Below are 57,370 nucleotides of genomic sequence, written 5' to 3'. Positions count from 1 at the left end.
GCGGCACCATCATCGGCACCAACCCGGGCAGCGACCGCAACGCGCCGCTCAACCGCAGCAACCCGGGCTACATCCGTGGCTGGGAAGAGTTCGACACCTACCAGTTCAACCTGGGCGGTACCTACGTGGCCGGCGCCACCGACAACCCTATCGGCGCCGACCAGGTGCTGATGCTGTTCGAGACCGGCGCCACCTGGGTGCCGGACCTGCCCAGCCTGGACGTGCTGCAGCTCGAGGCCCCCGGCACCTACCTGCACGCCAGCGCCGGTGCCGACGGCTCGGGTGCCGACGGCTCGGCCCAGGCCTGCTCCAGCAACCCCGCCTGCGTGATGGGCCCCGACGGCCTGCGCTTCAACCCGCACCAGCAGGACCGCCGTGGCTTCCCCGACAAGTTGTCCTATGGCTACGTGATCATCAGCCTGATCCGCTACGAATCGGTGCTGCCCGGTATCAGCCTGGCTCCGCAGATCGTCTGGAAGCACGACGTGAAGGGCACCGCGCCGGGCCTGGCCGGCAATTTCGTGGAAGGCCGCAAGCAGGCCAACATCACCGTCGAGACCCGCTACAAGTCCTCGTTCTCGTTCAACCTGGGCTATACCTGGAACTTCGGCGGCGGCGTCTACAACCTCAACAAGGACCGCGATACCGCGCAGGCCTTCGTGAAATTCCAGTTCTGATCCCGACGGGGCGCGTCGAAAGGCCGCCCCGTTTCTTTTTGGCTAAAATAATCCGATCGTTCAATTATGCAGACCCCCATGCCCGATAACTCCCTGCCGCTGAGCCGGCGCTCCGTCCTGAAGCTGGGCGTGGCGGCCGGTGCCGTGCTGACCGTCTCCAGCCTGGGCGCCGGCCTGGCCGGTTGCTCGCGCCGGGAAGTGGCGGCCGCGGCAGGGCTGCGCTGCCTGCGCGACGCCGACGTGGAGCTGTTCCGCGCGCTGCTGCCGGTGATGCTGGCCGGCAGCCTGGCGGACGGGGCGCCACTCGACGGCCTGCTGGCGCGCATCGACGACGCCGCGCTGCGCCTCGGTGCGCCGGCGCGGCACGAGCTGTTCAAGCTGTTCGACCTGCTGCACCTGCGGCCTACGCGCTGGCTCACCACTGGCATCGCCGAACCCTGGCGCGAGGCGACGCCGCAGCAGGTCACGGCCTTCCTGCAGCGCTGGCGTGACAGCCGCGTGGGCCTGCTCAACGCCGGCTACCTGGCGCTGAACAAGTTCTGCTGCATCACCCACTACAGCCAGCCGGAGGGCTGGGCGCAGATGGGCTATCCCGGGCCGCTGGCCTGGGCCTACGAATCGTTGAACCGCTGAGGGCGCGCGACATGGCGATCAACGATCTCTACACCGACGGCATCGCGGGCGGCTGGAACGTGCGCGACGCCTCCACCTTCACCCAGGACCAGGTCCTGGAGGCCGACGTGGCGATCGTCGGCAGCGGCGCCGGTGGCGGCACCGCGGCGCAGATCCTCAGCGCGGCCGGCCTGCGCGTGCTGATCCTGGAGGAGGGCCCACTGCAGACCGCACGCGACTTCCGCGACATGAGCGAGGCGCGCGCCTACGCCACGCTCTACCAGGAGGGTGCCGGGCGCACCAGCTCCGATGGTGCGCTGCAGATCCTGCAGGGCCGCGCGGTGGGCGGCACCACCACCGTCAACTGGACCTCCAGCTTCCGCACGCCGCCGGAAACCCTGAAGCACTGGGCCACGCAGCACGGTGTGCGCGAAGCCTCCGAGCAGGACATGGCGCCGTGGTTCCAGCGCATGGAAGAGCAGCTTGGCGTAGCGCCCTGGGGCATGCCGCCCAACGCCAACAACGGCGTGCTGCGCGATGGCGCGGCCAAGCTGGGTTGGGAGTGGCACGTGATCCCGCGCAACGTGCGCGGCTGCTGGAACCTGGGCTACTGCGGCACCGGCTGCCCCACCAATGCCAAGCAGTCGATGCTGGTCACCACCATCCCGCAGTCGCTGAAGCAGGGTGCCCAGCTGGTGCATCACCTGCGCGTGCAGCGGCTGCGCTTCGAGGGTGGGCGTGTCGCCGGCCTGGAGGCGCTGGCGCTCAAGCCCGATGCACTGTCGCCCAGCGGCATCCGCGTCAGCGTGCGCGCCCGGCACTACGTGCTCTCCGGCGGCGCCATCAACACGCCGGCGCTGCTGCTGCGCAGCGAGGCGCCCGATCCGCATGGACAGACCGGCCTGCATACCTGCGTGCATCCGGTGGTGCTCAGCATCGCCGAGATGCCGGGCAAGGTGGACGGCTACTACGGTGCGCCCCAGTCCATCGCCAGCGACCACTTCCAGTGGACGGACGGCGCCACCGGCGCCGCCGGCTTCAAGCTGGAGGTGCCGCCGATGATGCCGGCGCTGATCTCCACCATGTTCGGTCGCTTCGGCGCGGAGCTGAAAGAGGAAGTCGGGCATCTGCCGCATCTGAATGCCGCGCTGGCATTGCTGCGCGATGGCTTCGTCGACGACTCGCCGGGTGGCCGTGTGCGCGTCGACGATGCCGGCGAGGCGCTGCTGGACTACGACATCAGCGAGTACCTGTGGAAGGGCATGCGCGAGGCCTACCGGCGCATGGCCGAGCTGCAGTTCGCGGCCGGGGCCAAGCGGGTGCGCCAAGTGCACCTGGATGCGCGCTGGACCGACAACCCCAGCGACGCCCTGCGCCACGTCGAGAAGCTGCGCATGGTCAAGTTCCGCACCGGACTGTTCAGCGCCCACCTGATGGGTGGCTGCGCCATGGGCGGCGACCCGAAGACCAGCGTCACCGACAGCCACGGCCGGCACCACCAGCTGGAGAACCTGCACGTGCTCGACGGCTCGCTGTTTCCCACCAGCATCGGCGCCAATCCGCAGCTGTCGATCTACGGCCTGGTGGCCAAGCATGCGACTCGCCTGGCGGGAGAGCTGGCCAAGGTCTGAGGCCTGCATCACGTGCATCCCGCACGCCCCCGAAATGGGGGGTACACCTCATCCGGGGGGTGAGGCGGGGGTGGGTTCCCCGGCATGTTGGTCTCCACACCGAAACAGGGGACGGACATGCAGTTGCAGGGATCTTGGTCGGCGCGCATCTGGCGCGCCGCGATGGCGGGTGTGCTGGCACTGGCGGCAGTGGGCTGTTCGGATACGGATGACGGCGGCCCCGAGGGCACCGCCGGCACGGCCACCCTGGCCGGTACCGCCGCCGTGGGTGCGCCGATCGTCGGGGGCGCGATCACCGCCAAGTGCAGCGGCGGCCAGACCTTCGCGGCCACCAGCAACGCCACCGGTGGCTACAGCATCGCGCTGCCATCCTCTGCCTTGCCCTGCGCACTGCAGGTCAGCGGTGGCACCGTAGGCGGTGCCGCCAACACGCAGTCCTTCCACAGCTTCGCCACCCGCAGCGGCACGGTGAATCTCACGCCGCTGACCGATCTGGCGGTGGCGCTGGCCAGCGGCTCCAACCCGCTGACCTGGTTCAACGCCGTCAGCGCGGCCAATCCGCCGGACCTGGACGAACTGGCTCCCTCGATCAGCACGCTCCTGCAGAAGTTGCGTGGTGCCGGCTACAACGTACCCGCCAACCTCAACCCCGTGACCACGGCGTTCACTCCGGCCGCCGGCAATCTGTATGACGATCTGCTGGAGGCGCTCGCCGCGCGCCTTCGCAGCGCGGAGACCAGCTATGCCGAACTGCTCGTGCAGGTCGTGGAGGAGGGCGACGACTTCGAGCCACCTCCGGCCGAGGACGAGGAGGAGCCCGGGCCCGGTGGCAACACGTCGCCCGCCACGATCAACGACGCGCTCCCGGGCAGCTATACGCTGGTGTACACGCAGCAGGCCGCTGGCGCGCCCTTTGCCGACAAGGCCGAGGTGCCGGTGGTGGTGGGCGTCAACAACACCCTGGTGATCGACGGCAAGACGCTCAGCAATCCCTACACCCGCAACGGCAATCTGGCCGAGATCATCTGGGCCGACACGGCCAAGAAGCTGGAGTACGCCCTGATCGACAATGTCGATGGTGACCTCAAGGAGATCAATGTCGGCGATTCCTCGCAGCGTGATGCGCAGGGCAACCCGCGCTACCTCGGGCAGCTGAAGAAGAAGGTTCCGGTCGCCAACGTGCCGCAGGAGCTCAAGGCGATCGGGGGCACGTACGCGTACACGGTCAAGAGCCGCACCGGCGGCTTCACCAACACCAACACGGTGGGTGGCAGTGTGACGGTGCTGATCGATTCGACCACCGGCGTGATCGACATCGACGGCAGCAGGTTCAAGATCGACCCCGCGGCGCAGGGCTTCTACTTCGAAAAGCAGCTGGGCCAGAACCCTCCGCGATACCTGGTGCTGGGCAAGCACACCGATGGCGATGGCCTTAACCTGGAAATCTACATCAGCGAGGGCAACGTGACCGGATTCCAGTTACGGCGCAACCGCGACAACGGCAACGGCACCAGCAACTCCTCCGAGCTGGTGTTGGAAAAGCCCCAGCCCTAGGTCTGGAGCCTGCCTCCGGGTATCCAGGCGCGGGTCGGCTCTCCGGCCCGCGCCTTTTCTTGTCCCAAATCGCGTTGCCTGTCAAAGCTGACGCCGGGTTGCCGTAGGAGTAATCTCGCGCGGTTTTCGGCCGTGAACGTGCCCGCTCCCGGGCCTGCCGCCGCGCCGGAACCGGTATGAAGCACTTCTTCCAGGGCATGGGACGCATCCTGGTCGGGCGTCCGCTCGACCCGCTCGATCCCCGCACGCGTCACAGCCTGGCCCTGGTGGCCTTCCTGGCCTGGGTCGGCCTGGGCGCCGACGGCCTGTCGTCCAGTGCCTATGGGCCGGAAGAAGCTTTCCGCGCGCTGGGCGAGCACTCCCATCTCGGGCTGTGGCTGGTGATCGCCACGGCGGTCACGGTGTTCGTGATCGCACTGGCCTACAACCAAGTGATCGAACTGTTCCCCTCCGGCGGCGGCGGCTACAAGGCCGCCACCAAGCTGATCGGCCCCTACGCGGGCCTGGTCTCCGGTTCCGCTCTGATCATCGACTACGTGCTGACCATCACCATCTCGGTGGCCGCCGGCGTGGATGCTATCTTCAGCTTCCTACCGCGGGACTGGCTGTCCTGGAAGCTCCCGGCCCAGGTCCTGGCCCTGCTGCTGCTGCTGGGGCTCAACCTGCGCGGCATGAAAGAGTCGATCCGCGTGCTGCTGCCGCTGTTCCTCGGCTTCTTCGTGTCGCACCTGTTCCTGATCGTCTACGGCATCTACCACCACGTGGAGGTGTTGGACACCCTGTTCACCCAGACCGTGCAGGAGACCCATGAACTGGCCGGCACCGCCGGCTGGATGTTCACCATCGCGCTGCTGCTCAAGGCCTACTCCCTGGGCGGTGGCACCTATACGGGCCTGGAGGCCGTGTCGAACAACGTCAACATGCTGGCCGAGCCGCGCGTGCGTACCGGCCACCTGACGATGCTCTACATGGCGCTGTCGCTGGCCTTCGTCGCCTCCGGCATCCTGCTGCTGTACCTGCTGTGGGATGCCAAGCCGGTGCACGGCCAGACGCTCAATGCCGTGACCTTCGGCATGATCATCGACAGCTTCGGCTTCGAGGACCCGGGCCTGTCGCATGGACTGCTGGTGGGCGTGCTGGTGCTAGAGGCCTGCCTGCTGTTCGTGGGCGCCAACACCGGCTTCCTCGGCGGCCCCGCCGTGCTGGCCAACATGGCGGCCGATCGCTGGGTGCCACGCCAGTTCCGCCAGCTGTCGAGCCGCCTGGTGACCCAGAACGGCGTGCTGCTGATGGGTGCCGCCGCGCTGGCCGTGCTGCTGTGGAGCCGCGGCAGCGTGCACCTGCTGGTGGTGCTGTACTCGATCAACGTCTTCATCACCTTCACCCTGGCCATGGCCGGGCTGTGCCGCCACTGGCTGGACCAGCGCCGCTTCATGCAGCCCTGGCGGCGCTCCTTCCTGCTGTCGGCACTGGGCTTCGTCGTCTGCGCCTTCATCCTGCTGGTAACGCTGGTGGAGAAGTTCGCGCACGGTGGCTGGGTGACGCTGCTGATCACCGGCAGCGTGGCCGGCCTGGGCCTGATGATCCACCGCCACTACGAGGGCGTGGCGAAGCAGATGGCGCTGATCGAGAACCATTTCGCGCCGCGCCCGACCTGGGACATCGACGCCGAGAACCGACCCGAGGACAAGGCAGCGCCCACGGCCGTGTTCCTGGTAGGCAGCAATCGTGGTGCGGCGATGGTGATGCTGGAATGGGCGCGCAAGCAGTTCCCGGAGCGCTTCCGTAACTACCTGTTCGTCTCGGTCGGCGAGGTGGACAAGCAGAGCTTCGACGGCAGCGGCGCGATCAAGTCGCTGCAGGTGCGCATCGACAACTCTCTGCGCTACCTCACCAGCTACTGCGCCAGCCGCGGGCTGCGTGCCGCCAGTTACCAGGCCTACGGCAACGACCCGCTGCAGGAGTTGTCATCGCTGCTGGAGCAGGTGCTGGCCGAGTATCCCGACAGCCTCTGTTTCGCCAGCCAGCTGATGTTCGAGCACGACCATGCCATGACCCGCTTCCTGCACAACCAGATGCCGCTCGCCATGCAGCGCCAGTTGAGCCTGCGCGGCAAGGAGCTGGTGATCGTGCCGCTGCGCGTGCCGGAGATTCCGGAGGACAAGCGCGAGCGCTTCAGCACCTCGCGCTGAGATGACCCTGAGCGGGCGGGGACGCCGATGAGAGCACATTGCCCGGCCTGCCGCGAACGTGGCCTGGCGCCCTTTTCGCTGGCGATCTCCAGCCGCTACGGCGCGGCGCGCTGTTCGCGTTGTGGGCGGGGTTTCTTCGTGCGTCACTACTGGCGGCTGGCAGCGCTGGTACTGATGGTGGCGCCGCTGTATCTCGCCCTGAAGCTGCACCTGGGCCGGCACCTGTTGCTGGACTCGCTGCTGATCCTGGCGGGTTACTTCATGGCCACCCGCATGATCGTCCGCTGGGCCGAGCCCATACCGGTGGCTTCGCGCGACGCGGCCCGGCTCGATCGCTACGGCAAGCTGCTGTCTGCGGCGATCCTGGTCGGGCTGGTCGCCCTGGTCGCGCTCCTGCGGAGCAACGAAGGCTGAGGGCGATCCGGGCCCTAGGCTCAGGTCGGGCTCAGGCGCCTTCGGCCTCAGGCGCCAGCGGTACCGCCTCCGGCGCGCCCAGGAACTTGGGCTTGGTGTTCAGCACGAAAATGTCGAGGATCGCGCTGACACGGGCAAAGACCTCGCGCACGGGGTGCCGGTTGCCCGGCCGGCCATCAGCGTTGGCGGGCGCGATGAAGCCGTAGGCGGGGATGTCGAACTTGCGGGCGATGAACACCGCGCGGTAGCTGTGATACTTCTGCGTGATGATGGTCATGCGCGACAGCTTGAAGACCTGCTTGGCGCGCACCACGGAGTCGAAAGTGCGGAAACCCGCGAAATCCATCGTGATGGCGCTTTCCGGTACACCGGCCTGCATCAGTGCCTTGCGCATGGCGCGGGGCTCGTTGTAGGTCTCGTCCGGGTTCGCGCCGCTGACGATCAAGTGCTTGACCTTGCCGACGCGGTACAGCTCCGCGGCCGCGTCGATGCGGCCCTGGAAGGCCGGGCTGGTCTTGCCCGAGGTGAGGAAGGGGCTGGTGCCGAGCACCAGCCCCACGTCGTTGTCCGGCAGCAGCGCCCACTTGTCGGTGATGTAGCCGTCGCTGGAGTTGATGACCCAGCGGTTGCCCAGCAGGATCACCAGCGCCAGGACCCCGATCGAGATCAGGGACCAGCGGCGGACGCGGCGTCGGGTGGAAGGTTTCAAGCGACCAGGCCCCACATCATGTAGAAGAACATCAGGATCTGCGCCAGGTAGAAGGTGGCGCGCAGCATGACCATCCAGTGCGAGACGCCGAGGATATGCACCACGCTCTGGGCGATACGAGCGGCGAGCACGGCGCAGGCCAGGGCGTCGACCACCGGCTGCTTGCCCATGGCATACGCCACCAGGACGATGGCGGCGAAGATCGGCAGGTTTTCCAGGCAGTTGAAGTGCGCATGTTCGATACGTTTGACCATGCTCGGGCGCTCGCGTTCCGCGCCGCGAGTCCAGGAGTCGGCCTTGACGCCACGCAGGATCTCGATGCCGCGCCAGTTGACGGCGAGGAAGACGAGCAGCAGGGTCCAGGCGGTGAAGCCGATCAGTGCGACGAGTGCAGACATGGTGTTCCCCTCTTGTTGTTGGTGATGATGGACGACGGTAAGGCGTGCTTCAGTGGGCCAGCTTCTTCATGCCCTGCTCCAGGCCTGACAGGGTCATGGGGAACATGCGTTCCCGGCCGAGCAGCTCCTGGGTGATCTGCACCGACTGGGTGTGCTCCCAGTACTGCGGATTCTCGGGATTCAGCCAGATCAGGTGCGGGAAGATATCCATCACGCGCTTGAACCACAGGGCGCCGGCTTCCTCGTTCCAGTGCTCGACGCTGCCGCCGGGCTGAACGATCTCATACGGGCTCATGGTGGCGTCGCCGACGAAGATCACCTTGTAGTCGGGCGTGTACTTGTGAAGGATGTCGTAGAGCGGGATGCGCTCGCCGTGGCGGCGGTGGTTGTCCTTCCACACCGTCTCGTAGATGAAGTTGTGGAAGTAGAAATACTCCAGATGCTTGAACTCGGTCTTGGCGGCCGAGAACAGCTCCTCGCAGACGCGTACGTGCGGGTCCATCGAGCCCCCCACGTCGAGGAACAGCAGTACCTTCACCGCATTGCGGCGCTCCGGCACCATCTTGATATCCAGGTAGCCGGCGTTGCGCGCGGTGGAGGCGATGGTGTCGTCCAGGTCCAGCACGTCCGGCGAGCCCTCGCGGGCGAAGCGGCGCAGCCGGCGCAGCGCCACCTTGATGTTGCGGGTGCCCAGTTCGATCGTGTCGTCGAGATTGCGGAACTCGCGCTTCTCCCAGACCTTGACCGCGGTCTTGCCGCCACCCTGGCCACCGATACGCACGCCCTCGGGGTTGTAGCCGCCATTGCCGAACGGCGACGTGCCGCCGGTGCCGATCCACTTATTGCCGCCCTCGTGGCGCTCCTTCTGCTCCTCGAGGCGCTGCTTGAGCACTTCCATGAGCTTGTCCAGGCCGCCCAGCGCCTCGATCTTGGCCTTCTCCTCGTCGGTCAGCAGCTTCTGCGCCTGCAGGCGCAGCCACTCCTCTGGGATGCTGGCGAACAGTTCGCCGGTGAGGGCCTCGATGCCCTTGAAGTAGGCGGCGAAGGCGCGGTCGAAGCGATCAAACTGCGTCTCGTCCTTGACCAGCGAGGTGCGCGCCAGGAAGTAGAAGTCGTCCAGGGAGAAGATCGCGACGTTCTTGGACAGCGCTTCCAGCAGCACCAGGAACTCGCTGAGGCTGGCCTTGACCCCGGCGGCACGGAGGGACAGGAAGAACGAAAAAAGCATGGCGGGTTCCGTCAGTCGGGCATGTTGAACATCAGGTCGACGTTGCGGTCGGCGGCGGTGCCGACGCGCACGCCGCCCTGGGCGCAGAGCGCGCCGAGGTTGGCTTCCGTGATCGCGGCCGCCACGGCGGCGGGGTCGGTCAGGTAGAAGGCGCAGCGGTCGTCGCTCTCGGCGAGCCGGCGCGGACCCTCCAGGCGATGGGTCAACACCGGTGCACGGATGGTACCGCTGCCGTTGCCATTGTCGAAGACCTCGATCAGGCGTTGCTCTTGGGGGAAGTCGATCAGCGAGGCGCTCTCGATCTGCCAGAAGCCGGTGCAGGCGCCCGGCCCCTTACAGTCCACCGGCACCTCGATGCTGCCATTGGAGCCGATGCCGTTTTCGACCTTGAACGGGCGGATGCGGTGCACGTGGGTATGGCCGGCGACCCAGGCGATGACGTTGGGGTGGCTGGCCAGTTCGGCGTCCAGCTGCGCGGCGGTGACCTCGATCGGCACCAGCGGGGCGAACATGCCGAACTCGGCGAAGGTCAGGTCAGGATGGTGGCTGAACACCATCACCAGCTGGCGGCGTGCCGTGGCGGTGGCCAGCTCGGCCTGGATCCACGCGAACTGCGCGGCATCGATGCTGCCGTCGGACAGCGCGAAGGGATTCAGCAGCAGGTTGCCGGGGATGCGCGAATCGTGCCCGTCGATGATGGTGTTCATCACGATCATGCGGAAGCGGCCGCCGGCGGCGTCGAAGGCGTAGTAGCCGTCGTTGCGCAGGTCGTCATCCAGGCGCCGCGCCATGTCGGCGTGCTGGAAGCCGTGGCCTACCGGACCGGGCAGGGCGTCGGTCTCGAAGAACTCGTCGATGAACTCGTGCTGGTTGGCAAGGTAGCGGCGGCCGGCGACGAACAGGGCGGCGTTGAGCACGTCCTGCGGCAGGGCCAGGGTGCCGCGCACGTAGCCGTCGTGGTTGCCGAAGGCCACCATCCAGGGCATGGCGAGCTTGTCGTTGATGCAGCCGGGGTCGCCGGCATGGCAGCGCAGTGCCTCGGGCATGCCCGGCGCGCGCGTGGTGGTCTGGCGCACGGGGTCCACCGAGCCGTCGGCCGCGCGCCCGGTCAGCGAGGCGGTGGTGGCGTCGAGGATCTGGCGCACGGTGCGCGTGGCCAGCAGCTGGTAGGTGGGATCGTCCGGGTTCGGGTCCACGCTCTGGGTGTCGGCCACGCCGCGGCCGGTGAAGCGGGTGCAGGTGGCGGCGACCAGACCCTCCGGCAGGCCCTGGCTGCAGCGCTTCTCGAAGGCGCTGAGGCGGTCATAGGTGCCGTCGAGGTTGTCGATGAAGCGGCGCGTCTCGGCCAGCGTGGTCAGGTCGGCACTGTCGCCGGTGACGATCATGAATTCCGCCGGGTACTGCGCATGGCAGTCGTTGACTCCGCGGATCATGTCGTTGAGCACTTCGTCCGAGTACTCCTGCTGCAGGCGCATGGCGGACTCGAAGGTCGGCAGCAGCGGATCGAGGAAGCCGGCGCCGTTGATGGCCTGCCCCTCGTCGTCGATGATGTGGTCGTCGGTGAACTGCAGGAAGCGCAGCATCAGCTGGGCGTCGCTGCGGCGGTTGCCCGGCGCCAGGTCGTTGCGGGTGACGAAATCGTCCGGGGCGAAGTTGCTGCAACGCGCCGGGGCATTGCTGCGGCTGCCGCCGCCCGGCGTTGCGGGGCTGGGATCGCTGGAGTGGCAGGCGGCCAGCGCCGACAGGACGGCGGCGACAGCAGTCCCCCGGAAATTCTTGAGCCGGATGTTCTTGGGCATGGGCCGGTTCCGTGTCGGTCTTTCACGACATTCTAGCCGACCCCTTCGGACCCGGTTGGAAACCCCGGTTATTGCTGGCTTTTATTGCTCAGGCGGCGGCCGGCACCGGCTTGCGCAAAGGAGTGACCTTGGGCGAAGACTGGTTCAGGTGGTCCAACTGCACCCAGCGGATCACCTGGATCCTGCCGTTCTGGTCCTCGGCCAGGGCGGTGCAGCTTTCCACCCAGTCGCCGCAGTTGTAGTAGTCCACGCCGTCAATGTTGCGGGCCTCGGCATGGTGGATGTGGCCGCAGACCACGCCGTCGAGTTGACGGCGGCGGCATTCGCGGGCCAGCGATTCCTCAAAGGTGGACACCACGTTCACTGCGGTCTTGACGTGCTGCTTGGCGAAGGCCGACAGCGACCAGTAGCGCATGCCCAGTAGCGAGCGGCCGCGGTTGAACCAGTAGTTGAACCGCATGGTGTTTTCGTACAGGGCGTCGCCCGCCATCGCGATCCACTTGTGGTAGCGCGTGATGACGTCGAAGAAGTCGCCATGGGTCACCAGCAGACGGCGGCCGTCGGCGGTGATGTGGATGGCCTCGTTGGCCAGCCGCATGTTGCCGATCTCCAGGCGATAGTCCACGAACTTGCGCAGGAACTCGTCGTGGTTGCCGGTGATGTAGACCACCTTCGTGTCGCGCTTGGCCTTGGTCAGAATCTTGCGGACCACGTTGGTGTGCTCCTGTGGCCAGAACCAGCCGCCGGTGAGCTTCCAGCCGTCGACGATGTCGCCGACCAGGTAGAGCGTGTCGCAGGTGTGGGCCTTGAGGAAGTCCACCAGGTGATCGGCCTTGCAGCCGGCCGTGCCCAGGTGCACGTCGGAGATCCAGATCGTGCGGTAGTGTGTCTTCGCCTCGTTGCTCGCATCTTCCTTTTTCATGCGTCTCAGCTTGCGCCGGCGCAGTGAAGCGAAGATGAAGGTTCCGTGAAGTTTTTGTGTCAGAGCCCCTGGCGGCGCAGGAAGTCCGCCACCACGGCCTGCGTGGCCGCCGGGTCTTCCTGCATGAAGCAGTGGCCGCCAGGCAGGGTCAGGAACTCCACCTGGGGCGCCATGCGCCGTGCCACCCGCGTGGCCCAGGGGAAGAAGCCGTAGCTGGACTGGCCGCTGACGAACAGGGTGGGGCACTGCAGCCGGCGGAAGGCCCGCCAGGGCCAGACCGGCTGCTCGAAGATCTCCGCCTCCAGCTCGCGCGGGCAGGCCAGCGTCACTTCCTCGCCGTTGCCGGTATCGCGCAGGGCGTGGTCCACGAAGCACTGCATGGCCTCCGCCGTCCAGCCGGCATAGATGCCGCGGCCCTGCAGGCGGGCCAACGCCTCGCTGCGGCTGGCCCAGCGCTCGCGGCGGCGGCGCGCGCCCTGGGCCATGGGGTGGCGGCCGATGTAGCTGCCCAAGCGCACGGCGGCCCACATCGGCCCTGGCATCACGATCGGGTCCAGCAGCACTACCGCCCGGAACAACCCGGGGTGCTCGGCCGCCAGGCGCAGGGTCAGCGCCCCGCCGAAGCTGTGCCCGATGCCGACCAGGGAGCCCTGGTCCAGCCCCTGGGCAGCGATCACCGCGCGGGCGCGCTCCAGGATGGCCCCCACGCCCGAGAAGCGCGCCGGCGCCTCGCTGGCGCCATGGCCCTCGATATCGCTGCAGAACAAGCCGTAGCGGGGCAGGAAGGGCTGCAGGAAGGGCCAATAGACCCCGCCGCAAAAGCCGTTGCCGTGCAGGAAATGCAGGGCGGGTTCACCGCCGGTCGCGCGGCGCCCGCGCCAGGTGGGCTGGCCCGGACGACGGTCCTCGGTCAGCGCCAGGTCCCCGTAGCTCTTAGCAGCGGAAGTGATATTCATAGTGGTCTTTATGCAGTTGCCCTTGATTCTGGCACGGCGGCTTATAATTTACGGTCTGTATCGTCACATTCCGCTGGAGCTGCACATGAGCCTGGACCTGCAAGCCGTCAATCGCGACCTGGGGCGAGACCCCGAAGGGCTGATCGCCTGGGCGCTGGCCCAGGATCCGGGTGCCATCATCACCAGCAACTTCCGCCCGTTCTCCGCCGCGATCCTGCATCTGGTGACGCGCCAGCGCGCCGACATCCCGGTGGTGTGGATGGACAACGGCTACAACACGCCGGCCACCTACCAGTTCGCCGACCAGGTAACCGGGCAACTGAAGCTGCGCCGCCTGATCTACCAGCCGCTGCGCTCGCGAGCGCATCGCGAGGCCGTGGATGGCGTGGACATCCCGGCGCTGGATACCCCGGAGCATGAGCGCTTCACCGAAGAGGTGAAGCTAGAGCCCTTCCGCCGCGCCCTGCGCGAGCTGCAGCCGAAGATCTGGATCACCGGCGTACGCTCGGGAGACACCGCCCACCGTGCCGGCATGGACCCGGTGTCGCTGGATGGCCGCGGCGTGATCAAGGTGGCGCCGATCCTGCACTGGACCTCGAAGGACCTGTGGCAGTACCTCAAGCAGCACGGACTGCCGGACAACCTCGACTACTACGACCCGACCAAGGGCGACGACAAGCGCGAGTGCGGGTTGCAGACCGCGTGAGCCGCGGATAAATCTAGTACGCCGTGCATCTCACGCTCCGGCGGTGCTCGGAATCCTCACGTACTGATCTACGCTCCGGTTCCTCTGCTCCGGCGGATCGCGACCTGCCTTGGCTCGCTACGATTTCTCCGCGACTCACTTCGCGGGGCTATTCAATGCCCAGCTTCTTAATGCGATAGCGCAGCGAGCGGAAGCTCATTCCCAGCAGCTCGGCCGCCTTGGTCTTGTTGAAGCGCGCCTTCTCCAGGGCCTCCTGGATGGCCTTGCGCTCGATGTCTTCCATCTGGTCTTCCAGCGCGCCGCCGGCCGGGCCGGCTTCCGCGCCGGGCATGTGGCGCAGCTGCAGGTCGGCAGCGGTGATCTGCTCGCCGTCGCAGAGCGTGATGGCGCGCTCCAGGATGTTCTCCAGCTCGCGCACGTTGCCGGGGAAGCCATAGGCCTGCAGCGCCTTGCGGGCCTCGGCATCCAGCGTCGGGCAGCCGGGCAGAGCGATCTCGCGGGCCAGCCGCGCCAGGATGTGGTCGGCTAGCAGGGGGATGTCCTGGGCACGCTCGCGCAGCGGCGGCGTACGCACCTCGATCACATTGAGGCGGTAGAACAGATCCTGGCGGAAGGCCCCGCGGGCCACCAGCTCGCCCAGGTTCTTGTGGGTGGCGGAAGTGATGCGCACGTTGACCGACACCTCGGCCTCACTGCCCACCGGGCGCACGGCGCGTTCCTGCAGGGCGCGCAGCAGCTTGACCTGCATGTGCAGCGGCAGATCCGCGACTTCGTCGAGGAACAGGGTGCCGCCCTCGGCGGCCTGGAACAGGCCCGGCTTGTCCTTGAGGGCGCCGGTGAAGCTGCCCTTGAGGTGGCCGAAGAACTCGCTCTCCATCAGTTCGGAAGGGATGGCGCCGCAGTTGACCGGCACGAACGGGCCGCCGGCGCGCGGGCCGCGGCTGTGGATCAGGCGCGCCACCAGTTCCTTGCCGGTGCCGGATTCGCCGGCGATATGCACCGGGGCCTGGCTGCGGGCCAGGCGGTCGATCATGCCGCGCAGCTGGCGCACGCTGTCGTGCTCGCCCAGCAGGCCGCCGTCATCGCCGCCGTTCTTGTCGTCGCGGCTACGGAGCTTCAGTGCCGCGTCCACCAGCTTGCGCAGTGACTGCAGGTCCACCGGCTTGGAGACGAAGTCGAAGGCGCCGGCCTTGAGGCTTTCCACTGCCGCCTGCGAACTGCCATAGGCGGTGATCACCGCCACCGGCGTCTGCGGGTGGTGCTTCTGGATGTGCTGCACCAGGCTGATGCCGTTGCCATCGGGCAGGCGCATGTCGGTGATACAGAAATCGAAGGCCTGCTCGCCCAGCAGGCGGCGGGCGTCCTGCAGGTTGGCGGCGGATCTCGTCTTCAGCCCCATGCGGGACAGCGTGATCTCCACCAGCTCCCGGATATCGGCTTCGTCGTCGACGATCAGTGCGGCTGCGCCTTTCATTCTCGCGGTTCCATCGAAAACAGGATGCGGAAACAGGCACCCCGGGTCTGCGGCACGAGCTGTAGCCGCGAGTGATTGTATTCGCAGATTTCCCTGGCGAGGTACAGGCCGAGGCCGGTGCCCGCGCTGTGGGTGGTGAAGAACGGCTCGAACACCTTGTCGGACAGGTCCTGCGAGATGCCTGGGCCGTTGTCGGCGATCTCCAGGTAGATGCGGCCGTTGTCCAGGCGCTCGGCGTGCATCAGCACCCGCGGCGCTCCGCCGCCGGCGGCGCCGTGCTCGAAGCTGTTGTCCCAGAGGTTGAACAGCACCTGCTGCAGGTGTCCCGGATCGAAGCGCACCTGCAGGCTCCCCGGCACGTCGAGCAGGTCCAGCGCGCGCGAGGACTGCGGGTGCCCTTCCTTGTAGATCGCGATGGTCCGCTGCAGCCAGTCGCGCAATACCAGGGTCTCCAGGCGGGCATCGTCGCGGCGTGACAGTTCCAGCACGTCGCGCACGATCTTGTCGATGCGCCCGGAGTGGCGCTGGATCATGCCCAGGAGTCGCTGGTCTTCGCCGCGGATCTCGCTGGACTCGGCCAGCAGCTGGCCGGCATGGGTGATGGCCGCCAGCGGATTGCGGATCTCGTGGGCGATGCTGGCCGACAGGCGGCCCAGGGCCGCCAGCTTCATCTGCTGGGCCTGCTCGCGCAGCTGCCCGGCGCTGTCCAGCAGGATCAGCAGCGGTGCCTGGGTGCCCCAGCCCAGGCGGGAGAAGCGCAGCAGCAGCTCCTGGCCATGCGGATTCTCGCTGAAGGGCTGCAGTGCGCCGGGATCGTTGTCCTGCCACAGCTGCAGCTGCTGCTCCAGGCGCGGCAGCTCCTCGGACAGCGGGCGGCCGATGCCGGCGCTACGGCCCAGCAGCCGCCGCGCGGCGGCGTTGACCGTGCGGATGCGCCGCTCGGCATCCACCACCAGCACACCGGTCTGCATGGCTTCGACGATGCTTTCGTTGAGGCGCGAGAGGTTGGCGAATTCGCTGCCGACGCGCTCGGCGATGGCCTCGCTGCGGCGTGCGCGCTGGGCCACGGTGTTGGCCGCGATGTTGGCGGCGAACAGCATCAGGCCGAGCACGCCGGTCTGGGTATAGTCCGAGGCGTCGAAGCGCAGCTGCTGCAACTGGCGCAGGGTTTCTTCGCCGAACATGGTCAGCGTGGCCAGGGCGGCCTGCAGCACCGCCATGCGCGGCGACAGGATCAGGCTGCAGCCGATGATCGGCGTCAGCAGCAGCACGCCCAGGCCTTCGGGCACGCCGCCCGTGGCATAGACCAGCCAGGTGACCATGCCCAGATCGCCGGCGAAGTGCACGTGAGCCTGTACGGGCAGGCGCGGCGAGCGGTAGACCACCAGCAGCAGCAGCAACAGGGCCAGGATGGCGTAGCTGTAGCAGGCCAGCCGGAAGCTGTCGTCGTGGAACTGCTGGAAGAAATTGGCGCCGAAGCCGCTCTGGTGCAGCACCAGCAGCAGGCTGACCAGCGACAGGCGATACAGGCCCAGCGCGGAGAGGACGCGCCAGTCTTCGGGACGGGTGGCGGAGGCCTCCGCCTTCATTCGCTGCAGCGGCCGCAGCGTCCGTCGCGCGACAAGGCCCTGGCCGGCAGGTGGGTGCCGCACTTCTGGCAGCGCTCCATCGGCTCGAACTGATCCTGCGGCGGCGGGGGCTGCAACGGCTGCGCGCGCGTGAAGTGCTGGAACAGGCGCCAGGCGATCCAGGCCAGGGCGGCGAGCAGAAGCAGGCGGAAGATCATCGGGGTTCGGCGAAGGGGGGCGAGCCCGCATTGTAGGGCAGGGCGCCATCGCGATAGAAAGCGAGATTTAGAATTTAATAAAAATAATATATATGTATTTTTAATCACATCCTGTAGTGGCTGGAGATTTCCGCCTCGTCCGAACGGTGTTTTGCCTTCGCGTAGTCGCTGCGCCAGAATGCGCGGCCCTTGATTTGACCGCCCACCTCCTTCTCTACGGGGATCTGCATGAATCTGCACGAGTATCAGTCCAAGGAAATTTTCGCGCGCTACGGGATCCCGGTCCCGCAGGGCCAGCTGGCAGCCAGTCCCGAGCAGGCCCGTGCAGCCGCCAAGCAACTCGGCGGCGACAAGTTCGTCGTCAAGGCCCAGGTCCATGCAGGCGGTCGCGGCAAGGCCGGCGGCGTGAAGCTGGTCGAGGGCTTTGACGCCGTCGAGGAAGCCGCCAAGAAGATGCTCGGCCAGCGCCTGGTCACCAAGCAGACCGACGCCGCCGGCCTGCCGATCAACTCGGTCTGGGTCGAGAAGCCCTCGGGCATCGCCCGCGAGCTCTACGTCGCCGGCCTGGTGGACCGCTCCCGCGAGCGCATCGTGTTCATGGCCTCCGCCGCCGGTGGCATGGACATCGAGGAAGTTGCCGAGCACACCCCGGAGAAGATCAAGCGCATCTTCGTGCACCCGGCCGCCGGTCTGCAGCCCTACCAGGCGCGCGAGCTGGGCTTCTTCATGGACCTGACCAAGGAACAGGTCGACCAGTTCACCAAGATCATGCAGGGCCTCTACCGCATTGCCACCGACTGCGACGCCAGCATGGTGGAAGTGAATCCGCTGATCGTCACCACCGAGGGCAACGTCATGGCCCTCGATGCCAAGCTCAACTTCGACACCAACGCGCTGTACCGCCAGAAGGAGATCGCCGGCATGCGCGATCCCTCGCAGGAAGACGACGCCGAGCGTGAAGCCAGCAAGTTCGACCTGAACTACGTGACCCTGGGCGGCGACATCGGCTGCATGGTCAACGGCGCCGGCCTGGCCATGGCCACCATGGACATCGTCAAGCTGCACGGCGGCAAGCCGGCCAACTTCCTGGACGTTGGCGGCGGCACCACGGCGGAGAAGGTCACCGAGGCCTTCAAGCTGATCACCCGCTCGCCCGAGGTCAAGGCGATCTTCATCAACATTTTCGGCGGCATCGTCCGCTGCGATCTGATTGCCGAGGGCATCATCCAGGCCTGCAAGCAGACTGGTCTGAAAATTCCCGTGGTGGCGCGCCTGCAGGGCACCAACATGGAGAAGGGCCGCGACATGCTGAATGCCAGCGGCCTCAAGATCACCCCCGTGAGCGATCTCACCGAGGCGGCCAAGACCGTCGTCGCGCTCGCCCAGTCTGCCTAATCCGCCGGAATCCCCCTCATGAGCATCCTGATCAACAAAGCGACCAAGGTCATCTGCCAGGGCTTCACCGGCAAGCAGGGCACCTTCCACTCCGAACAGGCGATCGCCTACGGCACCAAGCTGGTCGGCGGCGTGACGCCGGGCCGTGGCGGCAGCCAGCACCTGAACCTGCCGGTGTTCAACACCTGCCATGACGCCGTCGCCGGTACTGGCGCCGATGCCACCATGATCTACGTGCCGGCGCCGTTTGCCGCCGATGCGATCCTGGAAGCGGCCGATGCCGGCATCAAGGTCATCATCTGCATCACCGAAGGCATCCCGGTGAACGACATGGTCAAGGTCAAGGCCACGCTGCGTTCGCAGTACCCGGGCAGCGTGCTGATCGGCCCCAACTGCCCCGGCGTCATCACCCCGGGCGAATGCAAGATCGGCATCATGCCGGGCCACATCCACAAGCCCGGCAAGATCGGCATCGTGTCGCGCTCCGGCACGCTGACCTACGAAACCGTCCACCAGACCACGCAGAACGGTCTTGGCCAGTCGACCTGCGTCGGCATCGGCGGCGACCCGGTGCGCGGCCTCGGCTTCATCGAGGTCATCGAGCTGTTCGAGAAGGATCCGGCGACCGAAGGCATCATCATGGTCGGCGAGATCGGCGGTTCCTCCGAGGAAGAGGCGGCCGAGTACATCAAGGGTCACGTGAAGAAGCCGGTGGTGGCCTACATCGCGGGCGTCACCGCGCCTCCGGGCAAGCGCATGGGCCACGCGGGCGCCATCATCTCGGGCGGCAAGGGCACGGCCGACGAGAAGTTCAAGGTGCTGGAAGCCGCGGGCGTGAAGACCGTGCGCTCCCCTGCCGACCTCGGCGCGGCGATGCTGTCGCTGCTGAAGTAAGCCGTCACGCGGTAACGAAAAAGGCCCGCTCTCGAGCGGGCCTTTTTCGTTTGTATCGTCATGCCGTTGAAAGCCGGGACTCCATCATGACGGCGACACTCCGGCCTGGGACAGGATGCCGGCTTTCGCCGGCATGACGGGTTTCTAGCCGAACCGGTATCCCGAATGCGTCACCTCACCGAGCAGATGGTGATAGCACCGGGCCCCGGCGTCCTCACCCGCCGCTCCCGCCACCACCATCAGCGGAATCAGATGCTCCGGCCGCGGGTGGCAGGCACGTGCATCCGGCGCCTGTGCCCAGCCCGCCAGCAGGCGATCGCGCTCCGGGGGCGCGGCCTGCACCGCCGCCGTCAGCCAGCCGTCGAAGCGCTGCGAGCTGCCGGCCACGTCCGGTACCGCGCCGCCGATCATCGCGCGCAGGTTGTGGTAGCTGAAGCCGCTGCCCAGGATCAGCACGCCCTCGTCGCGCAGCGGCGCCAGCGCGCGGCCGATGGCCAGGTGCGCGGCGGCGTCGAGGTCGTGGCGCAGCGACAGCTGCACCGTGGGAATCCGCGCCTGTGGCCAGGCCAGCAGCAGCGGTACGAACACGCCGTGGTCGTAGCCGCGCTGCGGGTCGGCGGCGCTGGCGATGCCGGCGCGGGACAGGAGGCCCTGGATGCGCCCGGCCAGTGCCGGGTCTCCCGGGGCGGGCCACTGGAGCTGATAGGCGTGCGGTGGGAAACCGCCGTAGTCGTAGAGCAGCGGCGGCTGCGTCCCGGCGGTGACGGTCGGCACCGCGGCCTCCCAGTGCGCGGAGACCACCAGCAGCGCCCGCGGCTCGGCCGGCAGCAGGCCGGGCAGGGACTCCAGCCAGCCGCCCAGGTGGTCCCAGAAGTCCGGCGGGTCCCAGTCCATGAAGAAGCAGGGGCCGCCTCCATGAGGAAGGAACAGGGCGGGCTGACGGATGGGGGTGTTCATTGCCTCATATTAGGGCAAGCCTGTCGCCGCGCCTTTTTTCTTGGATAATCATCCGATGCCGCAACAACTGAAATTCGCGCTCGCCCAGTTGAACCTCTGGGTCGGCGATGTCGAGGGCAACGTCGAGAAGATCATCGCCGCCAGCGCGCGGGCGAGGGACGAGCTCGGTGCCGACCTGGTGGCCTGTCCGGAACTCTCCCTGCTGGGCTACCCGCCCGACGACCTGCTGCTGCGCTCGGCGATGCCGCGGGTGATCGAGGAGGGCGTCAACCGCCTGCTGGCGGAAGTGCGCGGCATCACCCTGGTGGTGGGCCTGCCGGAATACGCCGACGGCGTGATCTACAACGCCGCCTATGTGATCCGCGACGGCGTGATCCAGCAGCGCTACCGCAAGCAGCAGCTGCCGAACTACGGTGTGTTCGACGAGCGCCGCCATTTCCGCCCGGGCCATGCGCCCTGCGTGTTCGAACTGGGCGGGCGCCGCATCGGCCTGACCATCTGCGAGGACATCTGGCTGACGCAGCCGGCGGCGCAGGCGCGCGATGCCGGCGCCGAGCTGCTGATCAACATCAACGCCTCGCCCTACCACGCCGGCAAGACCGGGGAGCGCCGCCGCGTGCTGGACCAGCGCGTGGCCGAGACCGGCCTGCCGATCCTCTACGTGAACTGCGTGGGAGGCCAGGACGACGTGGTCTTCGACGGTGATTCCATGGTGCTGCGTGCCGACGGCTCGCTGGCCTTCGAGGCGCCGCTGTTCGAGGAGGGCATCTACGCCGTGACGCTGGACGGCGGACGCTTCGAGCAGGCCCCGCGCCGGCCGGACCTGCCGCTGGAAGAGGTGGTGTACGAGGCGCTGGTGCAGTCGGTGCGCGACTACGTCAACCGCAACGGCTTCCCAGGCGCGCTGATCGGGCTGTCGGGCGGCATCGACTCCGCCCTGGTCGCCGCGATCGCGGTCGATGCGTTGGGCCCCGAGCGGGTCTGGGGCGTGTCAATGCCGTCGCGCTACACCATGGACATGTCCAACGACGACGCGCGCATCCAGGCCCAGACCATGGGCATCCGCTACTCGGTGCTGCCGATCGAGCCGGCCTTCAAGGCCTTCAACGAGACCCTGGCCGAGACTTTCGCCGGCAAGCCGGTGGACCTGACCGAGGAAAACCTGCAGTCGCGCTCGCGCGGCATCCTGCTGATGGCGCTGTCGAACAAGTTCGGCAACGTGGTGCTGACCACCGGCAACAAGAGCGAGATGGCGGTGGGCTACGCCACGCTCTACGGCGACATGTGCGGCGGCTTCGCGCCGATCAAGGACGTCTACAAGACCCTGGTGTTCCGCCTTGCCACCTGGCGCAACACGCGCTCGCCGGTGATCCCGGAGCGCGTGATCACGCGTCCGCCCTCGGCGGAACTGCGCCCGGACCAGAAGGATTCGGACTCCCTGCCGCCCTACGAGGTGCTGGACCCGATCCTGGAGGCCTACGTCGAGCGGCAGCTGTCGATCCCGGAGATCGTCGCGCTAGGCTTCGAGGAGGCCACGGTCAAGCGCGTGGCGTCGCTGGTGCGGCGCTCGGAGTACAAGCGCCGCCAGGCGCCGCCGGGGCCTAAGGTGACGCGCTGCGCCTTCGGGCGCGAGAGGCGCTATCCGCTGACCGCCGTCTACGGCGATATCTGAACCGCCGCCCGGCTTTCCTTCAGGGCTGCCGAGGAGCCGGTGCCGGCGCTTCCGCCGGCTCCGCCGCCGGCACGACGGCAGCCGGGATGACCTTGGCCGGCAGCGGGGTGACCGGAGCCGGGCGATCGCGGTTGGCGGCCAGGATGGCGGCAGCCTCGTCGGCTTGCGGCTTCAGGTCCAGGGCGCGGTAGCTCTGCTCCATGGTCTGCAGGGCTTCCAGCGCCGCAGGGGCACCAGGGTACTGGGCGATGATCTGCTCGCTGCGCTTGGCGGCGGCGATCCAGGCGCCGCGCTTCATGTAGAAGCGCACCGCGTGGATCTCGCTTTCCGCGATGCGGTTGCGCAGGAAGATCATGCGCTGGCGCGCGTCGGCGGCGTAGGGGCTGTTGGGGTACTTCTGCACCAGCAGGCCGAGATCGTCGAACGAGCGGCGCGAATAGCCCATGTCCTTCTGCGTAGCATCCAGGCCGAGCATGTCGCTCAGGCCTTCTTCTCGATCGAAGTTGGCCAGGCCCTTGATGTACTGCACGTAGGCGGCACCGCTGTGGCGGGGGTGCTCGCGCAGGAAGCGCTCGGCACCGGCCAGGGCGGAGTCGTGGTCGTAGTTGCGGTACTGCGCGTAGATTTTCTCGAGCTGGGCCTGGGTGGCGTACTCGGAGAACGGGAAGCGCTGGATCAGGCGGTCATAGCGCTCGATCGCGGTGCTGTAGTCGCTGGTATCCAGGGAATCGCGCGCGGCCTTGTACAATTGGCCGGCTTCCAGGCGCATTTCCCGCGCGCTGCGCTGCTCGGGCTTGAACGGATTGGTGGGCGGCAGCCGGTTGGGATCGGAACTGCAACCGGCGACCAGCAAGGCCGCCACGAGCGTGATTTTGAGCTTCATGGAAGAGTGAATCCTGTGATTTCCCGAGTATAGCCGATGACCGCGTCCGATCTGGCCGATGAAGAAGACCTCCTGCTGACCGCCACGGTTCCCCCCGACCTGGCCGGCAGCCGACTGGACGCGGCCTGCGCCCGCCTGTTCGAGCAGTTCTCCCGCTCCCGCCTGCAGGGCTGGATCGAGGAGGGGCGGCTGCGGGTCAACGGCGAGACCGTGACCCGGGGGCGCCAGCCGGCGGTGACGGGCGACATCCTGGAGCTGGACGCCATGCCGCCCCAGGATACGACGGTGCAGCCCCAGGACATCCCCCTGGACGTGGCCCATGCCGACAAGTACATCGCGGTGATCCGCAAGCCGGCCGGCCTGACCGTCCACCCCGGCGCCGGCCAGCGCGACGGCACGCTGCAGAACGCGCTGCTGCACCATTTTCCCCAGACCGCCGGCGTGCCGCGCGCCGGTATCGTGCACCGCCTGGACAAGGACACCTCCGGCCTGCTGGTGGTGGCCCTGGACCTGGCGGCCCATGCCAAGCTGGTGGCCGACATCGGCCGCCGCGACTTCCGCCGCGAGTACGACGCCGTGGTCCACGGCACCCTGATCGCCGGCGCCACCATCGACCTGCCGATCGGCCGCCACCCGCGTGAGCGGATCAAGATGGCGGTGGTGGAGGGCATGCGCGGCCGCGAGGCGGTGACGCACTACCGGGTACAGGAGCGCTTCCACGGCCACACCCACCTGCGCCTGAAGCTGGAGACCGGCCGCACCCACCAGATCCGCGTGCACCTGTCCCACCTGCGCCACCCCATCGTCGGCGACACGATCTACGGCGGCGACGTGGTGCGCGGCGCCGGCATGGACCCGCAGCTGCGCGAGACACTCAAGGCGTTTCCGCGCCAGGCCCTGCATGCCCGTGAGCTGGAGCTGGAGCATCCCAAGACCGGCAAGCGCATCGGCTGGACCTGCGAGCCGCCGGCCGACATGCAGGCCCTGCTCGAAGCCCTGCGGGCCGCGCAGTGAGCCTGGCGCCGGAGTCCTTCCTGCGGGCGGATTGGCCGGCGCCGCCCGGGGTCCGGGCGCTCCAGACCACCCGCGTGGGCGGGGCCAGCCAGGGTCCCCATGCCAGCTTCAACCTGGCCGCCCACTGTGGCGACGATCCGGCCGCCGTGACGCGCAACCGGGCCCTGCTGCGCGAGTCGCTGGCACTGCCGGCGGAGCCGGCCTGGCTCAACCAGGTGCACGGCTGCGCCGTGGCGCGGGCGCCGGTCCCCGGACTGCCGGCGGCCGATGCCAGCGTCGCCGAGGGCCATGGCCAGGTCTGCGTGGTGCTGACGGCGGATTGCCTGCCGGTGCTGTTCTGCGCCGAGGACGGCAGTGCCGTGGCGGCCGCCCATGCCGGCTGGCGTGGCCTGGCCGGCGGCGTGCTTGAGCAGACCCTGGCCGCCCTGGGCCGCCCGCCGTCGCGATTGCTGGCCTGGATGGGCGCGGCGATCGGCCCGGCGGCTTTCGAGGTGGGGGCGGAAGTGCGCGAGGCCTTCATGACCCAGGATCCGGATGCCGCCACCTGTTTCACCCCGGGGCTGCCGGGCCGGCTGCAGGCCGACCTCTACGCGCTGGCGCGCCTGCGCCTGCGCCGGGCCGGGCTGGAGCGGATCTACGGTGGCGGGCTCTGCACCGTCTCCGACGCCGAGCGCTTCTTTTCCTTCCGCCGCGAGCCGGTCTGCGGGCGCATGGCCAGCCTGATCTGGATCGGCTGAGTCCCCTTAGGTCATATTTCTGGCCTCCCCGGATTGCGCCGCCGAGGAGGGCAAGGTTAAATAACCGCAAAGAAACCAACGATCTCGCGTGCCCTCTTGCGGTGCGCGGCCGGCTTACAAGGCGCTTGAGCGTCGCTGCCGGACAGGATCGCAGGTGCGACGCCACTTGAGACGAACAGAAGTCCGGTCCGCAGTCCTGCGGGCCATCGGTGCGATACGGGGAGACACCATGAAAGCGGTACATCAGCGCAAGCCGTTCCTGCTGCAGCCCATTGCCATTGCCGCCGGCCTGCTGGCCGCGGAACCGGCAATGGCTTTCGAGTTCGACATCGGCGACACCGCCATCAAGCTCGACAACCTGATCTCGATCGGCGGCGTCCTTCGCATGCAGGATCGCGACAACAGCCTGGTCGGCCGCAGCAACCTGAACCCGGGCCTTTGCGTCGGCCGCACCACCGCGGACCCGTACGACAGCGCCAATCGTCGCTACTCCGGCGATACCTGCTCCGGCACGGTCGAGGACGCGCAGTTCGGCAACCGCAACAACTTTTACCTGACGCAGCCGGGCGCCTCCAGCCCCAACGGCGACAACGGCAACCTGAATTTCGACAAGGGCGACTGGGTCCACGCCACCGCCAAGCTGACGACGGACCTGAGCTTCAACCTGTTCGACTTCAACGTCTTCGCCCGCAGCCTGTACTTCTACGACGCGAACTATTCCGATTACGACGTCGAGCATCCGGACACCACCGCGCAGCTGGGCAAGACGCCGTTCTCCGAGGCTGGAGAGAAGCGCATCGGCAACAAGTTCCAGATGCTGGACTACTTCGTCAGCCGTACCTTCGAGATCGGCGATCGCCAGGCCGCGATCAAGGTCGGCAACCAGGTCATCAACTGGGGCGAGAGTGGCTTCCTGGCGCTGAACAGCCTCAACAGCATCAATCCGCCCAACCAGGCGCTGCTGCGCCTGCCGGGCTTCGACGTCAAGGAACTGTTCCAGCCCACCGGCATGGCGGTGCTGAACCTGGAGCTGCTCGAGGGCGTCAACCTCGAGACTTTCTACCAGTACGAGTGGAAGCCGATCCGCATCGACCCGGTCGGCAGCTTCTTCTCCAGCTCCGACATCCTGGGCGACGGCGGCACCTACGCCATGCTGTCCTTCGGCAAGGCGCCGGAGGATCCGGACCAGCTGTACGAACCCTGGCGCAACGCGGACGATCCGGCGGCGATCCTGGGCTCCACCTCCAGCCGCACCGTCCTGCGCGACTTCGCCGAAGAGAAGCGACGCCGTCCGGATGATGGCGGGCAGTACGGCGCCGCCCTGCGCTTTTTCTTCGATGGCCTCAACAACGGCACCGAGGTCGGCCTCTACTACTCCAACTACCACAGCCGCGTGCCCAGCGTGTCGGCCTTCGCGGCGAACGCCACCTGTATCCCGGCGGGTGCCAGCGGCATCCCCGGCTTCCTGCAGACGGCGGCGGCCTGCGGCATCAACCCGATCAACATCGTCTCGGGGCTGGCCGGCGCGGGTCCGTTCTTCCCCGCCAGTGGCGAAGCGCTGCCGCTGGACTCGATGCGGCTGATGGTGGAATACCCCGAGAACATCCGTCTGTGGGGCGTCTCCTTCAACACCACGCTGGGTGACGTGGCCTGGTCGGGCGAATATGCCTTCCGCGAGAACCTGCCGATCCAGATCCACACCACGGACCTGATTTTCTCGGCACTGCAGCCCGCCTTCCCGGCCGAGGATTTCGTGATCACCAGCGGCCTGCGCCTGCCGGGCCGCCGCACCGCCGTTCCGGATTTCATCTCGCAGTACCGCGGCGTCAGCGTCAATCCGGGCGATTACATCCGCGGCTACGAGCGCATGAAGGTGGGCCAGCTCGGCACTACCTTCCTGAAGACCATCGGCGGCGACAACTGGATACGCGCCTCGCAGGTCACGCTGCTGCTGGAAATGGGCATGACCCATGTGCTGGACATGCCCAAGCTGTCCGAGCTGCAGTTCCAGGGCGGCGGCGTGGACACCCATATCAGCGGCGGCGCCGACGGCAGCCTCGGCATCAACCCGATCGACGTCCGCAGCGATCCCAACGACCCCAGCTCGAGCACCACCACCGCCAGCCTGCGCCAGAACCCCACGGCCCAGAAGAAGGGTAACTTCGGCACCGAGTATTCCTACGGCTACCGTCTCGTCACGCTCACCCGCTTCGATGATGCGTTTGCCAACGTCAACCTGGAGTTCCTGAATGCCTTCTTCCACGACGTTGAAGGCACCGCCCCGGGCCTGGGCCAGAACTTCGTCGATGGCCGCATGCAAATCATCTCGGGCGTGCGCTTCGACTACCTGGCGACCTGGAACGGCGAGGTCCGCTACACCTGGTTCACCGGCGGCGCCGACCGTGACGCCCTGCGTGACCGCGACAACCTGATGCTGTCCCTCGGCTACCAGTTCTGAGGGCGGTTTCGATGTCCACCGGGCGGGGCCGCGTTGCGCGAGCCCCGCCCGCTTCGTTTCGGGGGGCGCAGGGCCGCTCCTGTCAAGCGCAATTGTTGCAGTGCGGGCGGCTGAAAAAGCTGGCCAAGCTGGCGGCGACGTGAAAAACTTGCGCGGCCAATACCCATAGCGCGCAGTTTTCCCCTGCGCGACACCATTCGAGGGGAAGCATGAAGCACGATAAGAAGAAATTGCTGGGACTGCTGGCCGGTTCCACGCTCGCCGCGCTGGCCATCAGCGCGATTGCCCAGGACGAGGGCGCTGCACCGGCCGAGACCGCCGCGGAGGCTCCTGCAGAGGATGCCGCCGACGCTGCCCCGGCCGACGCCGCTGAGGCGCCAGCCGCCGAGGAGGCCGCCGCACCTACGGTAAAGCCTCGTCCCTCGGAGCTGATGCCGCTGGCAAGCCGCTCCATGCTGCTGGACGTGGCCAACACCGGCAAGCGCCTGGTGGCGGTCGGCGACCGCGGCCACGTGCTGGTGTCCACCAACGGCAAGGACTGGGCGCAGGTCCAGGTGCCGGTGCGCTCCGCGCTCACCGCCGTGACCTTCACCGACCCCGAGAACGGCTGGGCCGTGGGCCATGACGCCGTGATCCTGCACACCAAGGACGGCGGCAAGACCTGGACCCTGCAAAACTTCCAGCCGCAGCTGGAGAAGCCGCTGCTCGACGTGCTGTTCCTCGACGCCAGCCGCGGCTTCGCGGTGGGCGCCTACGGCCTGTTCTACGAAACCTCCGACGGCGGCCAGAACTGGGCCGAGGTGCAGTCCCCGATCCGCGAGGACGAGCTGCACTTCAATGCCATCACCCGCCTCAACAATGGCAACCTGCTGATCTCCGGCGAGCAGGGCACCCTCGCGCTGTCCAGCGACGGTGGCGCCACCTGGAACAAGCTGACGGCTCCCTACGAGAGCTCGCTGTTCGGCGCGGTGCCGGTCGGCGACAAGGGCGCGGTGCTGTTCGGCCTGCGCGGCAACGTCTACGTCTCCGCCGATCCGGCGGCCGGCAACTGGACCAAGGTCGACACCGGCACGGTGGCCTCCATGTTCGGCGGCGCTGCCCTGCCGGGCGGCGGCGTGGCCATGGTGGGCCTCAACGGCGCGGTACTGCTGATTGATGCCAACGGCGGCAACGTGCGCAGCCTGCGTACCGACGCCGGCACCCCGCTGTCCGGCGTCATCGTCGCCAGCGACGCCAGCCTGCTCGCCGTCGGCGAGTCGGGTGTGCAGCGCGTGAAGCTCCAGTAAGCGTCGCGTCCCGACCAGGAATTCTTAAAATGACCGAAGAAAACCACAAGCCGACGACGACGCAGAAGATCCTCGCGGCCATCGAGCCGCTGATCTACGCGCGCCGCAAGCTCACCATGGGCATCCTGCTGGTGCTGACCGTATGGTTCGCCTGGGAAGCCGGCCACATCCGCCGCGACGCCGGCTTCGACAAGTCGATCCCGCTCGAGCACCAGTACATGCAGGTGCTCAAGCAGTACATGGCCGAGTTCGGCGGCGCCAACACCGTGCTGGTGGCGCTGATCCAGAAGGACGGCAAGGGCGACATGTACAACGAGGCCTTCCTGACCTCGCTGAAGACCGCCACCGACGAAGTGTTCTTCCTGCCCGGCATCGACCGCTCGCGCGTGTCCTCGCTGTTCACGCCGGACGTGCGCTACATCGAGGTGGTGGAGGGCGGCTTCGCCGGCGGCAACGTGATCCCCGCCGAGTACGCGCCCAACCCCGAGATGTTCGCCCTGGTGCGCGCCAACGTCGGCAAGGGCGGCCATGTCGGCCGCTACACCACCAAGAGCCAGAACGGCGCGATGATCTACTCCGAGTTGCTCGAGGTGGATCCGGTCACCGGCGAGAAGCTGGACTACGCCGTGGTCTCCAAGCTGCTGGAAGACAAGATTCGCGGCCGCTTCACCAACCCGAAGAAGTACGTCTACAAGCTCAAGGCGGCGCAGGACGGCCTGGCGGCCGGTGCCGTGGTGGGCGAAGGCTTCGTCGACCTGGGCTGGAAGCTGCGCCTGGAGACCTTCGAGGTCAACGGTCCGGCCAAGGATGACGGCTCGGCACCCGACAGGATCAAGGTCAAGGGCAGCGACGTGGCCGTCGAGTTCATCGACAACCCACAGTACAACCCGGACATCAACGTCCACGTCATCGGCTTCGCCAAGGTCGTGGGCGACGTGATCGACGCCACCATGCAGGTGGTGCTGTTCCTGATCCTGACGCTGTTCATGACCTTCCTGCTGCTGTGGCTCTACACCGGCTCGATGAAGCTGGCCGTCCTGCCACTGGTGTGCGCCGTCACCGCCGTGATCTGGGAGTTCGGCCTGCTGCAGATGGCCGGCAAGGGCCTGGATCCCTTCGCGATCCTGGTGCCGTTCCTGATCATCGCGATCTCGGTGTCGCATGGCGTGCAGTACGTCAACGCCTGGGTCGGCGAGATCACGCTGTTCAAGCGCAACAGCTTCGACGCCTCGCTCTACACCTGGCGTCGCCTGGCGGTGTACGGAACCATGGCGATCATGACCGGCTTCGTGGGCTTCGCGCTGATCGCGGTGATTCCCATCGACATCATCCGCGAGATGGCGCTCAATGCCTCGCTGGGCATGTTCGCGATCCTGGTCACCAACAAGATCATGATGCCGATCTGGCTGACCTGGATCGACATCGGCGATCCGGAAGCCTTCCGCCAGAAGCAGGAGCAGCGCGACAGCGTGCTGGACCCGATCTGGGAGTTCATCTCCAATGTCGTGCGCCCGACCCCGGCGATCATCGCCATCCTGGCCGCGGCCGCGCTGTACGGCTGGAGCTTCTGGAAGGGTGAAGGCCTGCAGGTCGGCGACAGCCAGGACGGCGTGCCGGAGCTGCTGCCGGATTCGCGCTACAACCAGGACACCAATGCCATCGGCCGCAACTTCGCGATCGGCACCGACATCATGAAGGTGATCGCCGAGATGGACGCGGAGGCCTGCGTCCGCCATGACATGATGGACCAGGTGGATCGCTTCGGCTGGCGCATGGAGAACACCGAGGGCGTGCAGTCGATCCTGTCGCTGCCCTGGGCGGCTCGCCAGGTCAACGCCGCGTTCTCGGAAGCCACCCCGAAGTTCAAAGTGCTGCCGCGCAACCAGTACACCATGGTGCAGGCGATCACCCCGATCCCGACCTCGTCCGGCCTGTTGAACTCCAACTGCTCGGCCCTGGCGATCTTCGTGTTCACCCAGAACCATCGTGCTTCCACGCTGGAGCGCATCGTTCACGAGGTCGGCACCTTCAACAAGGAAAATGCCGCCGAGTTCTACGAGGTCAACAAGGACGTCAACGAGGGCTACTGCGCCGAGAAACTCGAGAAGCGTCGTGACGCGGGCCGCACCCGCATCGCCCGCGAGAAGCACATCGAGGCGATGCGCAAGAAGGACAAGACGCTCACCGACGAGAAGATCGACACCAATCCGAAGGTCATCGAGCTGACCAAGGCGGCCGATGCCGCTGCCGAGGCGCACAAGGCGATGGACAAGGCCTGCCCGGTCAACTTCGCGCTGGCCTCCGGCAACGTAGGCGTCATGGCGGCGACCAACGAGGAAGTGCACCGCCTTGAGAAGCCGATCCTCTACGTCGTCTACGCCGGCATCATCATCTGCGTGTTCCTGTCCTTCTTCGAGTGGCAGAGCCTGGTGGCGATCATGCTGCCGCTCTCGCTGGTGTCGTGGATGGCCTACGCGGTGATGACGATCCTGGGCATCGGCATGAAGGTGGCGATCCTGCCGGTGGTGGCATTGGCGGCCGGGGTCGGCGTGGACTACGGAATATACGTATACGCCACATATGCCGACGCACTGGCGGCCGGCTTCAAGAGTCGCGAGGCCTACCTCAAGACGCTGAAGCTGACCGGCAAGGCGGTGATCTTCACCGGCATCACGCTGAGCCTGGGCGTGCTGACCTGGCTGTGGTCGGGCCTGCAGTTCCAGCGCGACATGGGCAAGCTGCTGGTCTTCATGTTCACCACGAACATGATCGGCGCCATCGTGCTGCTGCCGGCCATCGCGTCCTTCATCCTCAAGCCGAAGGAACTGGCGCCGGGTGAAGAGCCGGTGTTCAAGCCGCGCCACTGATGTAACGGTTGCAAGGAAAAGCCCCCGCTAGTCGGGGGCTTTTTTGTTGTGGGTCACCCATGTATGGCTGACCCGTTGCGGGTTCCGCCTCTGCCCGCAGGCGGGGCGAGGGTAGGGGCGGCGGACTTTCGGTTGAGAGCCGAAGAGGGGATGCCGGCGGCTACGTCGGCGGCCTGGTGATCGAGTGCGACGGGTCGGGCCCACAGGCCATCCCTGGCCTGAGGCCCCTCGGCCGTGCTCCTGCCCGGCTCGACCCTGGACTCGATCCGCAGGCAGGCGCTACTGGAAGGGAACCCGGCACATCAAAAGCATTCGCTGCGCTCATTCAAGCTCACAAGCCATCAAGGCAAAGCAGCTTCCTCCCTCTCCCCTCGCGGGAGGGCGGGATGCCCGAGCGAGGGCAATGCCGGAGCAGTTGCCGACAAGGGCAGGACGCCCGCAGGTAGGGCAACGCATGGAGCAGTTGCCGAGGACCGGGGCAGCGTGTGCAGAGGCCCGACCAACCGTTCGCCCTGAGCCTGTCGAAGGGCGAACGCATTCGGGTGACGGCGCTCGCCAGCCCCGCGCCATCAATCGACCAGCGACGCCCCGCCACCGCTGCAACTCAGGTTGGCGCCGACCTCGACCTTGTTGAGGTCCACGCCCAGCTGTTCCAGCAGCAGGTTGACCAGCGGGTCCAGCAGCGGGCCCAGCAGGCCGTTGACCACGGTCATGACCGCGGACACCAAGCCGTTGATCACGCTGCCGACCAGGAACACGACATTGCCCAGGCCATTGCCCAGGCCAGAGCTGGTGGGCCGATAGAACTGCAGTTGCAGACCCAGCAGAGTGTTGCGCAGGCTGCTAACGATGTTGGTGGATGTGACGCTTTTGTAAGCGGGGGCCTCACCGATCTTCGGTAGGCCACCCGCCGGGGGCTGGGTGTAGACCTGGGTGGTACTGGTGCTGGCCACCGGCAGGTCGGCCTTGAGACCGATGCCTCCGCCGGCAAAGGCATTGCGCTTGGCGAGGGCGATATTGCTGGTCCATGTGCCGGTGGCGGTCTGGTAGGTCGTTGTGCACAGAAGCAACAAAGTGCACTTGATGTGGGCTGTCTTGGTTCCGATGTCGAGGATCGGAACGGGTTCGACACTCGGGGCGCTGCTGGAAGAAAAGACCTTGGTTGCGGCATCGGAGGCCGTGGTGCCCATCTTGCCGATGCGGATTTCTGCGGCAGCGGTTGTGGTAGGAACAGACAGCGACTTGTCCGGCTCGTTAGCGCAGGAGTAGTCGTTGACGTACGCGCGTCCACCGCCGGCGTCGATATTGATATCCAGCCTGGGCGTCGGCAGCACCTGGATATCGATGATTTCTCGTGTGTCGTCGCAAGCTAACAGACAGGACAGCACCTGAGCTAGGTTCAGCGAAAGCAGGTCATTGACTGTATTGGTCAGGGCCGAGACCAAGCTGTTGTTCAGCAGACCATTGAGGGTAGTGCCCAAACTCGCTGGCAAATCCACCGAGATCAGCGTGCGCACCTGGGCGGTGCGCACGTAGATGCGGTCGGCGCCCAGCGGGGCGAGGCGGGCGCGCTCCGGGTTGCCGATGGCGGACAGTTGCGGCGATTCGATGACCCGCACGCGCACGTTGGCGCCGGCGACGCCGGGCAGGTTGATCGGCAGGTTGGCGCAGGCCACGCAGTTCTTGTTGGCCAGCTGCACGCTGCCCTGGACCAGCTGGAACAGGTTCAGGCCCACGTCGAGGCCGGACTCCGGCGTGCCGGTCTGGACGTTGAGCAGGTCGCCCAGGCGCACCAGCGGTTGCAGGCCCGGCAGGTTGGCGCCGACCAGGTTCTGCAGGCCGAGCAGGGCGGCATTGACGTTGGCGGTGCCGCCGCTGCCGCCGCCCTGTTGTAGCGCCGTGGCGGCTACGCCCAGCAGGGTGCCCACCGATACCTGGGTGTTGAGCACGCTGTCGTAGTCGCCCGCGCTCAGGCCCAGGTTGATGGCCAGCGCGTCGAGATAGTTCAGCAGGTTGAGATCGGTATGGACCAGTCCGTCCCAGGCGCCGGCGCTGAGGTTGAGGCTGCCGCCCAGCAGGCCGCCGACCACGGCGTTCAACACCGTGCCCTGGCCGGGATTGACCGTGGCCAGCGTGCTGCGGATGCGCAGCTGCGCCAGCGGCTGGTTGGCGATGGCGATGGCGCTGGCGGTCAGCGTGTGGCTCTGGATGAAGGGCAGGAAGCGCGGCGGCACGCCGGAGATGGTGGCGCGGACCGCGTTCAGGTCTTCCGTCGCGGCGGTCGGGTCGAAGGCCTGGTCACGGCGGCCGTCCCAGTGGCCGCACTCGATCACCGGGGCGTTGTGGCGCTTGTTGCCCAGGTTCTGCAGGGCATTGGTGGAGCCGGTGGTGCGCGCGGTGTTGCAGCTCAAGTGCAGGCTGCGGGCGCCAGCCATGGCGGCGAGGTCCGCGGCCTTCTGGTATTCGCGCTTGTAGAAGTACAGGAAGCCCATGTCGGCGATCGACAGCAGGATCACCGCCAGGCTCAGGCCCAGCGCCGCGAAGATGGCGATGGAGCCGCGTTGCTGGCGGGCCGAGGGCGAAAGGGCGGTGATGGATGGGCGTGGCACGATGGACCTCTCTCGTATCAGATCTGGGCCGTGGCGCAGCTCACGAGCTTCTTGGGCATCCACCCGTCGATATCGCCTACCGCCGGTATCGTGATGGAAGGAAGGATGCGGGTACCGGCAGCGTTGTCGTAAGGGAAGTCGACCGTGATGCTGACGGAGCCGGAGCTGCCGGCGCCATTGCAGGCGGTGTTGCGCACGACGATCACGCGCGAGGGCTTGACTTGGGTATTCAGCCAGTCGCGGCGCGAGGTGAAGTTGGCGTTGTGGGCCCGCGGCGCGATCGACGAGGTGGCCAGCGAATTGATCACCTCGCTCTTGATCATGGCGTCGGTGATGCCGGGCTGGATCGCCGCGCGCGCGCCGTCTTCCGCCGCGCGCGAGATGGCCAGCTGCGTGTAGAACGCGGCGCCAAAGGTGATCAGTCCGTAGAGGATCAGCAGGAACACCGGCAGCACCAGGGCGAATTCCATCGCCGCGGCGCCCTGCTGCCGGGAACGGTCGGCGGGGCGCTTCACAGGTCCAGCGCCTTGCCGTCCAGCAGGCTGCGGGCCTGGGCGGTCAGGTAGTTGGGGATCAGCAGGCCAAAGCCTGGCAGCGGCGGCAGCGCCGGGCCGTTGACGTGGGCGGCATAGGGGTAGCTCATCGTCACCACGACCTGGCAACCGGGCAATACGTCACAGTTCGAGGCATTGGAGCCTGGCGGGCATTGGGCGGCGTTGTCGATGGCGGCGTCGGCCGGGCAGATCTTGGCCTGGATCTGCAGCAGCCCGGGTTTCCAGGTATTGATCCAGCTGCTGTGCCGGGTGGCGACCACCTCGGCCTGGCGGCGTCGCAGTTCGAGCTGCGAGGGGGCCGGGCTTTCGGTGTTGCCGCTGGGCAGGCGCTGGTGGCGCAGGGCGGCGCGCGCGCCTTCCTCGGCCGAATGCTGAAGATTCAGGCGCATCAGGAAGATCAGGCCGTAGCTCAGCATGCCGTAGAACAGCAGGAAGAACACCGGGAACACGAGCGCATACTCGACCGCTGTCGCTCCGCGTTGTCTGTCCATCTTGAACATAGTGCTCATCCGTACCGTGCGTAGTGGTCACGCCCGCGGATACAGGGCCGCCCAGTGAGCATGCATGGCCCTGGACCGCTTTGCACTGCATGCCCTTCCAGCGGGCCGGATTGGCTGATGGAAGGACGGGGCGGCGTTCGTGGCCAGAGTAGAGAAAGCAGCGGCAAAGCGGTAGCCCGCCGGCCGGCGGGAACAGGGTTTGCATCGACTCTAGCTGCCGGCCCCGGGCTTCTGCGCCGCCGGGCACTCGCAGCCGCTTGGCTCGCCGGTCTGCAGGTCCATCGCCGTCAGCCGGCCGCCCCAGACGCAGCCGGTGTCCAGGCCCAGGGCCTTGCCGTCGCTCCAGCTCAGCTTGCCCAGCGTGGACCAGTGGCCGAAGACGATGCGGTCTGTCGCCGTTCGGCGTCCCGGCACCTCGAACCAGGGATGCAGCTGTGCCGGCTGGCTGCCGGGCGCGCCCTTGTGCCGGGTGTCGATCCGCCCTTCGGCGTCGCAGTAGCGGATGCGCGTGAAGCAGTTGACGATGAAGCGCAGGCGCTTCCAGCCCTTGAGGCTGTCGCGCCACTGGTCGGGATCGTCGCCGTACATGTGGGCGTAGAACCCGCCGGCATCGGGGCCGGCGATGCAGGCCGAGCCTTCTGCCGCCAGCGCCAGCGCCTCGAGGCGGGTCCATTGCGGGGCGACACCGGCATGCACGGCCAGCACGCCGGTCTGCGGATCGTCGTAGGCCAGCGGGCAGCGGCTGAGCCAGGCCAGCAACTCCTCGCGGTCGGGCGCTTCCAGCACGTCCTGGAACGTGTCCTTGCGGCTGGCTTTTTCTCCGCGCGCGGCCACCGCCAACAGGTGCAGGTCGTGGTTGCCCAGCACGCTGATGGCGCGGTCGCCCAGCGAGCGCACCAGGCGCAGCACTTCCAGCGACTGCGGCCCGCGATTGACCAGGTCACCGAGGAAGATCAGGCGGTCCTGTGCCGGGTCGAAGCGCAGGCGCTCCAGCAGCCGGCGCAGCGGGTCATAGCAGCCCTGTACGTCGCCGATCGCGTACGTGGTCATGGCCGAGGCTCCCCGGCGGCGGAGGACGAGGAGGCAGGCGGCTGGACGCGGTACAGGCGCCACTCGGTTTCGGTGCCGGCCGGCCAGGGCTGGGCCTGCAGCCAGGGCGGGGTGTCGCCATCGGCCACGCGCTCCATCAGCGTGCGATGGCCCTCGCTGCCCCGCAGTTCATTCTGATAGTAGGTGCAGCCCAGCACGTAGCCGACACTGCGCCGGGCGAATATCTCCGGCGGCTGGTCGGTGCCGGTGTAGAGCCAGGCGCGGTAATTGTCGAGCAGGCCCTCCACGTTGTGGTGGTAGGGGCCGGTGATGATGCGGTGATGCGTGCGGTAGAGCAGCTCCGAGCCGCTGAATACCGGCGCCAGGAAGGTTGCCTGCGGAATCTGCTGCAGTGTCGGGGCGACGCTGGCGAGGCTGCAGTGCTTCTCCTGCGCCGGAGGTGGCCACAGCGAGGCCAGGCCCACGGTCGCGGTGAGTTGCAGCGCGGGGAACAGCGTTAGCAGGAAGACGCGCAGCTGGCTGCGCCGCGGCAGTGTCTCGTCCACGTCGCCGAAGCCGCGCAGCCCGGCCAGCCCGATGCCGTAGGCCAGTGCGCCGGCCACGCCCGCGGCCGCGCCCATGCGCAGGTGCCACACGCCCAGCAGGCCATAGGCCAGGGACATGCAGGCCAGCGCCGCGATCCACAGGCTGCGCTCGCGCCAGGCGCGATAACCGGCGGCCAGGGCACCGGCCAGCGGCAGGCCCAGGTAGGCCATCCACTGGTGCGGCCGATGCGCGGTCTGCAGTTCGATGATCTGGTTCCACCACAGCGTCCGCAGTTCCGCCGGGATCAGGCCGGCCGGCCCCGCGCGCACCTCGGGGACCGCCAGCACCCAGGCCAGCAGGGCCCCCAGCGACACGGCGATCATCAGCGCGAAGCTGCGGCCCAGCGACAGGCCGCGCCGCAGGCAGGCTTCCGCCGCCAGGGGCATCGCCGCCAGCAGGCCGGCCAGCAGCAGCCAGGCCAGGCTCATGCGGTCCAGCGTCCAGGCCGGGAAGGTGGGCGGCGGCGGGTCCAGCCACCATGCCAGCAGCGTCAGTCCGAACAAGCCGGGCGCCAGCCACCACAGTGCCGGCGCGGTTCCCTGCAGGCGCGCGGCGATGCGCAGGTACACCAGCCCCACCACGAAGGGCATCGCCTCTGGCGAGATCCACCAGCCCAGTGCCAGCAAGGCGCCGCCCAGCAGGTCCAGCCCCGGCCGCGGCAGGGACGAGCGGCGCAGCAGGCAGGCCGCCGCCGCGGCCAGCGGCGCCAGCATGAAGATGTGATGGGTGATCTGCAGCATGTTGCCGTAGGCATGCAGCGGGATGCAGGCCGCCAGTGCCAGGCCGCTGATCATGGCGGTGCGGCGCGTGCCGGTGGACGACACCGCCAGCGCGGTGAACAGTGCCAGTGCCAGCATGCCGAGCAGGCTCAGTGCGGCGCCGGCATAGCGCAACGCCAGCTCCTCGGCCAGGCCGGCGGCCCGCAGCGGCCGGTGCAACTGCCACAGCGTCCAGGTGTAGGGCTCGGTCCAGTGGACCCAGCTGCCGTAGGGCGCATTGTCGCGCGCGACGAAGCGGTGGCCGTGCTCCGGCGTACGGTCCTGCAGCACCACGAGGTTGTAGTAGCTGTCGGGGTTGGACAGGTCGGCTTGCGACAGGCGCTCGAAGGAGCTCGGTGCCGAACGGGCCAGGGCGACGGCCATCATCAGCATGGCGACCAGCAGGGCCAGGGTGCGGCCGGGGGCGGAGGATGTCATGGGAGCAAGGGTCTTCCGGCGGATGGCGCCGTGTGTCCGGACGGGTATTCCGTCACGCCAGGGCGGGCGATACTGTGCGCTGCGTCTTCGATCGGTCCGTCAATGGCATTCCTGAGATTCTTTCTGGTGGGCGGTGCCGGATTCATCGTCGATGCCGCGGTATTCTTCCTGCTGGCACAAGGCGTCGGCAAGGCCTGGTGGCTGGCGCGACTGCTGGCCTTCCTGGCGGCGGTCGGCGTCACCTGGGCCGGCAACCGCTGGTTCACCTTCGGTTCCAGCGCGCGGCCGGGGCCGGAGGGTCTGCGCTACCTGGGCGTGCAGAGCCTGGGCTGCGGCGTGAACTATGCCGTGTTCCTGGCCTGGATCACGGCCGCTGGCGTCGAACAGGGGCTGCTGCTGCCCTACCTGGCGGGCACGGCGGCGGCGCTGGTGTCCAACTACTTGCTGTCCCGGCATTACGTTTTCCGGAATCCTAGCGCGTGAACATGATCTCCAGCCCCCGCATCGCCGTCCTCGTGCCGTGTCGCAACGAGGCGGAGACCATTGCGCGCGTCGTGGGCGACTTCCTGGCGGCGCTGCCGGGCGCCGTCGTCTACGTCTACGACAACAACTCCACCGACGACACCGTGGCCCTGGCCACCGCCGCCGGCGCGGTGGTGCGCACCGAGCGGCGCCAGGGCAAGGGCCATGTCGTGCGGCGCATGCTGGCCGACGTCGAGGCGGACTGCTACGTGCTGGTCGACGGTGACGCCACCTACGATGCCGCATCGGCGCCGCGCATGATCGAGGCGTTGCTGGCGCAGCAGCTCGACCTGGTCAACGGCCGGCGGCTGGCGCAGGGCGCGGAGGCCTACCGGCGCGGGCATCAGTTCGGCAACCGCCTGTTCACCTCGCTGATCGGCTACCTGTTCGGCCACCAGATGGACGACGTGCTGTCCGGCTACAAGGTGTTCTCGCGGCGCTTCGCCAAGTCCTTCCCGGCGCTCGCCACCGGTTTCGAGATCGAGGTGGAACTGGCGGTGCACGCGCTGTCGCTGCGGGTGCCGATGGCGGAGATCGAAGGTCCCTACGTGGAGCGTCCGGAAGGCTCCACCAGCAAGCTGCGCGCACTGCCCGACGGCTGGCGCATCCTGTGGACCATCTCGCGCCTGTTCCGCAGCGAGCGGCCCCTGCTGTTCTTCAGCGTGGTGGCGGCGCTGCTGGCGTTGACCTCGCTGGGGCTGTCGTTGCCGCTATTCCTGGAATACGCCCGCACCGGGCTGGTGCCGCGCCTGCCTACCGCGGTGCTGTGCACCGGCATCATGCTGTCGGCACTGATGGCCTTCACCTGCGGCGTGATCCTGCATGCGGTGACCCGCGGCCAGCGCGAGATCAAGCGCCTGCTGTACCTGCAGCACTGAGGGCAGGGTGGCTGCGGCGTCTCAGCGCCAGCGAATCACGCCCAGGATGTTGGAGTAGCTGTCGGTCCATAGCGGCGTGCCTGGCACGCCTTCCAGGGGTTGCCAGGCACCGCCGGGCAGCAGGAGGGCCAGGTTCGCCGGGTCGCGTGACAGCAACACCACGTCGGTGGCCGAAGCATCGCCCTGCCGGCGCAGTTCATCCGCGGGCCTGAAGCGTTGCTGCAGCCCGGCCAGTCCGGCATCGCCGGCCAGGCGCGCCAGCACCGGCATCAGGTCGAGATGGCGGTTGGTCACGTGGAAGGCCAGCAGGCCCTGCGGCGACAGCTTGCGCAAGTACAGCGCCAGCGCCTCGCGACTCATCAGGTGCAGCGGGATGCTGTCGGAGCTGTAGGCGTCCAGCACCAGCAGGTCGTAGCCGCCGTCCGGTACCTGCTCCAGCGTCAGGCGGGCGTCGCCGATCACGACGGAAGTGTTCTGCCCGCAGGCTTCCAGGTAGCGGAAGTGGCGCGTGTCACGAGCCAGGCGTTCCACCAGCGGGTCGATCTCGTGGAAGGTCCAGGCCTGTCCGGGCCTGGCGTAGCAGCTGAGGGCCCCCACGCCCAGCCCCACCACGCCGATGCGTGCGAGACCTCCCGCCGCATCGGCGGACAGTAGCTGGCCGAAGGGGCCCTGCGGCGCGTAGTAGCTCATCGGCAGGCGGTAGTGGGCGGGATCGCGGCTGGCGACGCCGTGCACGGTGGTGCCGTGCAGCAGGGCCGTCCGGCGGCCTTCTTCCACCGGGATCACCTTGTAGATGCCGAAGAAGCTCCGTTCCATCTCCAGTGCGCCCTGCACCTGGCGCACCATGGCGAAGCCCAGGCAGGCGGCGATGCCGAGTGCAAAGCGTAGCGGCCGGCTGCTGAAGGACAGCAGCAGCGCCGCCAGTCCGGCGAAGGCCAGCACCGCGAGCACGATACCGGCCTGGCCGCCCTTGGCCAGCAGGCTGCGCAGCGCGTCGCTGCCCAGGGCCAGCAGTACCAGCGCGCCCAGCAGCAGCGCCGGCAGCAGGCCGTCCAGCGCCAGGGCGCGGCGGCCGGCCGTGGCCTGGCCCGCCAGCAGGCAACTGGCGGCCAGCATCAGCGGATACTCGTAGACGCCGGAGAAGATCGCCGGCGCCAGGAGCGCGTTGAAGATGCCGCCCAGCACGCCACCCAGCGACATATAGAGGTAGAACTCGGTCAGGTGGGCGGGGGGCGGGCGCCGCGCCGCCAGTTCGCCGTGGCTGACCATGGTGATCACGAAGAACCCAGCCAGGTGCAGCGCCAGCAGCCACACCGAGGCAATGTGCAGCAGCGATAGCAGGGCGATCAGGATCAGCAAGTGCGGCAGCGCGCGGCGCGTCCATTCATGCGGCAGCGGCGGGCGCCGTGCGAACACCAGGATGAAGGTGGTCAGGTACAGGGCCAGCGGGATCACCCACAGCAGTGGGGTGGAGGCCAGGTCGGTGGTGATGAAGGTCGTCACCCCCAGCAGCAGGCTGGACGGCAGGAAGGACAGCGCCAGCCATTGCAGGCGCAGCCGGCCGGACACGGCGGGGGCCTCGGCCTCGGTCGCCGGCGCCCCGTTGTCGTCGCTGCGCTGCCGGTACGCCGCGGCAAAGCAGGCGGCCAGCGCCAGGCCCAGCAGCATGAATCCGGCAGACCAGGCCAGGCCCTGCTGCCCCAGGTCCCACTGGGGTTCGATCACCAGGGGATAGCCCAGCAGGGCCAGCAGGCTGCCGGCGTTGCTCGCGGCGTAGAGAAAGTAGGGATTGCGGGCATCGGGATGGCGGGTGCGCGAGAACCAGTGCTGCACCAGCGGCGCCGTGGCCGACAGCACGAAGAACGGCAGGCCGACGCTGAACGCCAGCAGGCCCAGCAGCCACCAGACCGGCGAGCCATCGGCTGGCGGCGCCGCATGGCCCAGTGCCGGCGGCAGGAACAGGAAGGCCAGCAGCAGCAGCGAGGCGTGCAGCGCTGCCTGCGTGGTCCAGGCCAGCCGTTTCGCCAGCAGGTGGGCGTAGGCATAGCCCGCCAGCAGCCCGGCCTGGAAGAAGCACATGCAGGCATTCCAGACACCGGGCGAGCCGCCCAGCAGCGGCAGCACCATCTTGGAGATCATCGGCTGCACCGCGAACAGCAGCGCGGAGCTGAGGAACAGCGTGCAGGCGAAGAGCAATGTCGGCATCGGAACTCCGGAACGGGTCTGCGCACTGTATCGGTGCCCGCACGCCGCGCACACGCGCGAGCCCTGTCCGGTAGGGATGGGCCGCCCTGCGCATCGCAGGCAATCCATGTGACCTGGATCACGTCTGCGAACAGCAATGCCAGGGCCCGGTCGTCTGCCGGCAGGTGCCGCTTGTTCGGAGTGGCCGATGAGCGGTAGTGAAAGCGTCAATCAGCTTCTTTGACGGGCACTTACGATCCTTGCATAGTACCTCTGCGGCTCGCGAGATGGCCGCTTGACCACACCCTCTTGGAGCGTTTGCAATGAATCAGATGATGAAGTTTCTCCGTGATGAAGAAGGCGCGAGCGCGGTCGAGTACGGCCTGATCATCGGTCTGATCGCCGTGGCGATCATCGTCGTGCTGGGCTTCCTCGGCAACGGCCTGGAAAACCTGTTCAACAAGGCCAACGATGGCCTGACCAACGCGCAGAAGTAATCGCGGGGGCGTTACACGGACGGGCTGCACTCCGGTGCAGCCCGTCTTTAGTTAGCAATACAGCCAACCCCGCCGCTCCGCGATGTCCCGCGGGCTTGAGGTTTCACGGGGTCGCCATCTGTTCTAGGGATTCTTGCCTTGGCCATCACGGTTGGCGTGTGGGCCCTGCTGATCGGGGCCTACGATGTCTACACGCGTCGCGTGCCCAATCTGGCGCTGTTGCCGCTGCTGGTCGTCGCCTTGCTGGCGCTGCTGGTGAACGGCCGCGGACTGCTGGGGGCCGGTGTGCTGTCCTCCCTGGCCGGGCTGGCGGTGGTCTTCCTTTTGCTGTTGCCGGGCTATGCGCTGGGGCGCATGGGCGCCGGAGACGTCAAGTTCGCGGCCTGCCTGGCGCTGTTGCTGGGGCTGGGACGCACGCTAGACATGCTGTTGCTGACGGGCCTGGCACTCGGCCTGCTGGCGCTGGCCTGGCTGCGCCTGTTCGCCGGGGATCGCAAGGCGCGTTTTCCGGCCGCTGGCGCCTTCGCGCTGGCGTTCTGCGCGGAGCTCGCGGCTGGCCCGCTGCTGTTGCCCATAACAGACTGGTTCTGAAGGGCGGATCCGCCGGAGATCGGCTGGATTCGACCGTTGCCTCCCGGCCTTCGCGCGGGAGCGGTTGCCGATGTAAGCTGCAGTTGTTTCCATGTCGTTCATCGTAGGGGGGCTCATGAGCAGCACTACGCTCAAGATCGTTGCGGTCGTCGCTGTTCTTCTGGCGGTCATACTCGCCGCCGCGGGTTACCAATACAGCCGCAGCTTCGCCGAGAAGGCCGAGCAGGCGGAGAAGGCGGAACAGGATCGCCAGCAAGCGGCCGACGAGGCCAAGGCCAAGCAGACGCTCGTGGTGGTCGCCACCAAGCCGCTGCTGGCCTACGAGCCGATCCAGCGCGACGCCATCGCCCTGGTCCCGGTCTCGGTGGCGCCGGTCAAGCCGTTCTCCACGCTCGATGACGTGGTGGGCAAGACGCCGCTGGTCGACATCGACACCGGTGCGCCGGTCACGCAGCGCTACTTCACCGAGGGCAGCATCCTGGCCCGTTCGATCCCCGAGGGCCACAAGGCCGTGTCGGTGGAGATTTCCGACGTGATCGCGGTGGGTGGCTTCGTGCAGCCCGGCGACATGGTCGATGTACTGCTGTACCTGGGCGGCGGCGGCAACATCGACCAGCCGCAGAGCCGCGTGCTGCTGCAGAACGTGCGCGTGCTGGCCTACCAGGACCTGATCATCGACCGCCCCGAGGGGGGCGAGGCGCAGGACGGCGAAAAGCAGCAGGAGAAGCAGCGCCGCGACGGCCGTCGCACCGCGGTGCTCGCCGTGCCCAACAAGGACGTGACCAAGCTGCTGCTCGGCGACAGCGCCGGCGACCTGAGGCTGGCGCTGCACGGCCTGGCCAAGGAGCAGGCGGAAACCGCCGAGCTGCCCGCGGCCGACCCCAAGCCCGAGGACGTGCCCACCTGGGCGCTGGGCCAGCTGGCCAAGCCAGGTACCACCATGCGCCGGCAGGACCAGCCCAAGGGGCCGGAGGTCCAGGTGATTCGCGGCTCCAACACGCAGACTGTGATCGTGCAATAAGGGACCGGACCGATGAAGACTTACAAGAAGATGGTCATGGCGCTGTTCTCCACCCTGCTGCTGGCGCTGCCGCTGCAGGCTCCGGCGCAGGGCAACGCGACCTGGATCACCGTTGAACTGGGACTGCACAAGATCATCCGCGACACCCAGGCGGTCAGCCGCGTGGCGACCGGCGATCCGGCCATCGCCGATGTCACCGTCGGTGGCCTGCACGACGTGCTGGTCAACGGCAAGAAGATCGGCGTAACCAGCCTGACGGTGTGGAATCGCGGCGCGAAGTACCCGCGCGAGTTCCGCGTGCAGGTGGTGCCGCCCCGGCAGCCGACCTCGGCCGCGGTCCAGAGCGACCCGGACCTGGCTCAGGCGCAGGTCAACCCTGGCCAGGGCGTCACCGGCCGGCTGCCCAACCTGACGGCCCATCGCCGCGCCAAGCTGGCGGCGTCCGTGCCCAAGGATGGCGAGATCACCGACGGCAGCGACGTGGCCCTGGAAACGCAGGTGCAGACCCAGGTCAAGATCGCTGAGATCAGCCGTTCCACCGCGCAGCGCTTCGGCTTCAACGCGATCTATACCGGCGGCAAGACCCGCGCGGTGTTCGGCAACCCCGGCTCCAGCCCGACGCTGAACCAGACCGAGACCTCGGTGCTGAATCCCTTCAACGAGGCCTTCAACCTGGTCATCGACAGCGCCAGTTCGAAGCTGCTGGGCGCCCTGAGCATGCTCGAGGGCAAGGGCCTGGCCCGCACCCTGGCGGAGCCGACCCTGGTGGCGATGTCCGGCCAGACCGCCACCTACCTGGTCGGCGGCGAGTTCCCGATCCCGGTGGTGCAGGGCGGCGGCAGCAGCGGTGGCGGCAGCAGCAGCATCACCATCGAGTACAAGGAATTCGGCGTCCGCCTGGCGCTGACGCCGACGGTCCTGGCGCGCAACCGTATCGCCCTGAAGGTGGCGCCGGAAGTCAGCGACCTGGATTTCAACGCCGGCGTGACCAGCGGCGGCGTGACGGTGCCGGCGCTGCTGGTGCGTCGCACGGAGACCATGATCGAGCTGGGCGACGGCGAGAGTTTTGTCATCTCAGGCCTGATCAGCAGCAACCTGCGCCGCAATGTCGACAAGGTGCCCTGGCTGGGACAGCTGCCGATCCTGGGTGCCTTCTTCCGCGCGACCGAGATGACCCGCGAGGAAAAGGAACTGGTCATGGTGGTGACGCCGCGGCTGGTGCGGCCGCTGGCACGCGAAGTGCAGCTGCCGCCGCTGCCGGGCTCGAAGTATGACGGCTACCAGCCGCGCTCCGGGCAGCTGTTCTTCGAGGACGCGAGCACGGAAACGGGATTCAGCCGCTAGGCCCCAGGGTCGAGTCGGTGGATGGTGTGACCGCAGGCCGTCCTGACGGCCGGGCCTGCGGGCTTTGCACTAGAATCAAGGAGTTATCAGTGGGCGGATGTCTTTGATGAAAACCCAGGCTGTGGTCGTTGCCGATGATCCGGTGTATGTGAGCTGGCTGCAGAATGCGGCCGGCCAGAGCACCGATTTCTCCCTGTTGCGTCCGCTGGACGCCGACGACCTGATCGAGCGCATCCAGATGCTGGGGCGCGTCGACATCGTGTTCTTCCAGTTCGACGCGGCCAACGTGGAGACCCGCGTCGCCATGGTGGAGCGCCTGATGGACCGCATGCCGGAAGTGCCGGCCGCGGGCCTGGGTGCCGCCGAGAACAGCCCCGACATCGTGCTGGCCGCCATGCGTGCCGGCGCCCGCGACTTCTTCGTGCTGCGCCGTGACGAGGCCAACGTCGCCGCGCTGATGGCCAAGCTGCTGCGCCGGACCACCACGGTGGCCAAGACCCAGCAGAAGCAGGGCAAGCTGTTCTCGGTGCTGTCCTCCAATTCCCTGCCGGAGACGGCTTTTGTCGCCGGCCACCTTGCGCTGGCCCTGGCCAAGCAGATTCCAGCCAACGAGCGGGTGCTGCTGGTCGACGTGGCGATGCCCGCCGGCGCCGGCACCATCTTCCTCAACATCAACCAGTCGTACAGCGTCCTGGACGCGATCAACGACGTCTACCGCGCCGACCAGACGCTGGTGGAGACGGCCTTCTCGCGCCATGCCAGCGGCATCTACGTGCTGAGCCTGCCGGAGGACCTGGTGGGCCGGCCGCAGATCAACATCGACGAGTTCAGCAAGCTGCTGCAGGTGATGCGCGGCCTGTTCGGCTGCGTGGTGGTGGCGCTGGACGGCCTGCAGCCCCTGGACGGGCTGCGCGCCGTGGTGTCGCAGTCCGACCGCACGCTGCTGCTGTCGAACCAGTCCATCATCATGTCGCGCCACAACAAGTACCTGCTGCGCGCGCTGCGCCTGGAGGACACGCCGCTGGATCGCACCGCGCTGGTGGTGGATCAGTACCAGAAGCGCCTGGGCTTGGAGCCCGAGAATCTCGCCGAGCTGCTGGATATCCCGCTGGCCGGCACGCTGGCCAGCAGCGGCAACGCCCGCATCCAGGCGATGAATGCCGGCGAGCCCCTGTTCACGGTGGCGCCGAAGGATGCCTTCTGCGAAGACGTGCGCCTGCTGGCACAGGCCCTGCTCAGCGGCGGCGCCGCGGCAGCGCCCGTCCGTGCCGGCGGGCTGCTCGGCAAGCTGTTCAGCTAGCGCGGCGCTCCGGTGACGGCATGACGCTCCTGCACTTGACACTCATCGCCGCAGACGCTGCCGGCAACGGCTTCGCAGGAGAGGTGGCATGAGCGCCGATCCCGCATTGTTCCGGTTCCGCCTGTCGGACCAGTACCAGCAGGTCAAGAACAACTTCCACCGCCACCTGATCCAGCAGATCGAGGAACGCAACCTCGACTTCGACGACTGGGATGCGCCGCGCATCGAGCGCTTTGTCACCGACGCCCTGAAGCGTTACGTGGTGGAGCAGCGTCTGCCGATCAACCAGCGCGAGTCCGAGGCGCTGGCCAAGGACGCCAAGGACGAGCTGATGGGTTTCGGGCCCATCCAGGGCCTGGTGGACGACGACACCGTCAACGATATCGTGGTCAACGGTCCGGACCGCATCTTCGTGGAGCGCGAGGGGCGGCTGGGCATCGCGCCGGTGCGCTTCTTCAACAATGCGCACGTGGTGCGTGTGATCCAGCGCATCCTGGCGCCGATCGGACGCCGCATCGACGAGTCCAACCCGATGGTGGACGCGCGGCTGCCGGACGGCTCGCGCGTCAACGCCATCATCCCGCCGATCGCGCTGGACGGTCCCTGCATCTCGATCCGCAAGTTCCGCAAGTCCGCGCTGACGGCCGAGGACCTGATCCGCTCGGGCTCGGTCTCGCGCGAGGCGCTGGACTATCTCAGGCAGCGCGTCACCAACCGCACCAACCTGATCGTGGTCGGCGGCACCGGCTCGGGCAAGACCACCTTCCTCAACCTGCTGTCGCAGTGGATCCCGCCGGGCGAGCGCATCCTCACGGTCGAGGACGCCGCCGAGCTGAGGCTGGAGCACGAGCACGTGGTGCGCCTGGAAACGCGCCCCCCGAATCTCGAAGGCGAGCGTGCCGTGACCGCGCGCGACCTGGTACGCAATGCCTTGCGCATGCGCCCCGATCGCATCATCGTCGGCGAAGTCCGCGGCGACGAGGTGCTGGACATGCTGCAGGCCATGAACACCGGCCATGACGGCTCCATGACCACGATCCACGCCAACAGCACCTACGATGCCGTGCACCGACTGGAACTGCTGGCCGGCTTTGCCGGCTACAACGGCTCGGAAGTGGCCTTCCGCGCGCAGGTTGCTTCCGCGATCCAGCTGCTGGTCCATGTCGCGCGCCTGCCCAGCGGACACCGCCGCCTGATGTCGGTGACCGAGGTGGTCGGCGCCAAGGGCCAGGATCTCATTCTCCGCGATGTGTTCCGCTACGACGTAGAAAGCGGCCTGCATCGCGATCTCCGGGGGGCGACACTGTGAATGTCTCCATCGCGATCTTCCTGCTGGCCTTGCTGCTGGTGGCAGGTGCGGTCTGGTTGTTCATCAGCGCCGGCCAGCGCGAGCGCCAGGAAGAGGTGCAGTTGCGCCTGCGCGCCTCCGGCAGCGGCGACGTCGACGACGCCGTTCTGGCGGCGCCGAGCCTGAAGGGCAACAGCCATATCGCCAATCCGGTGCTGCGCTGGGCCTGCCATCTGATCTGGCGCACGGGCGTGGAACTCGATCCATCCACCGTGGGACGCATCCTGCTGGTGATGGTGCTGCTGGTCCCCGCGGCGCTGATCGCCTTCGGCTGGTTCGGCGGCAGCATCCTGGTGGCGGTGCTGCTGCTGTTCGGCTGGCTGTTCCTGACCCGTCGCGCCGCCGCGCGGCGCAACAAGATCGTCGAGCAGTTGCCGGACTTCCTGGAGTCGGCCATCCGCATCCTGTCTGCCGGCAACACGCTGGAAGAAGCCTTCGCCTCGGCCGCCCGCGAGAGCCCGGAGCCGATCCGCCCGCTGTTCATGTCCGTGGGGCGCCAGGTCCGCCTGGGCGCGCCGATCGAGACCGTGCTCTACGAGGCCGGCGAGGTGCACAAGATCGCCGACCTCAAGGTACTGGCGCTGGCGGCCTCGGTGAACCGCAAGTTTGGCGGCAGCCTGCGCAGCATCCTGCGCAGCCTGATCCAGGCGATCCGTACCCGTGACATGGCGGCGCGCGAGCTGCGCGCGCTGACGGCGGAAACCCGCTTCTCGGCGATGGTGCTGTGCGCCCTGCCCATCGTGCTGGTGCTGGTGATCGTGCTGCGCAATCCGGGGTACTACAGCCAGATGTGGGTCGATCCGGGCGGACGCAATATGCTGATCGGCTCCATCGTCATGCAGCTCATCGGTATCGGCGTCATCTTCAAGATGATGCGCTCGGTGGAGGACGGTGCATGAGCCCGCAAGTCTTCGCAGCCCTGGTCGCGGGCGGCATCCTGGTCGCCGTGCTGGCCATCCTGGCGGTGATCTTCGTCACGGTGTTCTCGCGCAACGAGGCCGTGCTGAAGCGGCGTCTCTCGCCCGAGGCGGCGCCGGTGGACGAGCTGGAGCAGAAGGATCGCCCGCTGCTGCAGGCGATGGTGCGCGGCGGCAAGAGCCTCGAGTCCATGGTGGACGAAGAGGGCGAGTCCGCGCGCCTGCTGCTGCAGGCCGGCTGGCGCAGCGCCAGCGCTCGCATCGCCTGGTACTCCTTCCAGACCGTCCTGCCGTTGGTGATGGCCGGCCTGGTCCTGGCGTTCTGGCTACTGGGTCCGGCGGAAAAGAAGCTGATGTACACCGCGCTCGCCGCCTTCGTCGCCGCGGCACTGTCGTTCCTGGTGCCGCGCTGGGTCCTGCGCAGCGCCGCGAGCTCGCGCCAGAACCGCATCAAGCGCGAGGTGCCGCTGTTCATCCACCTGCTGGCCATGCTGTTTGACGCTGGCCTGTCCACGCGCCAGGCTTTCGCCAGCCTGGTGCGCGACAGCCGCGGCGTGCTGCCTGAGCTGGGCCGCGAGTTCGAGATCCTGCTGCGCCAGATCGAGGCGGGCAGCGACCTGTCCGAATCGCTGAAGAACGTCGGCGACCTGCTGGGCGTGTCCGACCTGGTCAGCGTCCTGGGCGTGCTGCGCCAGGTGGACCGCTACGGCGGTGAAATCCGCCAGCCACTGATGGAAGTGCTGTCGGTGCTGGAGGAGCGCCGCACCCTGGATGCGCGCGAGAAGGTCAACCTGATCTCCGGCCGCATGACCGTGGTGATGGTGCTGTTCTTCTTCCCCGCGCTGATGATCTTCGTCGCGGGTCCGGCCTTTTCCTCGATCATCAAGGCGCTGGGCGACGTCAATGCCCGCTGACGTGTCAATGCCCGCCGCAATCGCGCGCCGCGCCCTGGCGGGGCTCTGCCTCGTCGCGCTGGCCGGCTGCGCGTCCGGCTCAGGCCAGTCCGGGCGTGACGTGGGCTTGCGTCCGTCGGGCGGTCAGTCGTCATCCAAGCCTGCGGAGCCCGATTCGCTGGATGAGGAGAAGTCCGGCCGCGCGGTGTACGCCGACGTGATCCGCGCCCTGATCGCCCAGGAGCAGTACTACGCCGCGCTGGCCCATATCCAGCAGCAGCAGCGCGAGGGCGGCAACAACGATGAACTGCGCTTCCTGGAAGCCGAAGCACGGCGCAGCCTGGGGCAGGCCGCAGAGGCCGAGAAGCTCTACCGGCAACTGCTGCGCAGCCGCTATGCCGCGCAGTCCTATCGAGGCCTCGGACTGCTGTACGCGCCGCGCGATCTCAATGCTTCCGTCCAGTACCTGCGCGAAGCCGTCCAGCGGCAGCCGACCAGCGCCGAGATGCGAAACGATCTAGGCTATGCCCTGATGTCCGGCGGCCGTTACCGCGAGGCCCTGACGGAGTTCGCTACGGCGGTGGAGCTCGAGCCTGGGCAGAACAAGGCGCGCAACAACCTGATCGTGCTGTTGATCCTGTCGCGCGACGAGGCCGGCGTGAAGCGCGTGGCCGCGGCCGGCGGTGTCGATGACAAGAGCCTGGCCAGCCTGCGCCGGCAGGCGCAAAACCTTTCCAGCCGCGTGGCGACGAGCCAAGGTGTGAAATGAAGAAACTGCTGATCGTATTGGCCCTGGCCGTTCCGGCGCTGCAGGTGCAGGCCCAGGAACAGGAAGTCCCCGCCGCGGAAGCCGCCCCGGCGGCCACCGTGCCGGCGCATGGCGACGAAAGCCGTGCCTGGCTGGATCTGCAGGCCGGCGGCAATGCCGCCAGCCCCACGCCGGCCTCGCTGCCCGGCGAGGTGGCCGACCGTGTCTACGGGCGCTACCTGAAGAGCTTCGAATACCCGATCCCCGAGCACCTGGACCGCGAGAAATTCGCCAACCAGTAAGCCGGGCTGGCTGACCCGGTCCGCGTGGCCGCCCCGAAGCCGATGAACGCCAGCAACGCCCGGCAGCCCTGGGTCACCGGCTCGCTGCTGGCCGGTGCCGCCGCCGCCGGCCTACTGCTGTTGGCCGGCCTGGCGCAGGAATGGCGCGGTGAGTCACTGCAGCGTGCTCGTGAGCTGCGCGCCGCCGGACCGGTCCTGCAGCAACTCCTGCCCCTGGCAGCCGCCTGGCCGGCTGACCGGGGGCTCGGCAGCCGCATCGACGAGCTGCTCAAGACCCCCGGCTCCGGCTTTGCGCAGATCGCGGTTTCCGACGCTCGCGGCAACCTGCTGTTGCGCCGCGGCGTCTACGACGCCCTGGACCTGCCGTTTCCCGCCGTGCTGCGCCGCCAGATCCGCAGCCTGCTGTATGCCCTGCTGAGCCATGAAGACAGCCAGCGGCTATCCGCGCTCGCCGGAGCCGAGGCCTCCGGCTACATCTTCCGCTTCCGGCTGTTCAGCGGGGCGCATCGCGTTTCCGACCCCGCGGTCGAGGCGCTGCGCCGCGGCGCTCGCCTGCAGATGCTGGCGGGCCTGCTGCTGCTCGCCGGTTTTGGCCACGCACTGCGCCGCTACCTGCGGCCCTCGGTGGACTGGTCCGGCCGGCTGGACATGCACCGGAGCCTGGTGGGCCGTCTGCCGCCCGAACTGGCCTGGCAGGTGACCGAGAACCTTCGCGAGCGTGTCGGCCGTGCCCTGGACGGCCTGCAGTACGCGATCTTCTTGGTGGGGCGCGATGCGCGGATCCGCTATGCCAATGCCGCGGCCGAGCGCCTGACCGGTTGGAGCGCCGCCGAGGCGCAAGGCCGGCCGGCCTACACCGTATTCCACACCCTGGGCGAGAGCGGCATCCCCGAAGTCACTCCGGTGGAGCGCTGCCTGCGCGAGGGCGAGGACCTACCGCCGCAGCCCTGCTCGTTGCGCACCCGCGGCGGTGAGGTTCGCCCGGTGGAGGTGATGGCCTGCCTGCTGCGCGACGCCGACGGCGTGATCGACGGTGCGGCCATGCTGTTCCGCGACCTGACCGTCGCCACCCGCCAGACCGAGGCACTGCGCCGCGAGGCCCGTCTTTCACAGAGTGTGGTGGACCATCTCGATGAAGGCCTGCTGACCACCGATCCGGCCGGCGTGGTGCGCTCCGCCAACGCGCGTGCGCAGCGCATGTTTGGCTACTCGCGCGACGAGATGGCCGGCGTCACCGTCACCAAGCTGATGCCGGTACCGTTCCTCAATACTCCGGGCGTGCGCATCGGCGACTACATCGGTGCACGGCCCGCGGCCCACTTGCCCAAGGTGGTGGGCTGGCGCAAGGACGCCACCACCTTCCCGGTGGAGCTGTGGGTGCAGCCGATGAGCGTGGACGACAGCTCCGGCCTGGTGGTGATCATCCGAGACATCACCGAGCGCCTGCGTGGCGAGAACCTGGCCTCGCGCCTTGGGCGACTGCTCGACAGCGCGATGGAAGAAATCTACATCTTCGACGCGCAGACGCTGTATTTCCTGGAAGTGAACCGCGGTGCGCAGCGCAATCTCGGCTACAGCCTGGAGCAGCTGACCGAGATGAGCCCGCTGCAGATCAGCGAGGACCTGGACGCGGCGATGTTCCAGTCCTATCTCTCGCGCCTGCGCGGTGGCGATACCGGCCATCTCAGCTACCGCTGCCGCCACCGCCGTGCCGACGGCAGCAGCTACCCGGTGGAGGTGCGCCTCAACTTCTCGCGCGAGGAGGAGCCGCCGGTGTTCATGGCGATCGTCGCCGACATCAGCGAGCGCCAGGCGGCGGAGGAGCGGCTGCACCAGCTGGCGCACTTCGATGCGCTCACCGGCCTGCCGAACCGGACCGTGCTGAAGGACCGCCTGGACCAGGCGCTGCTGTCGGCCGCGCGCAATGCCCGAATGGTGGGCGTCTTCTTCATCGACCTGGATCGCTTCAAGCCGATCAACGATCGCCATGGCCATGAGACCGGCGACCGCGTGCTGCGCGCCGCGGCGGAGCGACTCAAGCAGGGGCTGCGCAATGCCGACACGGTGGCACGCCTGGGCGGCGACGAATTCGTGATCGTGGCCCAGGGCCTGCGCACCCGCGAGGACGCCGGCCGCCTGGCGCAGAAGGTCCTCGACAGCTTCCACGCGCCGCTGCTTGTGGACGGCCTGTCGCTGCCGGTCACGCCCAGCATCGGCATCGCGCTGTATCCGCTGGTGGAGACCGACACCGAGGGCCTGCTGCGCTACGCCGACTCGGCGATGTACCAGGCCAAGCAGGCCGGCCGCGCGCGCTACCACCTGTTCGAGGCCGACCTGGCGCCGGAGCGCCGGCGCCGACTGGAACTGCAGCGCGAGGTCCATACCGCCATCGCCCTCAACCAGTTCCGCGCGCGCCTGCAGCCGGTGATTGCGGCACAGGGCGGCGCCGTCACCGGTGCCTTGCTGCGCTACGACTGGCAGCACTCGCGCCACGGCCTGATCGGCGAGGACGAGGCCGGGTTGGCGGCGCAGCAAGCGGGCGTGCGTGCCGACCTGGAACTGTGGTGCATCTACCGCGCCTGCGAACTGCTGGCGGAAGCCGCGCGCCGCGAGCGCGCGATGCCGCCGTTGCTGGTCGAGATCTCCGCCTTCCAGCTGCGTACCGCCGACTTCGGTCTCTATGCCGCCGACCTGATCGACCGCTTCCGCATCGCACCGGCGCAACTCGTGCTGGTGCTGAAGACGTCGGTGGACGAGCCGCTGGCGCTGCACGATGCGGTGCCCGCCCTGGTCCGCCGCGGCCTGCGTTTCGCCCTGCATGCCGACACCATCATCCCCGCTATCCCCGACGGCTCGCCGCCGCTGAGCCTGCTGGTGGCAGGTGCCGGACTGTCGGGCCTGGGGCAGGGCGCGCTGTCGGTGCTGGCGCGGCAGATGGGCCTGGAACTGCTGGTGCGCGACGTGGACTCGGCCGCTCAACTGGCGGCATTGGCCAGCGTTGGTGCCGGCCACTTCTGCGGCGAGGCCCTGCTGCCGGGGCAGCAGATGGACGAGTTTCTGCAGCTGATCCAGCCGCAAGCCCTACAGCCGATCTAGAGCCTGTTCAGGTTTCGTCGGGCAGGCGGATCGCGAGCACGTCGCAGGGTGCGCGCTGCACCACGTGCTCATCGGTATGGCTGAACAGCGTGGCGAGGCCGCGGCGCGGGTGGTGGCCGATCACCACCAGGTCCACCGCACGTTCCTTGGCCAGACGCTTGATCTCCGCCGACGCCGAGCCCTGCTGCACCATCAGCTGCTCACGCGGTACCTCGCAGCGGCTGCAGAGGTCCTCCGCCTGCTGCTGCGCCTGCTCGACGAGCTGGCGGTTGAGGTCGGGGGTAGCGATCATCAGCGCGTCGCCGCTGTCCATGGGAATGAATTCGACCACGTGCAGGACGGTGAGCCGCGCCCCGAACAGGCGCGCCATGTCCTGCGCGCGCCGCAGGACCCGCTCTCCGAGCGGGTCCAGGTCAACCGCGGCGAGGATGTGCTGGTAGCTGGCCATGCAGGTCTCCGGGCGATGGGACACAGGCGCAGTATTGCGCCATCTCCAGGGTTTGGAAACCGTTGATGGGGGTGGAGTTCCGTGTCCTGGGGCGTCAGGCGAATGCCGTAGTACTCAGAGGCATCAAAGGCTTGCCGATATCGGGCAGGCAATCCGGCCATCTCCGGCCCATTACGCGCAGCACGGGCAACTGATGGCCGAGTCATGTGCCGGCGCTAGCGCATGAGTTCGCGGGAGACGAATCGCCAGATATGACTGTCGGCAAACAGCCCGAAGCGGAAGTTGCGGGTTTTCGAATGTCAGCCGCAAACCGGTCACCCCAGACACGGGCCTTGGTCATGCGAATGAATCACCCTCAGGCAACCTGATTCACCCGTCAGGTTCTATTCGATTGCGTATCAAACCCGCTACCAGCGAGCAAAGCGACAATCTGTGCCGTACCTTCATTGAAGCAACGGCGCATCGGAATGCGGCATGATGAAACCGCAATTGCGCGGAAGTGGCAAGGCCGACTGAGGGGAATGGGGCATTGAGATGCAAGCTTAAGTACCCCATGTCTGCGGACGCGTTCCTCGATGCTTTTGCTCCAACGGGGACTTTCGACGACTTAGTTCCAGTACGTAAGAAAATGCGCCTAGGTGAATCCCTTCTTTTCTCTTTCTGTCCGGTTATATGTTCCTGGCTCAGTGCCTATGTGTTTCTGAAATCATATCGGTGGATAAGAGCGGGCTTCTTGGAAGGGGAAAGTTGATGCTCAGCGCAGGTTAAGTCTGGAATTGCAAAAGCAGGTCCGAATCTGAGGGGGTGTTTTTTTCGAGGCGCCAGGGCCTTAGCGTTTAATCCGGGGTGATCATGAAAGCCGAGATTATCTTCTTCCGCTTTTCCATCCTTGCTGCAGCAATTGGTTTCTTAAGCTTCGGGGCATACGGGGCCTATTCTTCTTACCATCATCGGGAATTCAGTAGCGCCCTAGTTCAGTTTGAGGAAAAGCAAAGCCAGCATCTTTCGCCAACTCAAGCGGCGGCCTTGGCGGAGGCACATCGAAGAATGGCTCGCTATTCAAGGTCAGTAGTCAATTCATGGATAGCGGCTTTCGTCTTTCCAGTTCTTGTAATGCTTCTATTTTTTGCAGTTCGTTGGGCTCTCACGGGCAGGTTGCGATTTTGAATGGCTAATCCGTGGCTCGATGGCACATGCGTCGGCGACAATTAATGTCGGTGAATTGATAGAGATTCTCGACGCGTCATGGGGCATCTATGCATGAGGGCGCAAAGACTAGCTAATAGGCGTTGGGCGCCGTCGGAGACGGAGTGCCCGCTCGGTCCTGCATCACTGCGCGTCCGCCAAGGATGCCGAACGCCTCTGGCCTGTCCAGGTCATGAGGCGGCGCAGCCGCAACGTCGCGGCGGTCGCGCTGGCCAACAAGGACGCCCAGACCATCTGGGCGCTGCTGGCGCATGAAGAGCGATACGATGCTTCCCGGCGGCAGGGTTGCGGCGGGCCGTCCTTTGGCTGATGAAGCTGGATCGGTCTAGTAGATATCCAGTGACCGTTCGCCTCGCTCCGCACCAATCCGCAGCCGAGTCGAGGCGCCGATGCAGGTCCGCCAGGATGTTGTCGACGACCACAGACTCGTACACGCAGATGTGCAAACGAGATGAACCGCTCATTGGCGAGTCTGCCGGGCATTGCAACTGTCCTTGGCCCAGATGTGGCATTCTTTTGTCACGTTTTAGCGGGCAACACTAGGGAAGCCATGGACAATTATACGAAGGGAGTACTTGCCGCTATTGCAGTGGGTGTCTGGGTGATAGCACTGCAATTGATGACCACTCACAGACCTCCGCCTACCGTTGGCGATCTCCGTGAGCTTCGCGACATGGCTGACGCTTCGCAACGACAGGAGGCAAGGTCAAGAATCCTCAAGTCGCTACCCCTTGTGCATGTACAAGGTGGCAGCCTCGATGTAATCATCGAGGACTAGGCTGTCGTTGCTTACGACGCGCCCCTGCGCTCACATGAGATCAGTCTTGTTCATATCGGGCTTCGACATTTGCCTCAATCTCCGCCATGCGATCTTCTACCGCAGCGACGCAGCCTGCCGTGTTGCTTTGACTAAGGGTTGGTCGGTGGCAAGCATCTTCCTGCGTCATCCCAAGGGAGGAGGCAGCCTCGTATCCGCGGATGAACTCCACGCAATCGCCAGAGCATTCGTTTCCCTTGTAGTACACCTTGCCAGTGGTCGAACGTGCGATTCCAGACTCGCTAAAGTCGGACTCAATGCGGGCGTTCATGTCCTGACACGAAGGAGTTCGTAAGCACTTCGCCTCCTCCTGCTGACGCCGCCGAGGCTCCAGATATTCTGGTTCTAGGATAATGAAATAGAAGAGCGCCGCTACTATGGCAGGCACAATCCACTTTTCCATACCCCCTCCGAAAGTGCCGCTAGAACTCGCCCCGAGAACTAAGGTTAGATTACCCTGTCAGTGCAGGGCAAACGGGGAGTAGTACGACTGGAAAGGGGGGCGCCTAGTAATTTGTTATGCGGACAGCCCTCGAATGCAGGTGAAAGAAGGCAAATCGATACGCGTGCCCAACGAATAGTCCGTAACAATGCATACGCGGACATCTCTCCGCCTACTTGCTGTCAGGTGCTCGCAACATGACCCACACACTTCGGATTGGCTTTGCACTGGCAATGGCTTGGTGGCTGTTACTTACCGCGCACGTGCTGTTTGAGTTGGCCTTTCCTGCCCGAAGCAACATCTTTCTCCTTAGCTCGTTCCCGGCACATGAAGCTCAAACCGCTGAAGAGTTCATTCGAGGCTGGGAGCGAAAAATGGCCATAGAACGGCTGGCTTTCTCTTACCTCGTCCCGGCCGCTGCGATTGTTGGCTTAGCATGGCTCTCCGCGTGGGTGTCGCGGACATCATATGAGCGACCATAAGTTCGCAGCTAACAAGCGGTTCCAGGTGACGGCCTCGCCGCGCTCGGCCGCGCCTGAACCGCTGCGCTGCCGGTAGCAGTCACTCTCGAAAGGCGGCAGTTGGCAAATTCTGTTGAAAAACTCCGGCGGTGGCGATGGGTAGCCGTCCCCGGGCATCGCCGCTTTTGGCGATCCTGCGGATCAGCCCCTCTTCAGCGTGCTTCGTTGGCCTCCTTTGTGGCCGTTTCTCAGGGTTTTCGCATCAAGCACAGACACCTATCCTGAGAGGCGGACCTTGCGGCATCAGCTTGGCCAGGCGGCGAAGGTTCTGCACCGTCGCGGCTAGGGTGAATTCGTCGTTTGCGCCAGTCAGGCCGCGCAGGCGCAGCCGATCGAGCTTCAGGATTCGCTTGAGGTGCGCAAAGAGCATCTCGACCTTCTTCCGCTCGCGGCGTGATCGTCGATACGCTGACGTCTTCGCAATTTGACGTGCCACGTCGCGGGCCGATTCATGGATGCTGCGACGTTACCCCAAAATTGAGTAGCACCGTGGTTTAGAGTCCGACCCAAGACCCCAGGAGGTCGGACGTGAAGAAGCGGTATTCGGAAGAGCAGATCATCGGATTTCTGAAGGAAGCGG

The 57,370-nt window shown here is 67.1% G+C and carries 50 protein-coding genes and 1 pseudogene (1 of these 51 cut by a window edge); 30 read left to right on the top strand and 21 right to left on the bottom strand.

From position 1 onward, the window contains the following. The 6 genes from QT386_RS19930 to QT386_RS19905 form a co-directional block, all read left to right on the top strand. On the top strand, window positions 1-677 hold the final stretch of the coding sequence (locus QT386_RS19930; RefSeq protein ID WP_289275510.1) for a DUF1302 domain-containing protein. The gene continues 1,957 nt to the left of window position 1, outside the view; the window shows 677 of its 2,634 coding nt (coding positions 1,958-2,634); the start codon falls outside the window, past its left edge; it ends in the stop codon at window positions 675-677. 78 nt (window positions 678-755) lie between these two features. Then, the gene (locus QT386_RS19925) at window positions 756-1,310 is read left to right on the top strand and encodes a hypothetical protein (RefSeq protein ID WP_289275509.1); all 555 of its coding nucleotides are present in this window, start codon (window positions 756-758) and stop codon (window positions 1,308-1,310) included. A gap of 11 nt (window positions 1,311-1,321) precedes the next feature. Further along, window positions 1,322-2,920, top strand: coding sequence for a GMC family oxidoreductase (locus QT386_RS19920; protein ID WP_289275508.1), 1,599 nt, complete (start codon window positions 1,322-1,324; stop codon window positions 2,918-2,920). Window positions 2,921-3,037: 117 nt separating this feature from the next. Next, complete coding sequence (locus QT386_RS19915; protein WP_289275507.1) at window positions 3,038-4,474, top strand: hypothetical protein; 1,437 nt, start codon at window positions 3,038-3,040, stop codon at window positions 4,472-4,474. Between the two features lie 176 nt (window positions 4,475-4,650). Further along, window positions 4,651-6,666, top strand: a complete 2,016-nt coding sequence (locus QT386_RS19910; protein WP_289275506.1) for an APC family permease — start codon at window positions 4,651-4,653, stop codon at window positions 6,664-6,666. 27 nt (window positions 6,667-6,693) lie between these two features. Then, entirely contained in the window at window positions 6,694-7,080 is a 387-nt protein-coding gene (locus QT386_RS19905) for a hypothetical protein (RefSeq protein WP_289275505.1), read from the top strand. A gap of 31 nt (window positions 7,081-7,111) precedes the next feature. On the opposite strand, the gene QT386_RS19900 is transcribed toward QT386_RS19905, so the two are convergent. From QT386_RS19900 to QT386_RS19875, 6 genes are all read right to left on the bottom strand, one after another. Continuing rightward, window positions 7,112-7,789, bottom strand: coding sequence for a vancomycin high temperature exclusion protein (locus tag QT386_RS19900; protein WP_289275504.1), 678 nt, complete (start codon window positions 7,787-7,789; stop codon window positions 7,112-7,114). Continuing rightward, entirely contained in the window at window positions 7,786-8,187 is a 402-nt protein-coding gene (locus QT386_RS19895; RefSeq protein WP_289275503.1) for an MAPEG family protein, read from the bottom strand. Before QT386_RS19895 ends, QT386_RS19900 begins: the two co-directional genes overlap by 4 nt. Window positions 8,188-8,236: 49 nt before the next feature. Beyond that, entirely contained in the window at window positions 8,237-9,415 is a 1,179-nt protein-coding gene (locus tag QT386_RS19890) for a VWA domain-containing protein (protein WP_289275502.1), read from the bottom strand. A gap of 11 nt (window positions 9,416-9,426) precedes the next feature. Beyond that, window positions 9,427-11,214 (bottom strand): metallophosphoesterase, encoded by a 1,788-nt coding sequence (locus QT386_RS19885; protein WP_289275501.1) that lies wholly within the window; start codon window positions 11,212-11,214, stop codon window positions 9,427-9,429. An 88-nt stretch (window positions 11,215-11,302) separates the two neighbouring features. Next, window positions 11,303-12,136 carry a UDP-2,3-diacylglucosamine diphosphatase gene (locus tag QT386_RS19880; protein WP_289275500.1) on the bottom strand — a complete coding sequence of 278 codons (834 nt, stop codon included), beginning with the start codon at window positions 12,134-12,136 and terminating at the stop codon, window positions 11,303-11,305. A gap of 59 nt (window positions 12,137-12,195) precedes the next feature. After that, window positions 12,196-13,092: an alpha/beta fold hydrolase gene (locus tag QT386_RS19875; protein WP_289275499.1), complete on the bottom strand. Its 897-nt coding sequence runs from the start codon at window positions 13,090-13,092 to the stop codon at window positions 12,196-12,198. Between the two features lie 85 nt (window positions 13,093-13,177). Here QT386_RS19875 and QT386_RS19870 point away from each other — a divergent pair, with 85 nt between their 5' ends. Next, the gene (locus QT386_RS19870) at window positions 13,178-13,798 is read left to right on the top strand and encodes a phosphoadenosine phosphosulfate reductase family protein (RefSeq protein ID WP_289275498.1); all 621 of its coding nucleotides are present in this window, start codon (window positions 13,178-13,180) and stop codon (window positions 13,796-13,798) included. Between the two features lie 148 nt (window positions 13,799-13,946). On the opposite strand, the gene QT386_RS19865 is transcribed toward QT386_RS19870, so the two are convergent. The 4 genes from QT386_RS19865 to QT386_RS19850 form a co-directional block, all read right to left on the bottom strand. Then, window positions 13,947-15,272 carry a sigma-54 dependent transcriptional regulator gene (locus QT386_RS19865; protein WP_289275497.1) on the bottom strand — a complete coding sequence of 442 codons (1,326 nt, stop codon included), beginning with the start codon at window positions 15,270-15,272 and terminating at the stop codon, window positions 13,947-13,949. Then, on the bottom strand, window positions 15,269-16,861 hold the full coding sequence (locus QT386_RS19860) for a PAS domain-containing sensor histidine kinase (protein WP_289275496.1): 1,593 nt from the start codon (window positions 16,859-16,861) through the stop codon (window positions 15,269-15,271). The genes QT386_RS19865 and QT386_RS19860 overlap by 4 nt, the downstream gene beginning before the upstream one ends. Continuing rightward, a complete protein-coding gene (locus tag QT386_RS19855) occupies window positions 16,858-17,058 on the bottom strand; it encodes a hypothetical protein (RefSeq protein WP_289275495.1) in 201 nt (66 codons plus the stop codon). The genes QT386_RS19860 and QT386_RS19855 overlap by 4 nt, the downstream gene beginning before the upstream one ends. 104 nt (window positions 17,059-17,162) lie before the next feature. After that, entirely contained in the window at window positions 17,163-17,288 is a 126-nt protein-coding gene (locus QT386_RS19850) for a hypothetical protein (RefSeq protein WP_289275494.1), read from the bottom strand. Here QT386_RS19850 and sucC point away from each other — a divergent pair. Both sucC and sucD read left to right on the top strand, forming a co-directional pair. Next, entirely contained in the window at window positions 17,287-18,453 is a 1,167-nt protein-coding gene (sucC, locus tag QT386_RS19845; protein WP_289275493.1) for an ADP-forming succinate--CoA ligase subunit beta, read from the top strand. The two genes, QT386_RS19850 and sucC, sit on opposite strands and share 2 nt — an antisense overlap. Window positions 18,454-18,471: 18 nt before the next feature. After that, window positions 18,472-19,347 (top strand): succinate--CoA ligase subunit alpha, encoded by an 876-nt coding sequence (sucD, locus tag QT386_RS19840; protein WP_289275492.1) that lies wholly within the window; start codon window positions 18,472-18,474, stop codon window positions 19,345-19,347. Between the two features lie 144 nt (window positions 19,348-19,491). Here the strand turns inward: sucD and QT386_RS19835 are convergent, their stop codons facing one another. After that, window positions 19,492-20,304, bottom strand: coding sequence for a class III extradiol ring-cleavage dioxygenase (locus tag QT386_RS19835; RefSeq protein ID WP_289275491.1), 813 nt, complete (start codon window positions 20,302-20,304; stop codon window positions 19,492-19,494). Window positions 20,305-20,359: 55 nt separating this feature from the next. Between QT386_RS19835 and QT386_RS19830 the strand changes: the two genes are divergently transcribed. Continuing rightward, the gene (locus QT386_RS19830) at window positions 20,360-21,976 is read left to right on the top strand and encodes an NAD+ synthase (RefSeq protein ID WP_289275490.1); all 1,617 of its coding nucleotides are present in this window, start codon (window positions 20,360-20,362) and stop codon (window positions 21,974-21,976) included. Window positions 21,977-21,995: 19 nt separating this feature from the next. Here the strand turns inward: QT386_RS19830 and QT386_RS19825 are convergent, their stop codons facing one another. Next, window positions 21,996-22,859 (bottom strand): outer membrane protein assembly factor BamD, encoded by an 864-nt coding sequence (locus QT386_RS19825; RefSeq protein WP_289275489.1) that lies wholly within the window; start codon window positions 22,857-22,859, stop codon window positions 21,996-21,998. Between the two features lie 36 nt (window positions 22,860-22,895). On the opposite strand from QT386_RS19825, the gene rluD reads away from it, so the two are divergent. From rluD to QT386_RS19800, 5 genes are all read left to right on the top strand, one after another. Next, a complete protein-coding gene (gene rluD / locus QT386_RS19820) occupies window positions 22,896-23,873 on the top strand; it encodes a 23S rRNA pseudouridine(1911/1915/1917) synthase RluD (protein ID WP_289275488.1) in 978 nt (325 codons plus the stop codon). Window positions 23,874-23,875: 2 nt separating this feature from the next. Further along, on the top strand, window positions 23,876-24,610 hold the full coding sequence (pgeF, locus tag QT386_RS19815; protein ID WP_301334416.1) for a peptidoglycan editing factor PgeF: 735 nt from the start codon (window positions 23,876-23,878) through the stop codon (window positions 24,608-24,610). Window positions 24,611-24,839: 229 nt separating this feature from the next. Continuing rightward, window positions 24,840-27,068 (top strand): DUF1302 domain-containing protein, encoded by a 2,229-nt coding sequence (locus QT386_RS19810; RefSeq protein ID WP_289275486.1) that lies wholly within the window; start codon window positions 24,840-24,842, stop codon window positions 27,066-27,068. Window positions 27,069-27,277: 209 nt separating this feature from the next. Beyond that, the gene (locus tag QT386_RS19805; RefSeq protein ID WP_289275485.1) at window positions 27,278-28,354 is read left to right on the top strand and encodes a YCF48-related protein; all 1,077 of its coding nucleotides are present in this window, start codon (window positions 27,278-27,280) and stop codon (window positions 28,352-28,354) included. A gap of 29 nt (window positions 28,355-28,383) precedes the next feature. Further along, window positions 28,384-31,221: an RND family transporter gene (locus QT386_RS19800; RefSeq protein ID WP_289275484.1), complete on the top strand. Its 2,838-nt coding sequence runs from the start codon at window positions 28,384-28,386 to the stop codon at window positions 31,219-31,221. Between the two features lie 569 nt (window positions 31,222-31,790). On the opposite strand, the gene QT386_RS19795 is transcribed toward QT386_RS19800, so the two are convergent. The 5 genes from QT386_RS19795 to QT386_RS19775 all read right to left on the bottom strand — a co-directional run bounded on the left by QT386_RS19795 (window position 31,791) and on the right by QT386_RS19775 (window position 37,715). After that, window positions 31,791-33,830: a TadG family pilus assembly protein gene (locus QT386_RS19795; protein ID WP_289275483.1), complete on the bottom strand. Its 2,040-nt coding sequence runs from the start codon at window positions 33,828-33,830 to the stop codon at window positions 31,791-31,793. Between the two features lie 17 nt (window positions 33,831-33,847). Beyond that, window positions 33,848-34,345: a TadE/TadG family type IV pilus assembly protein gene (locus QT386_RS19790; RefSeq protein ID WP_289275482.1), complete on the bottom strand. Its 498-nt coding sequence runs from the start codon at window positions 34,343-34,345 to the stop codon at window positions 33,848-33,850. After that, the gene (locus QT386_RS19785; RefSeq protein ID WP_289275481.1) at window positions 34,342-34,875 is read right to left on the bottom strand and encodes a TadE/TadG family type IV pilus assembly protein; all 534 of its coding nucleotides are present in this window, start codon (window positions 34,873-34,875) and stop codon (window positions 34,342-34,344) included. Before QT386_RS19785 ends, QT386_RS19790 begins: the two co-directional genes overlap by 4 nt. Window positions 34,876-35,094: 219 nt before the next feature. Then, a complete protein-coding gene (locus tag QT386_RS19780; RefSeq protein WP_289275480.1) occupies window positions 35,095-35,934 on the bottom strand; it encodes a symmetrical bis(5'-nucleosyl)-tetraphosphatase in 840 nt (279 codons plus the stop codon). Further along, entirely contained in the window at window positions 35,931-37,715 is a 1,785-nt protein-coding gene (locus QT386_RS19775) for a hypothetical protein (protein ID WP_289275479.1), read from the bottom strand. Before QT386_RS19775 ends, QT386_RS19780 begins: the two co-directional genes overlap by 4 nt. Before the next feature lie 102 nt (window positions 37,716-37,817). Here QT386_RS19775 and QT386_RS19770 point away from each other — a divergent pair, with 102 nt between their 5' ends. Next, the gene (locus QT386_RS19770) at window positions 37,818-38,198 is read left to right on the top strand and encodes a GtrA family protein (RefSeq protein ID WP_289275478.1); all 381 of its coding nucleotides are present in this window, start codon (window positions 37,818-37,820) and stop codon (window positions 38,196-38,198) included. 2 nt (window positions 38,199-38,200) lie between these two features. After that, window positions 38,201-39,115, top strand: coding sequence for a glycosyltransferase family 2 protein (locus QT386_RS19765; RefSeq protein ID WP_289275536.1), 915 nt, complete (start codon window positions 38,201-38,203; stop codon window positions 39,113-39,115). A gap of 21 nt (window positions 39,116-39,136) precedes the next feature. On the opposite strand, the gene QT386_RS19760 is transcribed toward QT386_RS19765, so the two are convergent. Continuing rightward, on the bottom strand, window positions 39,137-41,320 hold the full coding sequence (locus tag QT386_RS19760; protein WP_289275477.1) for a spermidine synthase: 2,184 nt from the start codon (window positions 41,318-41,320) through the stop codon (window positions 39,137-39,139). Between the two features lie 302 nt (window positions 41,321-41,622). On the opposite strand from QT386_RS19760, the gene QT386_RS19755 reads away from it, so the two are divergent. From QT386_RS19755 to QT386_RS19705, 11 genes are all read left to right on the top strand, one after another. Then, a complete protein-coding gene (locus QT386_RS19755) occupies window positions 41,623-41,796 on the top strand; it encodes a Flp family type IVb pilin (protein WP_289275476.1) in 174 nt (57 codons plus the stop codon). 138 nt (window positions 41,797-41,934) lie between these two features. Next, window positions 41,935-42,387 carry a prepilin peptidase gene (locus QT386_RS19750; RefSeq protein WP_289275475.1) on the top strand — a complete coding sequence of 151 codons (453 nt, stop codon included), beginning with the start codon at window positions 41,935-41,937 and terminating at the stop codon, window positions 42,385-42,387. Between the two features lie 115 nt (window positions 42,388-42,502). Then, window positions 42,503-43,408: a Flp pilus assembly protein CpaB gene (gene cpaB / locus QT386_RS19745; protein ID WP_289275474.1), complete on the top strand. Its 906-nt coding sequence runs from the start codon at window positions 42,503-42,505 to the stop codon at window positions 43,406-43,408. Between the two features lie 12 nt (window positions 43,409-43,420). Beyond that, window positions 43,421-44,752 carry a type II and III secretion system protein family protein gene (locus QT386_RS19740; RefSeq protein WP_289275473.1) on the top strand — a complete coding sequence of 444 codons (1,332 nt, stop codon included), beginning with the start codon at window positions 43,421-43,423 and terminating at the stop codon, window positions 44,750-44,752. Between the two features lie 106 nt (window positions 44,753-44,858). Further along, complete coding sequence (locus tag QT386_RS19735; RefSeq protein ID WP_289275472.1) at window positions 44,859-46,052, top strand: hypothetical protein; 1,194 nt, start codon at window positions 44,859-44,861, stop codon at window positions 46,050-46,052. 88 nt (window positions 46,053-46,140) lie between these two features. Next, window positions 46,141-47,361, top strand: coding sequence for a CpaF family protein (locus tag QT386_RS19730; protein ID WP_289275471.1), 1,221 nt, complete (start codon window positions 46,141-46,143; stop codon window positions 47,359-47,361). After that, window positions 47,358-48,299 (top strand): type II secretion system F family protein, encoded by a 942-nt coding sequence (locus tag QT386_RS19725; protein WP_289275470.1) that lies wholly within the window; start codon window positions 47,358-47,360, stop codon window positions 48,297-48,299. Before QT386_RS19730 ends, QT386_RS19725 begins: the two co-directional genes overlap by 4 nt. Next, window positions 48,296-49,231, top strand: coding sequence for a type II secretion system F family protein (locus QT386_RS19720; protein ID WP_289275469.1), 936 nt, complete (start codon window positions 48,296-48,298; stop codon window positions 49,229-49,231). The genes QT386_RS19725 and QT386_RS19720 overlap by 4 nt, the downstream gene beginning before the upstream one ends. A 7-nt stretch (window positions 49,232-49,238) precedes the next feature. Continuing rightward, window positions 49,239-49,979, top strand: a complete 741-nt coding sequence (locus QT386_RS19715; RefSeq protein ID WP_289275468.1) for a tetratricopeptide repeat protein — start codon at window positions 49,239-49,241, stop codon at window positions 49,977-49,979. Next, on the top strand, window positions 49,976-50,260 hold the full coding sequence (locus QT386_RS19710; protein ID WP_289275467.1) for a DUF3613 domain-containing protein: 285 nt from the start codon (window positions 49,976-49,978) through the stop codon (window positions 50,258-50,260). Before QT386_RS19715 ends, QT386_RS19710 begins: the two co-directional genes overlap by 4 nt. 42 nt (window positions 50,261-50,302) lie before the next feature. Then, window positions 50,303-53,356, top strand: a complete 3,054-nt coding sequence (locus QT386_RS19705; protein ID WP_289275466.1) for a PAS domain S-box protein — start codon at window positions 50,303-50,305, stop codon at window positions 53,354-53,356. A 7-nt stretch (window positions 53,357-53,363) separates the two neighbouring features. Here QT386_RS19705 and QT386_RS19700 read toward each other — a convergent pair whose 3' ends face one another. Then, the gene (locus QT386_RS19700; RefSeq protein ID WP_289275465.1) at window positions 53,364-53,804 is read right to left on the bottom strand and encodes a universal stress protein; all 441 of its coding nucleotides are present in this window, start codon (window positions 53,802-53,804) and stop codon (window positions 53,364-53,366) included. 852 nt (window positions 53,805-54,656) lie between these two features. Between QT386_RS19700 and QT386_RS19695 the strand changes: the two genes are divergently transcribed. Then, window positions 54,657-54,971: a hypothetical protein gene (locus QT386_RS19695; protein ID WP_289275464.1), complete on the top strand. Its 315-nt coding sequence runs from the start codon at window positions 54,657-54,659 to the stop codon at window positions 54,969-54,971. A 211-nt stretch (window positions 54,972-55,182) separates the two neighbouring features. Next, window positions 55,183-55,320 (top strand): hypothetical protein, encoded by a 138-nt coding sequence (locus QT386_RS19690; protein ID WP_289275463.1) that lies wholly within the window; start codon window positions 55,183-55,185, stop codon window positions 55,318-55,320. Between the two features lie 508 nt (window positions 55,321-55,828). Here the strand turns inward: QT386_RS19690 and QT386_RS19685 are convergent. Next, complete coding sequence (locus tag QT386_RS19685) at window positions 55,829-56,230, bottom strand: hypothetical protein (RefSeq protein ID WP_289275462.1); 402 nt, start codon at window positions 56,228-56,230, stop codon at window positions 55,829-55,831. 762 nt (window positions 56,231-56,992) lie between these two features. Further along, window positions 56,993-57,253, bottom strand: a pseudogene (locus tag QT386_RS19680) (transposase); the annotation flags it as partial. Between the last annotated feature and the right edge of the window lie 117 nt (window positions 57,254-57,370).

Origin of the sequence: Solimonas sp. SE-A11 (genome assembly GCF_030345715.1) — a bacterium.
GTDB lineage: Bacteria > Pseudomonadota > Gammaproteobacteria > Nevskiales > Nevskiaceae > Solimonas_A.
This window is presented reverse-complemented; position numbering and strand designations above follow the sequence as displayed.

Coding starts and splice junctions, on each gene's coding strand:
- QT386_RS19710 (WP_289275467.1), top strand. CDS start 49,976: ATGAAGAAACTGCTGATCGTATTGGCCCTGGCCGTTCCGGCGCTGCAG.
- QT386_RS19860 (WP_289275496.1), bottom strand. CDS start 16,861: ATGAAGGCGGAGGCCTCCGCCACCCGTCCCGAAGACTGGCGCGTCCTC.
- QT386_RS19805 (WP_289275485.1), top strand. CDS start 27,278: ATGAAGCACGATAAGAAGAAATTGCTGGGACTGCTGGCCGGTTCCACG.
- QT386_RS19720 (WP_289275469.1), top strand. CDS start 48,296: ATGAGCCCGCAAGTCTTCGCAGCCCTGGTCGCGGGCGGCATCCTGGTC.
- QT386_RS19735 (WP_289275472.1), top strand. CDS start 44,859: ATGAAAACCCAGGCTGTGGTCGTTGCCGATGATCCGGTGTATGTGAGC.
- QT386_RS19925 (WP_289275509.1), top strand. CDS start 756: ATGCCCGATAACTCCCTGCCGCTGAGCCGGCGCTCCGTCCTGAAGCTG.
- QT386_RS19780 (WP_289275480.1), bottom strand. CDS start 35,934: ATGACCACGTACGCGATCGGCGACGTACAGGGCTGCTATGACCCGCTG.
- QT386_RS19730 (WP_289275471.1), top strand. CDS start 46,141: ATGAGCGCCGATCCCGCATTGTTCCGGTTCCGCCTGTCGGACCAGTAC.
- sucC (WP_289275493.1), top strand. CDS start 17,287: ATGAATCTGCACGAGTATCAGTCCAAGGAAATTTTCGCGCGCTACGGG.
- sucD (WP_289275492.1), top strand. CDS start 18,472: ATGAGCATCCTGATCAACAAAGCGACCAAGGTCATCTGCCAGGGCTTC.
- QT386_RS19835 (WP_289275491.1), bottom strand. CDS start 20,304: ATGAACACCCCCATCCGTCAGCCCGCCCTGTTCCTTCCTCATGGAGGC.
- QT386_RS19830 (WP_289275490.1), top strand. CDS start 20,360: ATGCCGCAACAACTGAAATTCGCGCTCGCCCAGTTGAACCTCTGGGTC.
- QT386_RS19890 (WP_289275502.1), bottom strand. CDS start 9,415: ATGCTTTTTTCGTTCTTCCTGTCCCTCCGTGCCGCCGGGGTCAAGGCC.
- QT386_RS19715 (WP_289275468.1), top strand. CDS start 49,239: ATGCCCGCCGCAATCGCGCGCCGCGCCCTGGCGGGGCTCTGCCTCGTC.
- QT386_RS19700 (WP_289275465.1), bottom strand. CDS start 53,804: ATGGCCAGCTACCAGCACATCCTCGCCGCGGTTGACCTGGACCCGCTC.
- QT386_RS19800 (WP_289275484.1), top strand. CDS start 28,384: ATGACCGAAGAAAACCACAAGCCGACGACGACGCAGAAGATCCTCGCG.
- QT386_RS19875 (WP_289275499.1), bottom strand. CDS start 13,092: ATGAATATCACTTCCGCTGCTAAGAGCTACGGGGACCTGGCGCTGACC.
- QT386_RS19865 (WP_289275497.1), bottom strand. CDS start 15,272: ATGAAAGGCGCAGCCGCACTGATCGTCGACGACGAAGCCGATATCCGG.
- cpaB (WP_289275474.1), top strand. CDS start 42,503: ATGAGCAGCACTACGCTCAAGATCGTTGCGGTCGTCGCTGTTCTTCTG.
- QT386_RS19690 (WP_289275463.1), top strand. CDS start 55,183: ATGAGGCGGCGCAGCCGCAACGTCGCGGCGGTCGCGCTGGCCAACAAG.
- QT386_RS19760 (WP_289275477.1), bottom strand. CDS start 41,320: ATGCCGACATTGCTCTTCGCCTGCACGCTGTTCCTCAGCTCCGCGCTG.
- QT386_RS19740 (WP_289275473.1), top strand. CDS start 43,421: ATGAAGACTTACAAGAAGATGGTCATGGCGCTGTTCTCCACCCTGCTG.
- QT386_RS19810 (WP_289275486.1), top strand. CDS start 24,840: ATGAAAGCGGTACATCAGCGCAAGCCGTTCCTGCTGCAGCCCATTGCC.
- QT386_RS19915 (WP_289275507.1), top strand. CDS start 3,038: ATGCAGTTGCAGGGATCTTGGTCGGCGCGCATCTGGCGCGCCGCGATG.
- QT386_RS19770 (WP_289275478.1), top strand. CDS start 37,818: ATGGCATTCCTGAGATTCTTTCTGGTGGGCGGTGCCGGATTCATCGTC.
- QT386_RS19850 (WP_289275494.1), bottom strand. CDS start 17,288: ATGCAGATCCCCGTAGAGAAGGAGGTGGGCGGTCAAATCAAGGGCCGC.
- QT386_RS19785 (WP_289275481.1), bottom strand. CDS start 34,875: ATGGACAGACAACGCGGAGCGACAGCGGTCGAGTATGCGCTCGTGTTC.
- QT386_RS19885 (WP_289275501.1), bottom strand. CDS start 11,214: ATGCCCAAGAACATCCGGCTCAAGAATTTCCGGGGGACTGCTGTCGCC.
- QT386_RS19855 (WP_289275495.1), bottom strand. CDS start 17,058: ATGATCTTCCGCCTGCTTCTGCTCGCCGCCCTGGCCTGGATCGCCTGG.
- QT386_RS19920 (WP_289275508.1), top strand. CDS start 1,322: ATGGCGATCAACGATCTCTACACCGACGGCATCGCGGGCGGCTGGAAC.
- QT386_RS19895 (WP_289275503.1), bottom strand. CDS start 8,187: ATGTCTGCACTCGTCGCACTGATCGGCTTCACCGCCTGGACCCTGCTG.
- QT386_RS19825 (WP_289275489.1), bottom strand. CDS start 22,859: ATGAAGCTCAAAATCACGCTCGTGGCGGCCTTGCTGGTCGCCGGTTGC.
- QT386_RS19870 (WP_289275498.1), top strand. CDS start 13,178: ATGAGCCTGGACCTGCAAGCCGTCAATCGCGACCTGGGGCGAGACCCC.
- QT386_RS19880 (WP_289275500.1), bottom strand. CDS start 12,136: ATGAAAAAGGAAGATGCGAGCAACGAGGCGAAGACACACTACCGCACG.
- QT386_RS19905 (WP_289275505.1), top strand. CDS start 6,694: ATGAGAGCACATTGCCCGGCCTGCCGCGAACGTGGCCTGGCGCCCTTT.
- QT386_RS19695 (WP_289275464.1), top strand. CDS start 54,657: ATGAAAGCCGAGATTATCTTCTTCCGCTTTTCCATCCTTGCTGCAGCA.
- QT386_RS19755 (WP_289275476.1), top strand. CDS start 41,623: ATGAATCAGATGATGAAGTTTCTCCGTGATGAAGAAGGCGCGAGCGCG.
- QT386_RS19765 (WP_289275536.1), top strand. CDS start 38,201: ATGATCTCCAGCCCCCGCATCGCCGTCCTCGTGCCGTGTCGCAACGAG.
- QT386_RS19910 (WP_289275506.1), top strand. CDS start 4,651: ATGAAGCACTTCTTCCAGGGCATGGGACGCATCCTGGTCGGGCGTCCG.
- QT386_RS19685 (WP_289275462.1), bottom strand. CDS start 56,230: ATGGAAAAGTGGATTGTGCCTGCCATAGTAGCGGCGCTCTTCTATTTC.
- rluD (WP_289275488.1), top strand. CDS start 22,896: ATGACCGCGTCCGATCTGGCCGATGAAGAAGACCTCCTGCTGACCGCC.
- QT386_RS19705 (WP_289275466.1), top strand. CDS start 50,303: ATGAACGCCAGCAACGCCCGGCAGCCCTGGGTCACCGGCTCGCTGCTG.
- QT386_RS19775 (WP_289275479.1), bottom strand. CDS start 37,715: ATGACATCCTCCGCCCCCGGCCGCACCCTGGCCCTGCTGGTCGCCATG.